Origin of the sequence: Ottowia cancrivicina (assembly GCF_029813755.1) — a bacterium.
Lineage (GTDB): Bacteria > Pseudomonadota > Gammaproteobacteria > Burkholderiales > Burkholderiaceae_C > Ottowia > Ottowia massiliensis.
Map to the genome: position 1 here is coordinate 1 of NZ_JARVII010000014.1, position 54,348 is coordinate 54,348.

The 54,348-nt window shown below is 63.7% G+C and carries 60 protein-coding genes (1 of these 60 only partly in view); 31 read left to right on the forward strand and 29 right to left on the reverse strand.

Annotation, left to right across the window (positions count from 1 at the left end):
* The 6 genes from QB898_RS07760 to QB898_RS07785 form a co-directional block, all read right to left on the reverse strand.
* Positions 1-224: hypothetical protein (locus tag QB898_RS07760; RefSeq protein ID WP_279524478.1), on the reverse strand; the 224-nt coding region annotated here is incomplete at its 3' end.
* Positions 225-266: 42 nt separating this feature from the next.
* The gene (locus QB898_RS07765) at positions 267-530 is read right to left on the reverse strand and encodes a hypothetical protein (RefSeq protein WP_279524479.1); all 264 of its coding nucleotides are present in this window, start codon (positions 528-530) and stop codon (positions 267-269) included.
* Positions 505-1,056 carry a hypothetical protein gene (locus tag QB898_RS07770; protein WP_156304215.1) on the reverse strand — a complete coding sequence of 184 codons (552 nt, stop codon included), beginning with the start codon at positions 1,054-1,056 and terminating at the stop codon, positions 505-507. The genes QB898_RS07765 and QB898_RS07770 overlap by 26 nt, the downstream gene beginning before the upstream one ends.
* 129 nt (positions 1,057-1,185) lie before the next feature.
* Positions 1,186-1,584: a hypothetical protein gene (locus QB898_RS07775; RefSeq protein WP_279524480.1), complete on the reverse strand. Its 399-nt coding sequence runs from the start codon at positions 1,582-1,584 to the stop codon at positions 1,186-1,188.
* Positions 1,585-1,899: 315 nt separating this feature from the next.
* The gene (locus tag QB898_RS07780) at positions 1,900-2,406 is read right to left on the reverse strand and encodes a hypothetical protein (RefSeq protein WP_279524481.1); all 507 of its coding nucleotides are present in this window, start codon (positions 2,404-2,406) and stop codon (positions 1,900-1,902) included.
* A 169-nt stretch (positions 2,407-2,575) separates the two neighbouring features.
* Positions 2,576-2,932: a hypothetical protein gene (locus QB898_RS07785; protein ID WP_279524482.1), complete on the reverse strand. Its 357-nt coding sequence runs from the start codon at positions 2,930-2,932 to the stop codon at positions 2,576-2,578.
* 247 nt (positions 2,933-3,179) lie between these two features.
* On the opposite strand from QB898_RS07785, the gene QB898_RS07790 reads away from it, so the two are divergent.
* The 5 genes from QB898_RS07790 (at position 3,180) to QB898_RS07810 (ending at position 7,753) form a co-directional block, all read left to right on the forward strand.
* Complete coding sequence (locus QB898_RS07790) at positions 3,180-4,274, forward strand: methionine ABC transporter ATP-binding protein (protein ID WP_279524534.1); 1,095 nt, start codon at positions 3,180-3,182, stop codon at positions 4,272-4,274.
* Positions 4,267-4,932, forward strand: coding sequence for a methionine ABC transporter permease (locus QB898_RS07795; RefSeq protein WP_279524483.1), 666 nt, complete (start codon positions 4,267-4,269; stop codon positions 4,930-4,932). The genes QB898_RS07790 and QB898_RS07795 overlap by 8 nt, the downstream gene beginning before the upstream one ends.
* A gap of 40 nt (positions 4,933-4,972) precedes the next feature.
* A complete protein-coding gene (locus QB898_RS07800) occupies positions 4,973-5,782 on the forward strand; it encodes a MetQ/NlpA family ABC transporter substrate-binding protein (protein ID WP_050716194.1) in 810 nt (269 codons plus the stop codon).
* Between the two features lie 153 nt (positions 5,783-5,935).
* Entirely contained in the window at positions 5,936-6,742 is an 807-nt protein-coding gene (locus QB898_RS07805) for a MetQ/NlpA family ABC transporter substrate-binding protein (RefSeq protein WP_279524484.1), read from the forward strand.
* 198 nt (positions 6,743-6,940) lie between these two features.
* Positions 6,941-7,753 (forward strand): MetQ/NlpA family ABC transporter substrate-binding protein, encoded by an 813-nt coding sequence (locus tag QB898_RS07810; protein ID WP_279524485.1) that lies wholly within the window; start codon positions 6,941-6,943, stop codon positions 7,751-7,753.
* 440 nt (positions 7,754-8,193) lie between these two features.
* Here QB898_RS07810 and QB898_RS07815 read toward each other — a convergent pair whose 3' ends face one another.
* From QB898_RS07815 to mltG, 4 genes are all read right to left on the reverse strand, one after another.
* Complete coding sequence (locus QB898_RS07815; RefSeq protein WP_279524486.1) at positions 8,194-8,562, reverse strand: PilZ domain-containing protein; 369 nt, start codon at positions 8,560-8,562, stop codon at positions 8,194-8,196.
* Positions 8,563-8,579: 17 nt separating this feature from the next.
* Positions 8,580-9,656, reverse strand: coding sequence for a DNA polymerase III subunit delta' (locus tag QB898_RS07820; RefSeq protein WP_279524487.1), 1,077 nt, complete (start codon positions 9,654-9,656; stop codon positions 8,580-8,582).
* Positions 9,657-9,796: 140 nt separating this feature from the next.
* Entirely contained in the window at positions 9,797-10,519 is a 723-nt protein-coding gene (gene tmk / locus QB898_RS07825) for a dTMP kinase (protein ID WP_279524488.1), read from the reverse strand.
* A complete protein-coding gene (gene mltG, locus QB898_RS07830) occupies positions 10,516-11,652 on the reverse strand; it encodes an endolytic transglycosylase MltG (RefSeq protein WP_428982771.1) in 1,137 nt (378 codons plus the stop codon). Before mltG ends, tmk begins: the two co-directional genes overlap by 4 nt.
* A 57-nt stretch (positions 11,653-11,709) precedes the next feature.
* Between mltG and ygfZ the strand changes: the two genes are divergently transcribed.
* A complete protein-coding gene (gene ygfZ / locus QB898_RS07835) occupies positions 11,710-12,723 on the forward strand; it encodes a CAF17-like 4Fe-4S cluster assembly/insertion protein YgfZ (protein WP_279524490.1) in 1,014 nt (337 codons plus the stop codon).
* Between the two features lie 207 nt (positions 12,724-12,930).
* Here the strand turns inward: ygfZ and QB898_RS07840 are convergent, their stop codons facing one another.
* From QB898_RS07840 to rpsP, 5 genes are all read right to left on the reverse strand, one after another.
* A complete protein-coding gene (locus tag QB898_RS07840; RefSeq protein WP_279524491.1) occupies positions 12,931-13,440 on the reverse strand; it encodes a thermonuclease family protein in 510 nt (169 codons plus the stop codon).
* Positions 13,441-14,051: 611 nt separating this feature from the next.
* The gene (locus QB898_RS07845) at positions 14,052-15,536 is read right to left on the reverse strand and encodes a S41 family peptidase (RefSeq protein ID WP_279524492.1); all 1,485 of its coding nucleotides are present in this window, start codon (positions 15,534-15,536) and stop codon (positions 14,052-14,054) included.
* 424 nt (positions 15,537-15,960) lie between these two features.
* Positions 15,961-16,800 (reverse strand): IPTL-CTERM sorting domain-containing protein, encoded by an 840-nt coding sequence (locus QB898_RS07850; protein WP_279524493.1) that lies wholly within the window; start codon positions 16,798-16,800, stop codon positions 15,961-15,963.
* A 269-nt stretch (positions 16,801-17,069) separates the two neighbouring features.
* A complete protein-coding gene (rimM, locus tag QB898_RS07855; protein ID WP_279524494.1) occupies positions 17,070-17,645 on the reverse strand; it encodes a ribosome maturation factor RimM in 576 nt (191 codons plus the stop codon).
* Positions 17,646-17,662: 17 nt separating this feature from the next.
* Positions 17,663-17,920, reverse strand: a complete 258-nt coding sequence (rpsP, locus tag QB898_RS07860) for a 30S ribosomal protein S16 (protein WP_050716185.1) — start codon at positions 17,918-17,920, stop codon at positions 17,663-17,665.
* 264 nt (positions 17,921-18,184) lie between these two features.
* Between rpsP and QB898_RS07865 the strand changes: the two genes are divergently transcribed.
* The 4 genes from QB898_RS07865 to QB898_RS07880 all read left to right on the forward strand — a co-directional run bounded on the left by QB898_RS07865 (position 18,185) and on the right by QB898_RS07880 (position 20,836).
* The gene (locus QB898_RS07865) at positions 18,185-18,598 is read left to right on the forward strand and encodes a gamma-butyrobetaine hydroxylase family protein (protein WP_050716184.1); all 414 of its coding nucleotides are present in this window, start codon (positions 18,185-18,187) and stop codon (positions 18,596-18,598) included.
* 31 nt (positions 18,599-18,629) lie between these two features.
* Positions 18,630-19,364, forward strand: a complete 735-nt coding sequence (ubiE, locus tag QB898_RS07870) for a bifunctional demethylmenaquinone methyltransferase/2-methoxy-6-polyprenyl-1,4-benzoquinol methylase UbiE (RefSeq protein ID WP_102284374.1) — start codon at positions 18,630-18,632, stop codon at positions 19,362-19,364.
* 122 nt (positions 19,365-19,486) lie between these two features.
* Complete coding sequence (gene radC, locus QB898_RS07875; RefSeq protein ID WP_279524495.1) at positions 19,487-20,173, forward strand: RadC family protein; 687 nt, start codon at positions 19,487-19,489, stop codon at positions 20,171-20,173.
* Positions 20,174-20,182: 9 nt separating this feature from the next.
* The gene (locus tag QB898_RS07880) at positions 20,183-20,836 is read left to right on the forward strand and encodes a Smr/MutS family protein (RefSeq protein WP_279524496.1); all 654 of its coding nucleotides are present in this window, start codon (positions 20,183-20,185) and stop codon (positions 20,834-20,836) included.
* A gap of 431 nt (positions 20,837-21,267) precedes the next feature.
* Here the strand turns inward: QB898_RS07880 and QB898_RS07885 are convergent, their stop codons facing one another.
* The gene (locus tag QB898_RS07885; protein WP_279524497.1) at positions 21,268-22,041 is read right to left on the reverse strand and encodes a DNA alkylation repair protein; all 774 of its coding nucleotides are present in this window, start codon (positions 22,039-22,041) and stop codon (positions 21,268-21,270) included.
* A 1,174-nt stretch (positions 22,042-23,215) separates the two neighbouring features.
* On the opposite strand from QB898_RS07885, the gene QB898_RS07890 reads away from it, so the two are divergent.
* From QB898_RS07890 to QB898_RS07920, 7 genes are all read left to right on the forward strand, one after another.
* Complete coding sequence (locus QB898_RS07890) at positions 23,216-23,902, forward strand: hypothetical protein (protein ID WP_279524498.1); 687 nt, start codon at positions 23,216-23,218, stop codon at positions 23,900-23,902.
* Between the two features lie 22 nt (positions 23,903-23,924).
* Positions 23,925-24,464 carry a GTP-binding protein gene (locus tag QB898_RS07895; RefSeq protein ID WP_050716178.1) on the forward strand — a complete coding sequence of 180 codons (540 nt, stop codon included), beginning with the start codon at positions 23,925-23,927 and terminating at the stop codon, positions 24,462-24,464.
* Positions 24,465-24,469: 5 nt separating this feature from the next.
* Positions 24,470-24,862 carry a roadblock/LC7 domain-containing protein gene (locus QB898_RS07900; protein ID WP_279524499.1) on the forward strand — a complete coding sequence of 131 codons (393 nt, stop codon included), beginning with the start codon at positions 24,470-24,472 and terminating at the stop codon, positions 24,860-24,862.
* A 96-nt stretch (positions 24,863-24,958) separates the two neighbouring features.
* Positions 24,959-25,318 carry a hypothetical protein gene (locus QB898_RS07905; protein WP_279524500.1) on the forward strand — a complete coding sequence of 120 codons (360 nt, stop codon included), beginning with the start codon at positions 24,959-24,961 and terminating at the stop codon, positions 25,316-25,318.
* Between the two features lie 548 nt (positions 25,319-25,866).
* Positions 25,867-27,831, forward strand: a complete 1,965-nt coding sequence (locus QB898_RS07910; protein ID WP_279524501.1) for an ATP-binding cassette domain-containing protein — start codon at positions 25,867-25,869, stop codon at positions 27,829-27,831.
* A 40-nt stretch (positions 27,832-27,871) separates the two neighbouring features.
* Positions 27,872-28,240: a hypothetical protein gene (locus QB898_RS07915; RefSeq protein ID WP_279524502.1), complete on the forward strand. Its 369-nt coding sequence runs from the start codon at positions 27,872-27,874 to the stop codon at positions 28,238-28,240.
* A gap of 147 nt (positions 28,241-28,387) precedes the next feature.
* Entirely contained in the window at positions 28,388-29,047 is a 660-nt protein-coding gene (locus QB898_RS07920) for a hypothetical protein (RefSeq protein WP_279524503.1), read from the forward strand.
* A gap of 454 nt (positions 29,048-29,501) precedes the next feature.
* Here QB898_RS07920 and QB898_RS07925 read toward each other — a convergent pair whose 3' ends face one another.
* Complete coding sequence (locus tag QB898_RS07925) at positions 29,502-30,248, reverse strand: DUF4198 domain-containing protein (RefSeq protein ID WP_279524504.1); 747 nt, start codon at positions 30,246-30,248, stop codon at positions 29,502-29,504.
* Positions 30,249-30,354: 106 nt separating this feature from the next.
* Here QB898_RS07925 and QB898_RS07930 point away from each other — a divergent pair, with 106 nt between their 5' ends.
* The 7 genes from QB898_RS07930 (at position 30,355) to QB898_RS07960 (ending at position 36,083) form a co-directional block, all read left to right on the forward strand.
* The gene (locus QB898_RS07930; protein WP_050716173.1) at positions 30,355-30,672 is read left to right on the forward strand and encodes a hypothetical protein; all 318 of its coding nucleotides are present in this window, start codon (positions 30,355-30,357) and stop codon (positions 30,670-30,672) included.
* Positions 30,669-31,358 (forward strand): DUF6162 family protein, encoded by a 690-nt coding sequence (locus tag QB898_RS07935; RefSeq protein ID WP_279524505.1) that lies wholly within the window; start codon positions 30,669-30,671, stop codon positions 31,356-31,358. The genes QB898_RS07930 and QB898_RS07935 overlap by 4 nt, the downstream gene beginning before the upstream one ends.
* A gap of 32 nt (positions 31,359-31,390) precedes the next feature.
* Complete coding sequence (locus QB898_RS07940) at positions 31,391-32,362, forward strand: metal ABC transporter solute-binding protein, Zn/Mn family (protein WP_279524506.1); 972 nt, start codon at positions 31,391-31,393, stop codon at positions 32,360-32,362.
* Positions 32,359-33,147: a metal ABC transporter ATP-binding protein gene (locus tag QB898_RS07945; protein ID WP_279524507.1), complete on the forward strand. Its 789-nt coding sequence runs from the start codon at positions 32,359-32,361 to the stop codon at positions 33,145-33,147. Before QB898_RS07940 ends, QB898_RS07945 begins: the two co-directional genes overlap by 4 nt.
* Positions 33,144-34,052 (forward strand): metal ABC transporter permease, encoded by a 909-nt coding sequence (locus QB898_RS07950; protein ID WP_279524508.1) that lies wholly within the window; start codon positions 33,144-33,146, stop codon positions 34,050-34,052. Before QB898_RS07945 ends, QB898_RS07950 begins: the two co-directional genes overlap by 4 nt.
* A gap of 124 nt (positions 34,053-34,176) precedes the next feature.
* Complete coding sequence (locus tag QB898_RS07955) at positions 34,177-35,145, forward strand: metal ABC transporter solute-binding protein, Zn/Mn family (protein WP_279524509.1); 969 nt, start codon at positions 34,177-34,179, stop codon at positions 35,143-35,145.
* A 215-nt stretch (positions 35,146-35,360) separates the two neighbouring features.
* Positions 35,361-36,083: a hypothetical protein gene (locus tag QB898_RS07960; RefSeq protein WP_279524510.1), complete on the forward strand. Its 723-nt coding sequence runs from the start codon at positions 35,361-35,363 to the stop codon at positions 36,081-36,083.
* Positions 36,084-36,456: 373 nt separating this feature from the next.
* Here the strand turns inward: QB898_RS07960 and QB898_RS07965 are convergent, their stop codons facing one another.
* The 3 genes from QB898_RS07965 to gmk all read right to left on the reverse strand — a co-directional run bounded on the left by QB898_RS07965 (position 36,457) and on the right by gmk (position 39,654).
* Complete coding sequence (locus tag QB898_RS07965) at positions 36,457-38,706, reverse strand: RelA/SpoT family protein (protein WP_279524511.1); 2,250 nt, start codon at positions 38,704-38,706, stop codon at positions 36,457-36,459.
* 80 nt (positions 38,707-38,786) lie between these two features.
* Positions 38,787-38,987, reverse strand: a complete 201-nt coding sequence (gene rpoZ, locus QB898_RS07970; protein WP_050716167.1) for a DNA-directed RNA polymerase subunit omega — start codon at positions 38,985-38,987, stop codon at positions 38,787-38,789.
* A gap of 46 nt (positions 38,988-39,033) precedes the next feature.
* On the reverse strand, positions 39,034-39,654 hold the full coding sequence (gmk, locus tag QB898_RS07975) for a guanylate kinase (protein WP_279524535.1): 621 nt from the start codon (positions 39,652-39,654) through the stop codon (positions 39,034-39,036).
* A 139-nt stretch (positions 39,655-39,793) separates the two neighbouring features.
* On the opposite strand from gmk, the gene QB898_RS07980 reads away from it, so the two are divergent.
* The 7 genes from QB898_RS07980 (at position 39,794) to QB898_RS08010 (ending at position 45,017) form a co-directional block, all read left to right on the forward strand.
* Complete coding sequence (locus QB898_RS07980) at positions 39,794-40,072, forward strand: hypothetical protein (RefSeq protein WP_102284384.1); 279 nt, start codon at positions 39,794-39,796, stop codon at positions 40,070-40,072.
* Positions 40,073-40,326: 254 nt separating this feature from the next.
* Positions 40,327-41,322 (forward strand): tRNA glutamyl-Q(34) synthetase GluQRS, encoded by a 996-nt coding sequence (gene gluQRS, locus QB898_RS07985; protein ID WP_428982773.1) that lies wholly within the window; start codon positions 40,327-40,329, stop codon positions 41,320-41,322.
* Positions 41,323-41,866: 544 nt separating this feature from the next.
* A complete protein-coding gene (locus QB898_RS07990; protein WP_050716164.1) occupies positions 41,867-42,202 on the forward strand; it encodes a YbaB/EbfC family nucleoid-associated protein in 336 nt (111 codons plus the stop codon).
* Between the two features lie 364 nt (positions 42,203-42,566).
* Positions 42,567-43,157 (forward strand): recombination mediator RecR, encoded by a 591-nt coding sequence (recR, locus tag QB898_RS07995; RefSeq protein WP_279524513.1) that lies wholly within the window; start codon positions 42,567-42,569, stop codon positions 43,155-43,157.
* A 263-nt stretch (positions 43,158-43,420) separates the two neighbouring features.
* Positions 43,421-43,729 carry a winged helix-turn-helix transcriptional regulator gene (locus QB898_RS08000; RefSeq protein ID WP_050716162.1) on the forward strand — a complete coding sequence of 103 codons (309 nt, stop codon included), beginning with the start codon at positions 43,421-43,423 and terminating at the stop codon, positions 43,727-43,729.
* 73 nt (positions 43,730-43,802) lie between these two features.
* Positions 43,803-44,156: an FKBP-type peptidyl-prolyl cis-trans isomerase gene (locus QB898_RS08005; RefSeq protein WP_279524514.1), complete on the forward strand. Its 354-nt coding sequence runs from the start codon at positions 43,803-43,805 to the stop codon at positions 44,154-44,156.
* A gap of 15 nt (positions 44,157-44,171) precedes the next feature.
* On the forward strand, positions 44,172-45,017 hold the full coding sequence (locus tag QB898_RS08010) for a hypothetical protein (RefSeq protein WP_279524515.1): 846 nt from the start codon (positions 44,172-44,174) through the stop codon (positions 45,015-45,017).
* 17 nt (positions 45,018-45,034) lie between these two features.
* Here the strand turns inward: QB898_RS08010 and QB898_RS08015 are convergent, their stop codons facing one another.
* The 9 genes from QB898_RS08015 to msrAB form a co-directional block, all read right to left on the reverse strand.
* A complete protein-coding gene (locus QB898_RS08015) occupies positions 45,035-45,385 on the reverse strand; it encodes a nitrogen fixation protein FixH (protein ID WP_279524516.1) in 351 nt (116 codons plus the stop codon).
* 5 nt (positions 45,386-45,390) lie between these two features.
* Complete coding sequence (gene ccoG / locus QB898_RS08020; RefSeq protein ID WP_279524517.1) at positions 45,391-46,791, reverse strand: cytochrome c oxidase accessory protein CcoG; 1,401 nt, start codon at positions 46,789-46,791, stop codon at positions 45,391-45,393.
* 299 nt (positions 46,792-47,090) lie between these two features.
* Positions 47,091-48,023 (reverse strand): cytochrome-c oxidase, cbb3-type subunit III, encoded by a 933-nt coding sequence (gene ccoP / locus QB898_RS08025; protein ID WP_279524518.1) that lies wholly within the window; start codon positions 48,021-48,023, stop codon positions 47,091-47,093.
* Positions 48,024-48,057: 34 nt separating this feature from the next.
* Positions 48,058-48,195 (reverse strand): CcoQ/FixQ family Cbb3-type cytochrome c oxidase assembly chaperone, encoded by a 138-nt coding sequence (locus QB898_RS08030; protein WP_050716606.1) that lies wholly within the window; start codon positions 48,193-48,195, stop codon positions 48,058-48,060.
* A gap of 14 nt (positions 48,196-48,209) precedes the next feature.
* Positions 48,210-48,830 (reverse strand): cytochrome-c oxidase, cbb3-type subunit II, encoded by a 621-nt coding sequence (gene ccoO / locus QB898_RS08035; protein ID WP_050716605.1) that lies wholly within the window; start codon positions 48,828-48,830, stop codon positions 48,210-48,212.
* 26 nt (positions 48,831-48,856) lie between these two features.
* Positions 48,857-50,332 carry a cytochrome-c oxidase, cbb3-type subunit I gene (gene ccoN / locus QB898_RS08040; protein WP_279524519.1) on the reverse strand — a complete coding sequence of 492 codons (1,476 nt, stop codon included), beginning with the start codon at positions 50,330-50,332 and terminating at the stop codon, positions 48,857-48,859.
* A gap of 75 nt (positions 50,333-50,407) precedes the next feature.
* Positions 50,408-50,545 carry a cbb3-type cytochrome oxidase assembly protein CcoS gene (ccoS, locus tag QB898_RS08045; protein ID WP_050716155.1) on the reverse strand — a complete coding sequence of 46 codons (138 nt, stop codon included), beginning with the start codon at positions 50,543-50,545 and terminating at the stop codon, positions 50,408-50,410.
* Between the two features lie 3 nt (positions 50,546-50,548).
* Entirely contained in the window at positions 50,549-52,897 is a 2,349-nt protein-coding gene (locus QB898_RS08050; RefSeq protein WP_279524520.1) for a heavy metal translocating P-type ATPase, read from the reverse strand.
* A gap of 501 nt (positions 52,898-53,398) precedes the next feature.
* Positions 53,399-54,348 carry the 3' portion of a bifunctional peptide-methionine (S)-S-oxide reductase MsrA/peptide-methionine (R)-S-oxide reductase MsrB gene (gene msrAB / locus QB898_RS08055; protein ID WP_279524521.1) on the reverse strand. 670 nt of this gene lie beyond the right edge of the window, so only the last 950 of its 1,620 coding nucleotides appear in the window; the start codon falls outside the window, past its right edge; its stop codon occupies positions 53,399-53,401.

Here is a 54,348-nt window from a genome sequence, read left to right on the forward strand (position 1 = left end):
CTTTGGCCGTTGTGCCGCTGCCATTGATCATCGTCACTGGCGCCCCACAGCCAGTCGTCGCCTGCGCCGCCGTAGATCATGTCGGTGTTTGGGCCTTCATATTCCAGATGGTCTTTGCCGTCGTTGTCATAGATGGTGTCAACACCCGTGTCAGTCTTGCCCAAAACATAGGTGTCTTCTCCCGCCCCGCCTTTCAGCCAGTCATTGCCCGCGCCGCTTTCCATACGGTCGTCTCCATTGCCGCCATACAGGCGGCCTCTGCTGTTTTACCGCCAGACTGTGGCGTCAAAACCTGTGTCCGCTGAAAGCGGAAAGTCATTTGTATTAATGCTATTGACAACTGAAAAATGTTTGCCCATGTAGTCGGCAATTATTGGCGTCATGTGCTTCCTAAACTCATCATATTCAGCGATGTCCCTTCCATTCATCCCTGCGGGAAAGCTTTTTCTAAAAGCATAAGCAGCATCTGCAAGCAGCGCATTGATAAACGTGTGGAAAGAAGTGTCATAATGATCCTTTCTGGTAGTCAAGGGAAGGAATGATGGCGATCTTATTTCTTGAAAAAATGGCTTCTTGCTCAGAGAATGTCTGACAACCAATTATCTGATAATCAAAATACGTTTCAAGTATGGGATGTCCGTTACCCAAGCCAATAAACGTATGTCTGGCCAACCACCCTCCTGATGGAAGATAGTTAGAAAATTCCGCGAGCTTTTCATTCGTTTTCGCATCGAGTATGGTAGTCTTATATTCCATTGTGGGCATGGCCATATTTTTTACACGAATGCCGCCAACCACATTCCGTGTCACAGATTTTCCGTAAGCTTTGGAAAGATCCGTATTTCTTAGGCCATGAGATTTGCACAGGCGATCAATTTGATATTTGCCAATGTGTTCATCAATGACCATCAGATGAGCAACACCAACAACAATAGCTACGCGCGTGAAAAACACCACAGCAGGCGGGCATTTCAGTCTATAGGTCAGCCATTTGCTCAGCGTAATCGAAAACCTGAAAAAGATGATGAATACGGCCAAGGTAATGATTCCGAGCATGCCAAGCCCCTTTTAATCAACTGACGCACACAGATGAAAGTTCATCTTGCTACCTTTCAAACAGGATATATTGCATCCGCAAGCAATGCGTTGATATAGCTGCGATGGATGGAGATCATGATGAGCCTTTCACTCTACGATGGAAATCTGATTGTTGGCGTATTCTCCTTGATAATAAAAACATTTCGAATGGATAAACATTGGACTGCTGCCATTTATGCCGACCCAGGTATATGTGGTGAGCCATCCTCCTCCGGAGGTTCCATATGCGCGAAAAGTGGCCAAAGTCTCTTTTGTTTGCGCATCGGTCAATGATATGAAGTCTTCTTCTATCGGAAGCGCGGTATGTGGCACAAACCCGCCTTCAGTCCGGTTTATTATTACTTTTTTTCCTTTTGCCTTTGATAAGTCAGCGCTCGAAATACCATATCTTTTGCATAGATACTCATATTGAATAGCCCCAATAATCTCATCCGCCAACATCAGCGGAAAAGCGCCAATCACAATAGCCAAACGCGTGAAAAACACCGCAGCGGGCGACCATTTCAGTCGGCAAGTCAGTCATTTACTCAGCGCGATCAAAATCCTGACAAAGACGACAAACGCACCCAAAAGTAATAATCCAACCATGAGTCATCTTTCGTCTTGTTATCGTTCACAAGAATCAGGGCAACAAGAATTGACAATCCAAAATTCGTCAGCAATGAATTTCGCCAATTGAGGTGTCATGCGTCTAGATAAGATTTTATATATACCTGCATCCATATTTATTTCCCCCTCTTGGCAAATCAACATATGAAGCATCAGCAAGCAATGCATTAGTATAGGCAGAAAAAATGTTGCTTATTGTGAATCTCCTTTCTGTAAAAGATCTTTAATACCAACCATCAGAGAGATATTTTCCGTATCCTTTGGAAAACAAATACCTCCAGTATTATTGCCCAGTGATGCTGCATCCGCAATGAAGCTGGGATCATTTTCACAAAAAGTATAAGAAAAAAATACTTTTTCTGTATCCATGTCATAGTATTCAACGTCCGTGCAGAAGGTTGGAATAAAATATCCATATTGTTTTCTTCTCTTCTCTGTTACACTGGCACGTCGCACACTTTGCCAGTTAGGCTCGAGTTTTACGTTAATCTTTCGATGACATAGATATTCAAACTGAATCGCGCCCACAATATCCCTAGAAAATAATACAAAAAATATACCAAAAAAGACTCCCGCGCGCAAAAGAAATAATTTATTGGGTGACAGCGACCAACCGAAAATCTTGACCAGCCGGTTGCTGATCATCACGGCAATCAAGATGAATCCGCCCAGAATGGCGTATGCAATCATTCCTATCATGCACCGATTCCTTATTTAGAGAATATACATATCGACAGACTGTTTCTGAACAATGAGCCTCACGCCAAAGACTCTGCCGCTTCACGTCATGTGGACAACCAGCAACATTGCGATCTGCTCTCAACGGGACGCTTTATACACCCTGTTTTTGCTTATGCTGGCCCTTATTTCATGAAAAGCGTGAACGATTTCCGCTTTTCAGGCCCAATATCCGATAGGGGGCGACATTGAGATGATGAACGGCATATCCGGCTGATGACGAAGAATTGGCATTGATGCCGGATCGGGCCGCGCCGGTGTATTCAGGCAGTCGCAGTCCCCAAAACGCGCCGCCGCCCTGGGAGAGGTCTTGTTTCAGTCTTTTTCCATGTGCCGCGTCAGAAAAATTTGCGTATTTCTTCCAATGGCGCATGCGGTCTGATAAACGTCTTGTTTTTGATGATCCGCTCGCATGCCTGGTGGCGAAGCTTTCAGTTATGCGGTTCTTGTCTTTGAACCAGTGTTTGCCTGCGCGTCGTTGGCTCACGCGCTGGCCGTCAGGCGGAGCGCGGCGGCCAGCCAGCGAGTACAGTCACGAGTTTTTTGTTCTGCCCGTGCATATGGACACAACTTTTTATTCGTTTGAAAACGCAAGGCCGTGCGCCATGATCGCGGCCTTGGTGGTTGAATGACCCATGTCTGACGCTGACTTTTCTTTTTTGCATTCCTTTCGCGATGCCCAGCCTGCCGCGCCCGCCTTGCCAGCGGGCGCTTTTGATGGGGCGGGCGCGCCCATGATTGCGCTGGATGACATCACACTGGATTACCCCGGCCCCGGCGGGCAGACCGTGCGGGCGCTGCACGGGGTGAGCCTGCGCATCCAGCCTGGGGAGGTGTTCGGCATCATTGGCCGCAGCGGGGCGGGCAAAAGCTCGCTGGTGCGCTGCATCAATTTGCTCAACCGGCCCACACAGGGGCGGGTGGCCGTGGCGGGCACGGATTTGATGGCGCTGCCGCCAGCCAGCCTGCGCGCGGCGCGGCGCGAGATTGGCATGGTGTTCCAGCATTTCAATTTGCTGTCTTCGCGCACGGTGTTTGACAACGCGGCGCTGCCGCTGGAGCTGGCGGGCATGGGCCGCAGCGAAATCCGCGAGCGCGTGACGCCGCTGCTGGAGCTGGTGGGGCTTTCGGCGCTGGCCGATCGCTATCCGGCGCAGATCAGCGGCGGGCAAAAGCAGCGCGTGGGCATTGCGCGCGCGCTGGCCAGCCGCCCGAAGGTGCTGCTCTCGGACGAGGCCACTTCGGCGCTCGATCCCGAAACCACGCGTTCCATCCTGGCGCTGCTGCAGCAAATCAACCGCGAGCTGGGGCTGACGGTGGTGCTGATCACGCACCAGATGCAAGTCATCCGCCAAATCGCGCACCGCGTGGCAGTGATGGATGCGGGCCGCGTGGTGGAGCAAGGCGCCGTGCTGGACGTGTTCACGCGCCCGCAGCAGCCCATCACGCGCAGCCTGATTGACGAGGTGATGCCGCAGACGCTGCCCACCAGCGTGCGCGCGCACATGGCCGCGCTGCACGCGGCGCTGCCCGCCGGGCACGCAGGAAGGCTGCTGCGGCTGATTTACGCGGGCGAGCGGGCCGAGCAGCCGGTGCTTTCGCGCCTGATTCGCGAGCACGGGGTGGATGTGAGCATCCTGCACGGGCAGATGGATGAAATCCAGGGCCAGACTTTTGGCTCGCTGGCCATTTACGCCAGCGGCCCCGCTGGCAGCGTGCAGGCGGTGGCTGCCGCGCTGGCAGCCAGCGGCGTGCAGGTGCAGGATGTGACCGATGAAATGAAAGCGGCAAGAGCAAGCGACGAGATGAAAGGCCCGGGCCATGTTTGAACACTTCACCACTGCCATGCTGGAGCTGTTTGCCACTTCGCTGTGGGAGACGGTGCTGATGGTGGCCATTTCGGGCCTGGCCGGCGCGCTGCTGGGCGTGCCGCTGGGCGTGTTTCTGCGGCTGACGGATCGCGGCGGCGTGCTGGAAAACCGGGCGGTCAATGCCGTCACGGGCGCCATCGTGAACGCGGTGCGCTCCACGCCTTTCATCATCTTGCTGGTGGCCATCATTCCGTTCACGCGCTTTGTCGTCGGCTCGTCCATTGGCACGGCGGCGGCCATCGTGCCGCTGACCATTTCGGCCATTCCCTTTGTGGCGCGGCTGGTGGAGACGGCGCTGCGCGAGGTGGATTCGGGCCTGGTGGAAGCCGCGCAGGCCATGGGCGCCAGCACGCGGCAAATCGTCTTCAAAGTGCTGCTGCCCGAGGCGCTGCCGGGCATCGTGGCGGGGCTGACCATCATGCTGGTGAGCCTGACGGGCTATTCGGCCATGGCGGGCGCCATTGGCGGCGGCGGCCTGGGCGATCTGGGCATCCGCTACGGCTACCAGCGCTTTTTGCCAGACGTGATGCTGGCCGTGGTGGTGATCCTCATCGTCTTTGTGCAGCTGCTGCAAAGCCTGGGCGACTGGGCGGTGCGCAAGCTCAGCCACAAATAACGCGCTGGCTTTCCATCCCATTGATTCAAAAGGAAAACACATGAAAACACGCACTTTTCTCCGCACCCTGCTGGCCGCGGCTTCAACCGCCGCGCTGCTGGCTCACGCGCCGCTGGCGCTGGCTGGCGGCCAAACCACGCTCAAGGTGGGCGTGACCGCCGGCCCGCACGCCGAAATCATGGAGCAGGTGAAAAAGCAGGCCGCCGCGCAAGGGCTGGACATTCAGGTCGTCGAGTTCAGCGACTACGTGCAGCCCAACGCCGCGCTGGCCTCGGGCGACTTGCAGGCCAACAGCTACCAGCACCAGCCCTATCTGGACCAGCAGGTGGCCGACCGGGGCTACAAGATCGTGAGCGTGGCCAAGACGGTGGCCTTTCCGATGGGCGTTTATTCCAAAAAGCACGCCAGCCTGAAAGACCTGCCCGAAGGCGCGCGCATCGGCATTCCCAATGACCCTTCCAATGGCGGCCGCACGCTGCTGCTGCTGGAGGGGCAGGGCCTGATCAAGCTCAAGCCCGGCGCGGGCCTGCGCGCCTCGCCGCTGGACGTGGTGGAAAACCCGAAGAAGTTCAAGTTCGTGGAGCTGGACGCCGCGCAGCTTGCGCGCTCGCTGGCTGACCTGGACGCCGCCTCGGTGCCCACCAACTACGCCCTGCCCGCCGGGCTGGATCCGAAAAAGCAGGCGTTGGCGCTGGAAAAGGCCGACACGCCCTACACCGGCGTGCTGGCCGTGCGCGAGCAAGACAAAAACCAGCCCTGGGTGCAGGCGCTCATCAAGTCTTACCAAAGCGCGCCGGTGCGCGACTTCATCAACGAGCACTTCAAGGGCGCACTCCTGCCCGCGTTTTGAAGGCGCTGAATTTGCTCTTTAATCCATAGCAATACGTCCCCGCAAAATGGGCGACAACGCCCTTTTTGAAGGCCCTGAATTTGCTCTTCTTTTTGAAGAGTCTGGCGTCTCTCCCCTCCTTCTTCCACCCTGCCCCTCAAAGGAAACTCCGCCATGATCAAGCTGCAAAAACGCGCTTTCATCCGCACCCTGCTGGCCGCCGCCTGCGCCTTCGCCTTCGCTGGCGCGGCCCAGGCCGAGAACGTCAAGCTCAAAGTCGGCGTCACGCCCGGCTCCCACGCGCTGGTGATGGAGCAAGTCAAGCCCCTGGCCGCCAAGGAAGGCATTGATCTGCAAGTGATCGAATTCAACGACTACGTGCAGCCCAACGCCGCGCTGGCGGCGGGCGATCTGGACCTGAACTCCATGCAGCACAAGCCTTACCTTGACCAGCAAATCAAAGACCGTGGCTACAAGTTCGCCATCGTCGGCACCACGCTGACCGAGCCGATCGGCATCTACTCCAAAAAAGTGAAATCGCTGGCCGAGCTGAAAGAAGGCGCGCGCTTTGGCATTCCCAGCGACCCCTCCAACGGTGGCCGCGTGCTGCTGCTCTTGCAGGAAAAGGGCCTCATCAAAATCAAGCCCGGCACGGGCCTGACGCCCTCGCCGCTGGACGTGGTGGACAACCCCAAAAAGCTCAAGTTCGTGGAACTGGACGCCCCCCAGCTGCCCCGCTCCCTGCCTGACCTGGACGCCGCCGGCATCAACACCAACTTCGCGCTCGAAGCGGGCCTGAACCCCAAAACCGACGCCATCACGCAAGAAGGCCCCAACGGCCCCTACGCCAACATCCTCGTCGTGCGTGAAGAAGACCAGGCCAAACCCTGGGTGGCCAAGCTGCTCAAGGCCTACCAGAACGACACCATCCGCAAATACATCGACGAAAAATTCAAAGGCGCCGTCATCCCCAGCTTCTGAGCGCCTGCCCAGAAGCTGGCCGTGAGGGGCAAAAGCGTGAATTGAAATGGGCGGCAAAGCGCAGACCGCCCGAATCCGCGCCTTGCGCATCCACGGACAAACTTTGAACAGGCCCTAACGCCTCTGCGCACAGGGCATGGCCGCGCCGCCATGCCCTGTGCCCCTGCTGCCCCTTGCCTGCCCACAGAAAGCTTTCCCATGCCCAAACTCACCTTCTTGCGCGCCCTCTCGCGCGCGCTCTCGCCCGCCTTGCTGGCCCTGGCCGCCGCGTGCCTGCCCCCTGCCCTGGCGGCTGAAGAAATCAAGGTCGGCGTCACTGCCGGCCCGCACGCGCAAATCATGGAAGCCGTGAAAAAAGCCGCCGCCCAGGACGGCCTGCAAATCAAAATCATCGAATTCGGCGACTACGTGCAGCCCAACGCCGCGCTGGCCTCCGGCGACCTGCACGCCAACAGCTACCAGCACAAACCCTATCTGGAGCAGCAAATCAAAGACCGTGGCTACAAACTCGTCAGCGTGGCCGACACCGTCACCTTCCCCATCGGCCTGTATTCCAAAAAAGTGAAATCGCTGGACGAGCTGAAAGAAGGCGCGCGCTTTGGCATCCCCAACGACCCCACCAACGGCGGTCGCGTGCTCCTGCTGCTGCAAGAAAAGGGCCTCATCAAGCTCAAACCCGATGCCGGCCTGAAAGCCACCCCGCTTGACATCACTGAAAACCCGAAAAAACTCAAATTCGTGGAACTGGACGCCGCCCAGCTGCCCCGCTCGCTCGACGACCTGGACGCCTCCGCCATCAACACCAACTTCGCCCTCTCCGCCGGGCTGGACCCCAAGCGCGACGCCATCGCGCAGGAAAGCCCCAAAGGCCCCTACGTGAACATCCTCGTCGTGCGCGAACAAGACCAGAGCCAGCCCTGGGTGCGGCAGCTCATCAGCGCCTACCACAGCAACGCCGTGCGCCAATACATCGACCAGGCATTCAAAGGCTCCGTCACCGCCGGCTTCTGAGCGCCTGCTCAAAGCGCGGCTTTGCCCGACGGCAGCCGCGTTTCCCCTTCCGGCAGGCGGAAAGCAAAGCGGGCTTTCCGCCAAAACACCGCGCCCGCCGATAACCCCTTCCTTGCAGGCAGCTCTCCTTGCGAGAGAAAACAAAACGCTCAGACAAGCGAACTGGGCCGGTTCGCGCACGCCCTTTGAAACCGGCCTTTTCCGGCAAGCCAGACGCCCGCGCTGGCAAAGCATGAAAGCAGCCAGAAGGCCTTGCAAACCCTTCATGCCTTCACGGGGAATTCGCTCCCATACCAATAGCAAGAGGTCCTAGTGGAACCTGCGCAGAGCGGCATTTTCACCCCTTCAAATTTGCTCCGTTTTTGATACGGTTTGGCAGCAGGCCGTCCAGGCCGCGCCTGCTGCGGGGGAGGGAGCGCCTGGCTAGCCGCTGAGGCCTGTCAAACCGTCTGCGTGGGCCGGTCGGAGTGCAGGACGCCGCCCAGCGCCACTTCGATCTTGCTGCGCAGGTCGGCGGCCTTGTCGTCTTTGGGAAAGCGGATGCCAATGCCCTGCGTGCGGTTGGCCGAGGAGCGCGCGGGCGTGATCCAGGCCACTTTGCCAGCGATGGGGTAGCGCTGCGTGTCGTGCGGCAGGGTGATGAGCACGTAGATGTCATCGCCCAGGTGGTATTCGCGCGTGCTGGGAATGAAGATGCCGCCTTCGGCAAAGATGGAGATGTAGGCGGCGTAGAGAGCGGCTTTTTCCTTGATGGCCAGCTGGATGACGCTGGGGCGGGGCGTGTGGAGGGAAGCGGGAACGGTGCTCATGAGATGTGAATGGCGTATCAGTTTGTTGCCTTGGCCGAGTTTAGGGCCTGCCGGGCGCTGCTGGCAAGGTATTCGAGGGTGAGGCCCGCGTTGAGCGGGTGTTCGGCGTTGCGGGCGGCTTGCGCGAGCTGGCCCCACCACTTGGCCAGCGCGGGCAGGGGCAAGGGGCGCGCGGGCAGGTCGGCGGCGGCGAAAAAGCGCGGGGGCGCGCCGGTTTGCGCGGCCATGAGATCGGCGCAGAGCTTTTGCAAGCGGGCCACGATCTCGGCCGTGGGCAGGCTGGCCAGGGCGCTGGCGTCGCCCTGGGCCAGCGCTTTGGGCAGGCGCGCCCATGCGGCGGCGGCTTGCTGGCCGTCGTCGAAGGCGGCCTTGGCTTTTTTGGCCGTGGTCCGGGCTTCGGCCTGGCTTTCGGCGCTGCGGGCCAGTTGCAAGGCGGCGGCGGGGCGCCCGCCTGCGGCTTGCAAGAGGGCGGCTGCGGCGGCTTCGTGCACGCCGCAGGCGGCCAGCCACGGCAGGGCTTCGGCGGCATCGGGCCAGCGCAGGGTGTGGGTCAGGCAGCGGCTGCGGATGGTGGGCAGCAGCAGGTGGGCGGCCTCGGTGGCGAGCACAAAGCGCATGTCGCCCGGCGGCTCTTCCAGCGTTTTGAGCAGGGCGTTGGCGGTGACGGCGTTCATGCGCTCGGCCGGGTAGATGAGCATGGCCTTGCCGCGCCCGCGCGCGCTGGTGCGCTGGGCGAATTCGATGGCGTCGCGCATGGCGTCCACACGGATTTCCTTGCTGGGCTTGCGCTTTTTCTCGTCGATTTCGGCCTGCGCCTTTTCGGGCAGGGGCCAGCCGCGCTCCAGCATGTGCGTCTCGGGCATGAGCAAGACGAAATCGGCATGGGCATGCACGTGCAGGCTATGGCAGCCGGGGCACTGCCCGCAGGCGCCCTGGGGCGTGGGCGCGTCGCACAGCCAGGCGGCGGCCAGCGCCAGCGCCAGCTCGAACTGCCCCAGGCCGGAAGGGCCTTGCAGCAGCCAGGCGTGGCCGGGGCGGGCCAGCAGCTCGGCGGCCTGGCGGGCAATCCACGGGGGCAGATGGGAAGAAGGCATGGGCAGTCAGTTCAGAAAAAGGAGCGGATTTGAGGGGGTACAAAGCGGCGTTCGCGCAGTTTTTACTAGGACCTATTGCTATTGGAAAAGGAGCGAAAATCAAGGTGCCAAACCCTAGCCGCAAGGCGCAAAAGGCGGGTTCAGCCCGCTGGCCCGATCCACCCGCGCTCTTGCAGGGCGGCCAGGGCGGCGCGGCGCACGGCGGGCGCGGGCTGGGCGGCGTCAATGCGGACAAAGCGGCGGGCGTCTTCGGCCATGCGGCGGGCGTAGGCGCTGCGCACGGCTTCAAAAAAGGCCAGGGGCTGGGCTTCAAAGCGGTCGGGCAGGCGCGCGCCTTGCAGGCGGCGGGCGGCTTGCGGCGGGGGCAGGTCAAACCAGAGGGTGAGGTCGGGCCGGGGCGCCTGCCCGCAATCGGCCGGTTCGGCGCCCCTTTCGTTGTTTGCTTTGTGGCTTGCCCCGTTGTGCATCTGGCCGTGCATGAGGTCATGGTCCAGCGCGATTTGCTCCAGCTGCGCCAGCGCCTGCCATGAAACGCCCCGGCCGCCGCCCTGATAGGCAAAGGTGGCGTCGGTGAAGCGGTCGCACAGCACGGTGCGGCCTTGCGCCAGCGCGGGGGCGATGACGGCGCGCACGTGGTCGCGCCGGGCGGCGAACATGAGCAGCGCCTCGGTCATGCCGTCCATTTCTTGCCCTTGCTCGAGCGCCAGGCCGCGCAGGCGCTCGGCCAGCGGCGTGCCGCCCGGCTCGCGCGTGCGCACCAGCGCGTGGCCTGCGGCCTGCAAGGCTTCGGCCAGGGCTTGGGCGTGGGTGGATTTGCCCGCGCCGTCGATGCCTTCCAGCGTGATGAACAGCCCTTGTTTCATGGCGCGGCGTTTGCCGGAATGGATGCAGGCGCAGCTGCGGGCTGGCCTGCTGCGGGCGGGTGGGCCGCCGCGTCCTTGCCCTTGTCTTTGCCGTTTCCATCGCTGTTGCGGGAGCCTGGGCGCTGGTATTGATGGACCGCGCGGTTGTGCTCGCCCAGCGTCTGGCTGAAGTGGCTGCTGCCGTCGCCGCGCGCCACGAAATACAGCGCCTGCGTGCTGGCCGGCTGCACGGCGGCCATGAGGGCGGCGCGCCCCGGCATGGCGATGGGCGTGGGCGGCAGGCCCTCGCGGGTGTAGGTGTTGTAGGGGGTGTCGGTGAGCAAGTCGCGCTTTTTCAGATCGCCGTCAAAGGCTTCGCCCAGGCCGTAGATGACGGTGGGGTCGGTTTGCAGCTTCATGCCCGCTTTGAGGCGGTTGATGAACACGCCGGCCACTTGCGCGCGGTCGTCGGCATGGCCGGTTTCTTTTTCAACGATGCTGGCCAGAATGAGCGCTTCGTCTGCCGATTGCAGCGGCAGGCCCGGCGCGCGCGCGGCCCAGGCGGCTTGCAAGCGCTCGTCCATCAGCTTCAGCGCCTGGCGCAGCACGTCCAGATCGCTGCTGCCGCGCGCGTAGTGGTAGGTGTCGGGGAAAAAGCGCCCTTCCGCCGCCACGCCGGGCTGGCCCAGCGCGGCCATGATGGCCTCGGGCGTCATGGTGCGCGTGTCGCCCTTCAGGTGCGCGGCCTTGGCCAGCGCGGCGCGCATCTGGCGGAAAGTCCAGCCTTCAACGAAGGTGATGCTTTGCACGATGCGCTCGCCGCGCAGCAGCTTGCCCAGCAGCTGTCCGGGCGTCATGCCTTGCGTGATGGCGTAGTCGCCCGGCTTGATCACGCCGCGCGGCTCTTGCGGACGCTGCCACTGCCGCCACAGCAGCGCCGCGCGGAAAAAGCCGTGCAGCAAAGGCTCCGGGGCGCGCACGCCCGCCGCCTGCGCCTGCTGCGCCGCCACTTTCAGCGAAGCGCCGGGCGGCACGCTCATCTCCACCCGGGGCGCAGCCAGCGCCAGCGGCTGCTGCGCCCACCAGGCCAGCGCGCCTGCTGCCGATGCGGCCAGCGCGGCCAGCAGCAGCAGCCATTTCAGCAGTTTCTTCAATGCCCGCACTGGCCCTACCCGAATCCTGAATCAAAACGGGCCATGATAATTCAGCGCATGACCGCCCCAGCCCCCCAGATTCCCTCTGCGCCGCCCGCCCGCCTGGCCCCGTTTTTCGCTTTTTCCGCCGAAGGCGCTTGTCCCCTGCCCATGCTCGGCGTGCTGCGCGCCAGCGGCGAAGACGCCGCCAAATTCCTGCAAGCGCAACTCACGCAAGACGTGCTTGAAATGCGCCCCGGCGGCCCCGCCCGCCTGGCTGCCTTCTGCACCCCGAAGGGGCGCATGAGCGCCAGCTTCATCATCACCCGCCCCGCCGAAAACGAATTCCTGCTGGTCTGCTCGCGCGAACTCATCGCGGGCCTGGTCAAGCGCCTGTCGCTGTTCGTGATGCGCGCCAAGGTGAAGATCACCGACGCCAGCAGCGCCATCGCCTGCCACGGCCTGATTGGCGCGGCCGCCATCGCCGCCGCCCAAACAACGATTCAGGCTGCCGCGCCTGCCGATGCGGCTTCGCCCGAAGGCCAGGCGGCAAGCGGCCTGCCGCCCTTGCCCCAGCTGGCCGAGCTGCCCCCTGCATGCGGCCTGCCCCGCGCCCTCTGGCTGGCCCCCGCTGGCGCGAGCGCCCCGGCTGCCTCGGCCCTGTCTGAAGACGACTGGCTGGCCGCCGAAGTGCTGGCGGGCGTGGCCCGCATCACCAGCGCCACGGCAGGCGCTTTCGTGCCGCAAATGCTCAATTACGAAAGCGTGGGCGGCGTGCACTTTCACAAAGGCTGCTACCCGGGGCAGGAAGTGGTGGCCCGCAGCCAGTTTCGCGGCGTCATCAAGCGCCGCGCCTTCGTCGCCCATTGCGCCGCCGCCGTGCAAACAGGGCAGGAAATCTTCGTCGGCGGCGACGATCAGCCCGCCGGCCTGATCGCCCTGGCCGCTGCCGCGCCTGGCGGCGGCAGCCTCGTCATCGCGGGCCTGCAAATCGCCGCCGCCCTGGGCAGCGAGCCGCTGCACGCCGGCAACCCTGGCGGCCCCCGGCTTGAGGGTCTGCACATTCCCTATGAGCTGGCGCACGATATTTGATTGAGGGTGGGGAGCCCGCCCCAGCCAGCCCATGAGCAGCCGCAGACACACCTGAACGGATAAAACTGCGCCTTCGGGTTGGCTCCGCCAGCCAGAACGCATCAAAAGAGGAGCAAATCCAAGGGGGTTGGAATGCCACTCTGCGCAGTTTCCACCAGGACGCAGCGCTATGGATTAAGGAGCGAAATTGCTGAACGCCCGGTTTTATTAGCGTTCGGCCCGCGTGCAAGGTCCATGGCGGCGTCTGAAATCGGCAGGGCGCTCGGGTTCAGCGGCGTGGGCGAAAACACCCTGGCGCGCTTGGCGGGCGGCGGCTTCTTGCTCGGCATAAGGGCCTCGGCCTCGTCCATAAGACCAGGCCCAGCCTTGGCGCGCCATGCGGGCGGCCACGTCTTCACCGCCTTTGTCGCGCAGGCGCACGGTGGCAAGCGAGCGGCCCCAGCCATCGCGCGCATGGGTTTGCACGCTCACGCGCTGGTTCAGCGCCAGGGCGATGAGCGCCTGCCGTGCTTGCGCGCCACCGCTTTGGCAGCTTTCAGGCGCATCTACGCCCTGCAGGCGCAGCTTTCGAGCGCGTCCGCCCGCATCGGGGCGCACCCAGAGCGTGTCGCCATCCGTCACCCACGTGACCGTGCCTTGCCAGACATCGGCTCGGGCGCAAGTGGCAGCCAGCAGCAGAAAGGCAGCGGCAAGAAAGCGAGGGAGAGAAAAAGGCAAGAGGAAAGGGTGTGGCAAAAGCATCATGGCGTGAGGCGGGCAATGAAAACATGCGCTGCGAACAACGCCCCCGCATTGTCTGAGGCCATGAGGCGCTTGCGCCCTTTGACTCATATCTGCGCCGCCCCTTTTGAAACGCTCTTCAAGAACCTGTTCGCAATCTGTCCGTGAGCGCAAACAACGCGGACTCGGGTGGGCTGCAAGACCCGCCTGCGGTTTGCGCCTGGCAGTTCATCCCGGTTCCCGATCTTGTGCTCCTCACGGCCAGATCATGAACAGGTTCTGACCACTCGCCACGCTCCGCCACGCAGACAGTGGCCTTCAGACTGGCTCCGTATGCATCAGAAACAGAAGCAAATTTGAGGGGGATCAAAATGCCGTTTCCGCTGGTTTTACCAGGACATCCTGCTATTGATACAGAAGCAAGAAAACGCCCTGCCCTCTTTTCCCTGTGCAGTCCGGCCTTGTGCATCGCTCCCTTCGTTTAGTGCGGAATCCACAGTCATCGCGGCAAGTGCGTCAGCGGCAGGTAAAAAAAAGCGGGCGCCTGCTGCGCCCGCGTGTCACTTTTCAGGCGGCCCGGAATCTGCGGCGGGCCGCCGTTTGCCGCTTCAGCGCCGCAAATCGGCTGGCAGCAGGCGCACGCCAGGCAGCTCGGGCCGCTGGAAGTCCATGTCGATGCCGCCTGCCGCAGCTTGCGGCAGCGGCTCTTGTGCGGCTTCGGCAGATTTGGCCGGGCAGCTTCCGGTCTGGATGTGGTGCAGCGCGGCGGCCAGCAGGCCCTCTGCCGCGTCGCCCCGCTCATGGCTCAGGTCATCCGCCACGGCGCAGGTGGGCGCAAAGCCGTCGGTGTAGCCGCCATAGCCCACTTCGTTGGCCATTTCGACTTCGATGGCGGCGATGGCCTTGCCGCAGTTCTTGCGTTCAACGAAGCCATAGGGCTTGCCGCAGGTGGTGGAGCCAATGAGCACCACTTCCACGCCAGCGCCGCGCAGGCCGTTGATGGTGGCTTCGCTGGCCGAACACGTCCAGCCCGTGGCCAGCACGTACACGCGCGGCAAGCTCAGCTGCGGCAGGGCGCTGCCAACAGCGTGAGTGCCGCCATCCGGATTGGCGCCCACTTGGGTGGTGAAGGGCACCACGCCCTGACGCGTGGCTTCCTGGCGCTTGTCGTTGTATTTCATACGCACGAATGCCTTGCCTTGCACGTGGCTGCCGCCCAGCATGGAAGCCAGTGACCAGGCCTGATACAGCCACCCGCCACCGTTGTAGCGCAGATCCAGCACCACGTCGCTGATGCCTTGCCGCTGCAAGGCTGAGAGGGTGTCGATGAGGCGGTCCTGCCCGTTGTCAATCTCATAGGTGTTGAACTGCACGTAGCCCACCTGGCGGCCGCCCGCCTGCACCACTTTGGATAGCGGCAGCGGGTCTTCCACAACGTTTGCGGCGCGCAGCGTGATTTCGCGCTCGGCAGACGTTGGCGTGTCGCGCACGGTGAAGGTCACGCTCGCTCCTGTGGGCGGCCTGTACCAGGAAAGGTAAGTGGCCGCCAGCACGTTCACCAGCTGCGCCCCACGCTTGAGGCCCGCGCGTTCGGCAGGCGAATCTTTGAGCACGTAGGCCACGCGCCGGGGCTGGCTCTCCGTCCAGTACACGCCGTAAGAAGGGCCGGAAGGAGAGCGCTTTTCGTTATCTTGCAGCGTGCGGATGTAGCTGAAGCGGTCCTTGGGCTTGCCGCTGTGGTCAAGCGTTGCGATCCGCAGGCTGTTGAAATAGTCTTCCACCGTGCCGGTGACGTTGGCGGAGCTGTCACGGATTTCGCTGTACCACAGATAAATCTCGTCCATGTGCGAGCGGATGAACCGGCGCTCGCCGTCGGCCGTGCATACGTTGGCCAAGGTTTCGGAGGGCGGAAATTGCTGCGTGCCAGGCGTCGGCGTTGTTGTGGGGGTTGGCGTCGGCGTAGGCCTTGGCGTTGGTGTTGGCCTTGGTGTAGGCGTGGATGTAGGGCCTGGCGCAGGGGCGTCGCCATCGCCGCCGCCACAGGCGGCCAGCGCCACAGCCAGCACCAGCGGGCTTGCGAATCGCAATTGCATCTTTTTCTCCTTGAGTGCAAAAAAAGCGACTTTAACGGCATATTCGCCGCTTTTCATGCCAAATGCATTGATTTCGCCAAGATTTGTAAATCATCGTTACGAAACGCCCTCACACTCGCCGCGCCTAGCTGCAACAGCGCCAAATAAGTGAAATCGCTCAGACACGTGATGACAAGAAAGGTCTGCGCGCGCATGCTGGTCAGTCGTTCTCATGCGCTAGGCTGCGCGGAGCTGATCCGTTGCGCTACGGCTCTGTAGAGGATTCCACAGATCAGCATCAACCACAACACCAGCAGCTCCACGCTAAAAACCCGCTCCCGGCCGCTGGCGCAAAAGCTCGCGCTCTCTGCCCCAAGGCCCGGTTCCGGGCAAAAAAACGCCCCGGCCAAAGGCGCGGGGCATGGGCAGAAAACAGACGCAGGCTTTACGCACGCTTTTTGCGCCGCCGCCAGGCTGCCGCGCCGCCCAGCAGGCCGCCCAGCGCCGCCAGACTCCAGCCTTCCAGCGTGGGCACAGGCGTGGCAGCGGCAGCAGGCGCGGGGCGCCAGTCGCAGACCGATTGCGTCACGGACTGCACGCCCAGCCACATGCCGCCGCCGCCCGTGTCGTAAACAGCAAAAGCCAGCTCGTTTTCGCCCGTTTTCCACTGTTCATTCACATGGGCCCCGCCGCCCAGCGTAAAGGCCCCGGCAGGCGTCACCATCATGCGCTTGCCGTTGAGATACACGCCCACCACCCTGTCGTCCGCCCGCAGATTGGCCAGGCCATGCGCATTGGCAGGAAACTGCAATTTGTAAGTAGCCGGATTCACCGTGGCGTCCAGCTTGAAGCGATAGCGCATGTAGTACAGGTGATTGGCGGGCAGTTGCGGCTGGCCCGCCGGCAGATAGCTGCCAATGAAGATGCCCGGATAGTTCGCGTGCGGGGGAGAAAAAGTCAGGTAGCGGTCAATCTCGTGTCCATTAAAAAAGGCCCAGGTCAATGTGCTGGGCAGCGGATCGGAACCCGTTGACTGCAATGCAAAAGAAGCCGTCGCGCGTTCCCAGCGCGGCTGGTTGCCCCGGTCGGCATCTGTCGCGCTGCCATTTTTGGCTCGGGTATTGAGCTGCGCTTCAACCGTATCGGCATTGGCGGGCCGGTTGGCGTCGCAATAAAAAGTGGGCGGTGTGCCAGGGGGCGTGATGGCGCTGGCTGGCGCTGCGACGAACAGACCGGCTAGCGCGCCCAGCGCCAGGGCGGTCTGGCATGGAATTCGGCGTTTCATTTCAATCTCCTGAAGCAAATGAAAAAACAGGGGGATATTACCTATGTTGATCAAACCGCAAGCGCAGGGCGCGCCGCCGTTTCCCCAAAATGCTCAGAGTCTGTTTGCAATCTGACCGTGAGGGGCAAAAAGAGTGGATCAAGGCGGGCCGCCAGGCGCAAACCGCAGACGAGCCTGACAAAGCCACTTTCTGTCCTGCGAAGCGTTTGCAACGCCTGCAGACTGTTTGAGGCTGATTTCGCTTCCACGGACAGATTGCAAACAGGCTCTCAATAGTCCGGCTGCCAATCCACGGTGATGCGGCCGGCTGCCAGGTCCACCTCGTCCACATAGGCGGAGACGAAAGGAATCAGGCGCTCTTGCGGTTTGCCGTCTGCGCCCTCAAAGGCCAGCGCCAGCGTGGTTTGCGGCCCGGCAGGCAGCAGCTCGCGCACCTGGCCCAACGGCACGCCTTCGCGGTTGAAAACGGCCAAGCCGATCAGATCAACCCAGTAGTACTCGCCCTCGGCAGGCGTGGGAAAGGATGAGCGGGCAATGAAAATGCGCGCGCCCTTGAGCAAATCGGCGGCATCGCGGTCATCCACGCCCTGCGCGCTGGCCACCACGGCATCGCCATGCGCCTTGACTTGCCGCACGAGCAGGCGCTGCGGGCCGTCGAAATGACGCGCGCCGCGCGCGGGCGGCAGCAAAAACCAGCGTTTGGATGAAAAAAGCGCCTCTGGCGAGGCGCTGTAGGGCTGGACCTTGAACCAGCCTTTGATGCCCCAGGCGTCCTGCACGCGGCCCACTTCCACCGCGTCATCAGGCAGCTCGGCTGCTTGCAGGGGCCAGGTGGCGCCGGGCACGGCTTGCAGGCCTGTGCTCAGGCGGCGGGCTGGGCCTTGGCGGCCTGGCGGGCCAGGCGCTCGACGGTGGGAGAAGCCTGCGCGCCCACGCTCTTCCAGTACGTCAGGCGGTCTTGCGCCAGACGCAAGCCCTCTTCGCCTTCAACGGCGCGGGGGTTGTAAAAGCCAATGCGCTCGATGAAGCGGCCATCGCGGCGCACGCGCTTGTCAGCCACGACGATGCTGTAGAAGGGGCGGGCCTTGGAGCCACCACGGGAAAGACGGATAACGACCATTGAAAATTTGCCTTGAAAAGGTGTTGCGGCGCGCGGCCCGTGGGGTCATTGGGCCAGGCTCCGCGAGGGGACTTCTCCGGCCCGCGAGACACACGACATGGCCACCCGGCCAGCGGCGAACCGAAAAACGGCGGATTATATGAGGCGCGCCTCTCCTTCGCGCGGGCTGCTGCCATCGCGGCGCAGTCACAATTCGGGCTTTTGCTTTTGCCCTTCGCTTCAGGCTTTCGCGCCTCTCCCCCTTTCTTTTCTTTCACATCCGCCATGCAGCGCGACTACGCTCCCGCACCGCCTCCGCAAGACATCACCGTCCACACCGCCTCCCGCGTGCTGGAGTTGCGCTACGCCAGCGGCCAGACGCTGCGCATTCCCTTTGAGCTGCTGCGCGTGTATTCGCCTTCGGCGCAAGTCAAGGGCCACGGGCCGGGGCAGGAGGTGCTGCAAACCGGCAAGCGCGACGTGCTCGTCACCGGCATGGCCCCCGTGGGCCACTACGCCATCCAGCCCACGTTTTCAGACGGGCACGACAGCGGCATCTACACCTGGGACTACCTCTACTTTCTTGGCTCGCGCCAGCAGGCGCTGTGGCAGGAATACGAGCAGCGCCTGGCCGCCGCTGGCGCGCACCGCGACGACGCCATGCCCGAAACGGCGGGCCGCAGCTGCGGCAGCCACTGAAATTCCTCTTCACTCAAACAGAAAGCCCCTCATGGCCAGCACCCATTTCGGTTACGAATCCGTTGATGAAGCCGACAAGGCCCGCCGCGTGCGCGGCGTCTTTGACTCCGTCGCCAGCAAATACGACCTCATGAACGACCTCATGTCCGGCGGCCTGCACCGGCTCTGGAAGGCTTACGCCGTCATGGTGGCCAACGTGCAGCCCGGCCAGCGCGTACTCGACATCGCGGGCGGCACGGGCGATCTGGCGCGCGCCTTCGCCAAAAAGGCGGGTGATGGCGGGCAAGTCGTGCTCACCGACATCAACGAAGCCATGCTCCGCACGGGGCGCGACCGCCTGCTCGACGCCGGCCTGGCCCTGCCCACCGTGGCGTGCGACGCCGAAGCGCTGCCTTTTGCCAGCGGCCAGTTCGACCTCGTCAGCGTCGCTTTCGGGCTGCGCAACATGACGCACAAAGACCGCGCCCTGCGCGAAATGGCCCGCGTGCTCAAACCCGGCGGGCGGCTGCTCGTGCTGGAGTTCTCGCAAGTGGCCCCGCCGCTGCGCAAGCTCTATGACCTGTACTCCTTCAACGTGCTGCCCCGCCTGGGCAAGCTCGTCACGGGCGACGAAGCCAGCTACCGCTACCTGGCCGAATCCATCCGCATGCACCCCGCGCAAGAAGAACTCAAATCGCTCATGAAGGAATGCGGCTTCGGCCACGTGGACTACCACAACATGACCGGCGGCGTGGTGGCCCTGCACGTGGGCGTCAAGTGTGAATAAGCCTGTCTTCTTGCTCCTGAACTCATAGCATGAAGTCCTGGTCGAAACTGCGCGAAAGCCATTTTTGACCCCCTTGAATTTGCTCCGCTTTTTAATGATGGAGCCGGGAGCTGTCCGCCGCCATGTCGCTCAAAAGCCTGCCCCCTGACGCCCGCCCGCGCGAAAAGCTCCTGGCGCGCGGCCCCGCCGCCCTGGGCGACGCCGAGCTGCTCGCCATCTTGCTGCGCACCGGCACCGCCGGGCGCGGCGTGCTGCAAATGGCGCAGGAAGTGCTCAGCGCCTTTGGCGGCCTGCACGGCCTGCTTCAGGCCAGCGGCGAAGACCTGCGGCGCATCAAGGGCCTGGGCGGCAGCGCCAAGCGCGCCGAACTGCTGGCCGTGCTGGAGCTGACCCGCCGCGCCCTGGCCGGGCAGTTGCGCCAGCGCCCCGTGTTGCAAAACCCCGCCACCGTGCGCGACTACCTCCAGCTGCACCTGGCCAGCCGCCCGCAAGAAATCTTCGCCGTGCTGTTTCTTGATGCGCAACTGCACCTCATCGCCTTTGAAGAAATGTTCCAGGGCACGCTCACGCGCAGCAGCGTCTATCCGCGCGAAGTCGTGCGCCGCGCCCTGCACCACAACGCCGACGCGCTCATCCTCGCCCACAACCACCCCAGCGGCCACGTGCAGCCTTCGGCGGCAGACGAAGCCATCACCCGCGAACTCACGGCCGCCCTGGGCCTGATCGACGTGCGCGTGATCGACCACTGGATCGTCGGCCCCGGCGGCGCGGCCTGCTCCCTGGCCGAGCGCGGCTTTTTTCTGGTCTGAAAGCCCGGCATGAAAGCCCGCAGCCTGAAAGAGCTGAAAAAACTGCGCCAGCAATTTGCCGCCGCCCAGGCACAGGCAGCGAAAGAAGCGCAAGCAGCCCAAACGCGCCAGCAGGCCCAGGCCCGCCAGCGGCAAAGCGACCACGCCCTTTTCTTGCGCGCCATCGGCGCCGTGCAGCCGCTCAAAGCCAGCGCCCGGCATGAAAAAGCCGGCCAGGCCGCGCGCCCCGCCCCGCTGCCCCGCCAGCGCCAGCAAGACGAGCGCGCCGCCCTGCGCGAAACCCTGTCCGACGAATTCGACGCCAGCACCCTGCTGCACGTGGACGAACACCTGAGCTACTTGCGAGCCGGCATCGGCCCCGACGTGCCCGCCCGCCTGCGCCGTGGCCAGTGGGCCGTGCAGCGCCAGATCGACCTGCACGGCCTGCGCGTGGACCAGGCCCGCCAGGCGCTGGCCGCCTTCATCGCCGCCGCCTGCCGCAGCGGCGTGCGCTGCGTGCGCGTGGTGCACGGCAAAGGCCACGGCTCGCCCGGCAAAACCTCCGTGCTGCGCGCCAAAGTGCCCGGCTGGCTCATCCAAAAGCATGAAGTGCTCGCCTTCGTGCAGGCCCGCCCGCCTGACGGCGGCGCCGGCGCGCTGCTGGTGCTGCTGCGCGCGGCGTGATAGACGCCGCCCGCGCAACCCGCGCGCAGGCGCAGGCCATGATGAATCCACTCCGCCATTTCGCTCCTTTATCAATAGCATGAGGTCCTAGTGGAAATTGCGCTGAACGGTATTTTCAGCCCATCAAATTTGCTCCTGTTTCTGACATTCGTCCTGTAGCCGCCCGCCAGCGCTGTCCCCCGGGGCGCTAGCTGGGCTGCACCAGGCCCTGTTGAGAATTACCAAGACTGAATCACACGCTTGTCCGTGCTTCTTCGCCCTGCTTCGCCAGGCTTGCCCAGGCAGTGCGGGGCCATCAGTGCCCACTGCTTGTCGCTCATACTCTTTTTTCCATGGCGGGATTGCTGCACAAGAGCAGGATTCTCAAAAGGCCCAAGGACATGGGGCTGGCCCAGAAAATGAGCGCAGCGGATCGCGCTATGAACAGGCTCCTACTTCAGACTGCGCGTGGCGCGCTGGCAGATGCGGCGGGTGGCAGCGGCGTCGCTCGACTCCAGCCACTGGGCGCAAAGGGCGCGCACCCAGGCGGGCTGGTCTTTGGCTGCATCGTTGAGCCAGTTGCTGACGGAATCCTGCGCGTAGGCGCTAGGGTCGGCGCGCAGGGGCGCAAGCAAAGGCAGAGCGCGGGCCGGGTCGGCCTTGAGTGCGGCAATGTGCGCGCACCACACGCCGCGCGGGCGCAGGGCTTCGCTGGCAAAGCGGCGCAGGCGCTCGGAAGGGCTGGCAGTCCATTCGGCCAGCAGGGCAATGGCCGCGTCCAGCTCGCGGGCGAGGTGGGGGCGCTGCGCCAGCCAGGCCCATTCGCGCACGCCAAAGTGCGGGTCATCGGCCAGGGAGCGTGTGGCTTGCAGGCGCTCGCGCAGCGGCAGCTCTTGCGCACCGATGGCAAAGCAGGCCCAGCCGCGCACGGTGTCGCTGGCGTGCGCCTGGCAGGCAGAGACGGCGCCGGGGCCCAGCGCTTGCAGCAGCAAAGCGCCCATGCGCGCCATGCGCGCGGCAATGCCCAGCTGGCAGGCGGCGCGCGCCTGTTCATCAATGGCGGCGGGCAAGCCGGGAAAGGCGGCGCGCAACAGGCGGGCCTGGTCGATGGCCAGAATTTCAGGCAGCGTGGCGCTGGCGATGTGGCCTTCATTGAGGGCTGCGAGCGTCTCCGGCGGCAGATCGGCGGCGCGGCGTGCGCCTTTGCGGGGAGCGGGAGCGGTCATGGCTGGGTCAGAAAGTGGTCAGGCAGCTAGCTTATCCAGCGGGCTGACCAAGTGTTGGCGCTTGTCTGGCATGCGTGGAGCGGCACAAGAGGCGATCCAGCGGCTGTGCTCGTCAAAAACCGCCTGGCCAACACGCACCTCCTATGGAGCGGAATCAATGCGCTGGAGGCGGCGGCCGCTGCTATCGGCTTGGCGTTCGATAAGGGCCTGCGCTCCAAGGCAACCAGCAGACCGGTGACAGGGGCGCAGCTCACGCCCGCTTGTTCAGCCGGTTGGTGCAGGGCAGCCCTTCTGGCTGCGCGCATTCAACAGAAAAACAGCATGAAGTCCCCTTCGGAGAGGCCGCACGCCCAGCCGTGTGGCGCAGCCGCCCTTCAGCACGGCGACCAGCGAAAACACATGCAGGACAAACTCTTAAAGGGCATTCCTGCCATGCCCCAGCCTCACACCGCAGTCTGATCAGCCCCATGCGACACAGCCAGCAATGAAGCGCCTCCCGCAGTCCGGCCTGCTGAATCACACCAGAAACAAGAGCGAATTCAAGGGTATCGAAATGCCATTCTGCGCAGATTCCACTAGGACATCATGCTATAGATAGCAGAGCAAGAAACGCAGTGCTTGCACCCTGTCCATTCGTTGCCTGCGCCCTGCTCCTCGTGCAGGCCGGAGTGTGAACGGCTCGCAAGAAACGAAAGCCAGCCAGCGCGCAGCAAACCCGCGCGCCATTTTTCGCGGATGCCCATGAACAAAAGGCGGCTTTGCAGGCGGTCAGCGCGCTTGCTGATCGCGTTTTCTGGCTGCGTTTCCCAGCCACGGGCAGGCTCCAGACTGCGCCGTTTTTCACGGAATCGGGCAGCAAGCGCGCCACTTCCCTACCCAAAGGCCACTCTTTGAGGCATCATGCAAATACGCTTTTTCATGGTTTGAATTTCGTGCCCGTGCAAAGCCGCCGAGCCTGTTCCCCGCCTGGCCGCAAGAAAGGGAAAAGCGAACTGCAATGAAGTGGCACGCCCAAGCCCAGAACAAGCCTGCTTTTGTGCTTTTCCGCCTGGCGGAAATGGGCCTTGCGCCGTAAACCGCCCGCGCCCGCTTCTTCGCGCCACGGACGGAATATGAACAGGTTCCGGAAAGACAAAAAACGCATCAACCGCCTTGATGCCCCCGCATCATCACCATGACCGATTCCATCCCTGCCGACACGCCCGCCCTGCGGCTGGGCGTCTACAAGCTGCCCACAGCCGAGACGGCACTGGTACAGACCCTGCTGCGCCTTTACGCCTCCAGCGGCGCGTGCCGCTGGATTTACGCCAGCGCCCCGCCCTACGATGCCCTGCTGGCTGATGGCTCCACGCCCGAAGGCCAGAGCCATGAACTGGATGGCATGGCCACCGTCGTGCTGCGCCTGACGCGCAAGAGCGAAAACACCTCGCACGAACTGCTGGAGCGCCCCATTCGCCCCGACCGCTTCCAGCAATGGCTACAGAGCGTAGAGCGCGATTTGCGGAGGACCGCCGCGCCGCCCGGCTCTGCCAGCGGCGCACGCTTTCGCCTGCTGCGCTGGCCGCCCGCCGCCATGCTGCACGACAACGCCGAGAACATTCGCTTGGCGACCCTGCTGTCGCGCCGCTATCTCAGCGCGCGGGAGCTGGCCGCCATCAGCCGCCAGCCTGAAGCGGCCTGCCTCGAATTCATCCAGGCGCTGCAATCCGCCCGGCTCCTCAGGGCCGAGGACAGCGCGGCGGCCTCCAGCCTGGTCCAGCCCGCCTCCAACGCGCCGCAGGCGCAACCCCAAACGCAAGCGCCCAAACGCTTCTTCAATATAGGTTTGATACAAAATATTAGGAAACGTCTTAATTTTTGATTGAAGGCAAAGAAGTGTTTCCATGAATGAATACAAAATTCTCTTCACTGGCACGATGGGTGCGGGCAAAACCACAGCCATTGGCGCAGTCAGCGAAACCCCGCCCGTCATCACCGACGTGCACAACAACGACGCCTCTCACGCCAAGGAGCGCACCACCGTGGGGCTGGATTTCGGGCAGCTGACGCTGGAAAACGGCGACCGCCTGCGCCTGTTCGGCACGCCCGGCCAGTCACGCTTTGACTTTCTCTGGAAAATCCTCTCGCAAAACGCCATTGGCATGATCTTGCTGGCTGACAACTCCCGCCCTGACCCGCTGGCCGACTTGCGCGTGTACCTGGAAGGCTTTGCCAATGAGCTGTCTGCCATGCCTTGCGTCATCGGCGTCGGGCGGCTGGACACCCACCCCGCCCCCAGCCTGGATGATTACGCCGAAGAGCTCGCCCGCCGCCATCTCGTGCTGCCCGTGCTGCCCGTGGACGTGCGCCGCCGCCAGGACGTGACGCTGCTCATCGACACCCTGCTGTCCCAGCTCGAAGCCGACTTGATGGAAGAACACTGAAGAAAATGACCAACCGCATTCAACTTCCGCTCACCGTCCGCGTGCTGGCGGCCAAGCAGGCCGCCGCCTTTCTGGAAGACATCAGCGGCATGAACGCCGTGGTCGTCGCCACCGAAGACGGTTTCGACATTGCCTCCGCCATGAAAACAGGCGACGCCGCCCGCATCGCCGCCCTGGCCAGCTCCATTTCCGCCATCAGCGCCGTGGTTTCGCAAGAAGCCAGCCTGGGCGCAGACAAGTGCGTGACCATCGACACGCACGATGGCTTCGCCGTGGTCTACAGCGCGCCGCGCAAGGACGCACGCCTGGTCATCATCGCCATTGCCAGCGGCCAGGCCATCCTGGGCCAGGTTGCTTACCGCGCCAGCCAGTTCGCCAAAGACCTGGCGGATGCCTGATCCCCGCTTTCCCAAGCAGGCCCTGTGGCGAGCGCTGCGTGACGCCCTGGGCCGTTTCTTCCATCACGCGCCCCTGAAAAACAGAAGGAGATCAACATGGCCACCATCAAACAAAGCCTGGACGAGCTGATGAAGCTGGACGGCATTCTCTGCATCGCCATCGTGGACTCCGGCAGCGGCATGCTGCTGGGTTCCGCCGGCGGCGGCATCAACATTGAAGTCGCCGCCGCCGCCAACACCGAAGTCGTGCGCGCCAAACTCAAGGCCATGCGCGCCCTGGGGCTGAACGACAAGATCGAGGACATCCTCATCACCCTGGGCAAGCAATATCACATCCTGCGCCCCCTCTCTGCCAAGGAAGGCGTCTTCCTCTACGGCGTATTCGACCGCCAGCACGCCAACCTGGCGCTGGCCCGCCTCAAGGCGCAGGAAGTGGAAAAAGACCTGACGTTCTGAAAGCCAGCCCGCGATCTGGCTGCGAGGCCAACAGGGCTGAGAAAACTTCGGTTGCACAGCAGCCCACGCGCCCTTTGCACGCCCGCAGTCAGACTGTGAACGGGTGTTCCACACGAGGGCAGCGCAGCAAGCAAAAAGGCTTTGCGCCTACCCTGCCGCCTTTCTGTTTGCGTTCATAGCAGCTACGGGATGCGGGCGGGTACCGCAAAGCCTCTTTCCTGAAGCACAGCCTCAGCTTTCCGCTCCTTGCTTCGCCTTAAAAAGAAATCACGGCACGAAGCGCGCCAGCTTGCAGCACCTCCGGTGTTCTGCCAAGCTGGCCTGATGTGCGCGTTGAGAAACGCGCCATCCTCTGCAGGCGCCGGACGCATGCGCCGTAGGCGTTATCCGATCGGGAACCGCTTTGCCAAATTCAAGGAGTTCAGGCGTGGAGCCGTGCAGCGACCGCCGTCAGGCGGGGCAGAAGGCGCTGACTACCATCAGCGCCTTCTTTTTTCGCGCGCAGGCGGGCTCTGCGCGTTCTGCTTCCGGCTTGTTTTTTTTCACACGTGATTTCTCTTCAAAACCTGACTTTGCGCCGTGGCGCCAAAGTGCTGCTCGACGGAGCCAGCGCCACCATTCACCCCGGCGAAAAAGTGGCCCTGGTGGGCCGCAATGGCGCGGGCAAATCCACCCTGTTTGCGCTGCTGGGCGGCGCGCTGCATGAAGACGGGGGCGACTTTTCCATGCCCGCCCACTGGCGCATCGCGCAAGTGGCGCAGCACATGCCCGAAACCGGCGAAGCGGCCACCGCCTTTGTGCTGGCGGGCGATGAACGCCTGACACGCCTGCGCGCCCAGCTGGCGCAAGCCGAAGCGGCAGGCGAAGGCATGGCCATCGCCCAGCTGCATGCCGATTTGCAAGACGCCGGCGCGCACGACGCCACGGCGCGCGCGCAGGCGCTCATCCTCGGGCTGGGCTTCAAACCCAGCCAATTGCAGCAGCCCGTGAGCAGCTTCTCGGGCGGCTGGCGCATGCGGCTGCAACTGGCGCGCGCGCTCATGGCCCCGTCTGATCTGCTGCTGCTGGACGAACCCACCAACCACCTGGACCTGGACGCGCTGGTGTGGCTGGAAGGATGGCTGGCGCGCTACGCCGGCACGCTCATCGTCATCAGCCACGACCGCGACTTTCTGGACGCCGTCACGCAAGCCACGCTGCACATCGAACACGGCCAGCTCACCCGCTACGGCGGCAGCTACAGCACCTTTGAAGAACTGCGCGCCCAGCAACTGGTCCTGCAACAAGCCGCCTGGGCCAAACAGCAGGAAAAGCGCGCGCACCTGCAAAAGTTCATCGACCGCTTCAAGGCCAAAGCCACCAAGGCGCGGCAGGCGCAAAGCCGCGTCAAGGCGCTGGAGCGCATGGAAAAAATCGCCCCCGTGCTGGCCGAAAGCGAATTGCAATTCAGCTTTCGCGAACCGCCCGCGCTGCCCAACCCCATGCTCGCCATCAAGGAAGCCGCCTTCGGCTACCGCAGCGATGCGGGCGACAAACTCATCTTGCAAGGCGTCAGCCGCACCGTGCTGGCAGGCCAGCGCATCGGCATCCTGGGCGCCAACGGGCAAGGCAAATCCACCTTCGTCAAAACCATCGCGCACCAGCTGCCCCTGCTGGCAGGGCGCGTCACCGAAGGCAAGGGCCTGGCCATCGGCTACTTCGCCCAACAAGAGCTGGACGTGCTGCACCCGCAAAGCACGCCGCTGGAACACATGGTGCGCCTGGCGCGCGAAACCGGCCGCGAAAACGCCGAAGAAGCGCGCGAACAGCCGCTGCGCAACTTTCTGGGCGGCTTCAACTTCGCGGGCGACATGGCCGCGCAGCCCGTGGGCCAGTTCTCCGGCGGCGAAAAAGCGCGGCTGGTGCTGGCCATGCTGGTGTGGCAGCGCCCCAACCTGCTGCTGCTGGACGAACCCACCAACCACCTGGACCTGGCCACGCGCGAAGCCCTGGCCGTGGCCCTAAACAGCTTTGAAGGCACGCTCATGCTCGTCAGCCACGACCGCGCGCTCTTGCGCAGCGTGTGCGACGAGTTCTGGCTGGTTGCGCGCGGCCATGTGCAGCCGTTTGAAGGCGACTTGCGCGACTACCAGCGCTACCTGCTGGACGAAGCCAAACGCCAGCGCGAAGCCGCCGCCCAGGAAGCATCCGCCGCCGCCCCCAAAACCGGCCCGCTGGCCGCCAACAGCGCCAACCCCGCCGAACAGCGCCGCCAGCAAGCCCGCCTGCGCGCCCAGCTGGCCGAAAAAACCAAACCGCTCAAACGCCAACTGGCCGCCGCCGACGCGCGCATGGCCGCCATTGCCACACGCCGCACCGAACTCGAAACCCAACTGGCCACCCCGCAGCCGCCCGCCGCCATTGCCGACGCAGGCCGCGAACTCAAAGCCCTTGAAAATGAATTGACCGCGCTGGAAGAGCAATGGCTCGAACTTTCCACGCAAATTGAAGAAATTGAAAACGGGCAGGCGTGAATAATGCTTGTGTGATGCTTGATTTTTGAAAGGAGACAAAATGAAGAAGTATAGTTTCATTCGCAGGATTTCCTTTGCTTTTAAGCAGACGGAAAAACCGGAAAACTGGTTGCTCCAGAAAATAAAAGAGAATCCATTTCAGTTTTTTTTGTCATTGGGTCTCACATTAGGCGGATTTTTCCTGTTTATCTTCTTTCTGCAAATAGGCTTCATGCCCGATATGAACTTTTCTGAAGCATCGAGTATTCTAATAGCGAGCGCATTGATTGGGGGATATTTTACCGTATTGTTCGCGATACTGCCAATGGCACCAATTATTTTTGTTTTAAGTATAGATAATTGGGAAAAAGAGGTGAAAAACAGCCTTAAGCAAAACAAAGGACGCAATATACTTTTTCAGGTTTTATAATTTTTCGATATATTATATTTACTCCTTCTAAACTGCATTATAGATTTATTAACAAACGATGCGGCGAAATCATTATCGCGCGATATAACGCACGCAATATGTTACATTATCTTTCCAATAGCTGTTACTCCTTTTCTGAAAAAGGATTTGATTAAATTTAATTCTTTCCTTGTTGTATCCTTATTTTTGACATCTTATTTTCTTACGGGTAAATTTAATGTGCCCGCGAATGAAATAATTAACACTCTTATTATATTCTTTCTTATTATGATTATGCAACGCATAATTGCGTATGTTATTATTGATTCAGATTGGCTGAATAATTGTTTTTACATTATTGTTATCGCTGTATCTTTTATCATCATATTGTTCCTGCTTACAGGAGCCCCTCTTAAAATTTCTAAAGTAGCGGTTTATCAGCTAGGCCTAGGCGAAATGCGAAATGTCAGCGTTCTTCTGAAAGATGAAGGCTGTGAAATATTTAATGCCATACCAATGCCCGCCGGACAAAAGCCTCTTTGCGACGAAAAAACGAAGATCGTTCGCTCCGTCCATCTAAGATCCAGAATCGCCTCGCCCTATGTTTTTGAGGCGGAAGGAAATGGCGATCAGGTATGGAGAATCACCATCCCAAAGGAACAGGTTATTTCTTTGATAATTTCGGGTGTATATGGAAGTCAGCCTCCAAATCCCGGCGCACCAAATAATCAAACGCAAGATTGCCCTGACCGGAATCAAAGCCCAAACCCACCTCAACAAGGATGCGCCAGTGCCGCGCAAAATGGTGCAGCCGCCGCAACGAAATAAACCCCGAAAAACCCGTCCAAATCAATCTCCGGGGAAAGCTTCACCCGAAAAGTGTCTGACAACATGCTGCATGTGCTGCGGCTGCGTGCCGGCCGCCAGTTGCCCTATTCCGCCCAATTGCCCGTCCAAAGCGAAGCAGGAAAGTGAATCTCGCGCCCAACCGTGCTGATGAAGCGTTCTGCTGTAAGGAGCCTGGAACTTGCGCGTGATCCGCCGCGCGCTGGCGCTGATGCGCCCGCGCTAGGGCCGCTGCTGTTCGAGTCGCAATAAAAACAGGAGCGAATTCAGTGGGTGCCAAATGCCCTTCAGCGCACGATTCACTAGGACGTATTGCTATGCATAAAGGAGCGAAATAGCGTGGCGTATCCAGCCTTGCCATTTCGCTTCTTGCATTTGCTGGCCCGTGTCTTGCGTTTCATCCGGGCCGGGGCTTCTCATGGCCCGGGCCGGGCGTTCAGTGATCGTGGCCGCCGCCTGCGACTTCAAACGTGAGGGTGAACAGGGTGATGTCCTTGTCGGCCTTTTTCGGATCGGGGTAGGCCACGGCGTGATTGACGCTGATGACATTCAGGCCGCTGCGGGCCACGGTGAGCGTGGCGCGGCCCTGGGCGTCGGTGGTGGCTTTCTGGGCTTCGTGGTCAAAGGCGTTGCTGGTGACTTTGGCATCGGCCAAGGGCTGGCCCCGGTAGAGCACCTGCACGGGCAGTTTTTCGCCGGGCAGCAGTTTGGCGGGGTTGGTCTCGGGCACGATTTCCAGCTCGTAGCCCAGTTTGGTGACTGGCTCGCGCTTGTTCAGGTAGGCGGCGGAAAAGCCCCGGGCGTGCATGGAGCGCTCGGCGTCAGCCGGGTTGGGCAGCTGGTCTTTGGCCAGGTTGTGCCATTTGCCGTCTTTGGTTTTGCTCCAGATGCCGCCTTCCTTGGTGAAGGTCAGCAGGCCGGGCGCTTCGGCCTTGAGCGTGGCAAAGCGCTGGGTGTAGTGGCGCACGATGGTGACTTCTTCCGGCTTGCCGTTTTTGTAGGCGCGCGCTTCGTTGATGGTGATGGGGTCGTAGGGGTCGGTGTCTGATTCTTCGTGCCCGTACATCACGGTGGGCTGGCCGTGGATGCGGGCCAGCCAGATTTCATGCGCCTGCGCGGCCGCCGGGGCAAGCAGGCTGCCAGCCAGGGCCAGCAACAGGGCGTTCAGATGGCGTTGTTTCATGAGACTTCTCCTGATGGTGCAAAGTGAAAAGGGTTGATTGTTGGGATTTGTTGCGAAAAATTCGCGTTTGTTATTATTCCACGCTTGATTTTTCCGGAGTTTCGCCATGTCCCGTTTTCCGTTTTCCGCTTGTCTGGCCGCCGCTTTGCTGCTGGCGGGCGCTGCCGCGCAGGCGCATTCAGTCAAGTTCAAGTGCCAGGCCGATGGCGCGCAGCATGTGCTTTGCACGGGCGGTTTTTCAGACGGCAGCGACGCCAAGGGCGTGGAAATCCGCGTGATGTCGTACGAAGACAAGGTGCTGCTCAAGGGCGCGCTGGATGACAAGTCGCAAATCCGCTTCGAGCGCCCGAAGCAGGACTTTTTCGTGCAGTTTGACGGCGGCGAGGGCCACTCCGCCGAGGTGGATCACGCCGACATCCGATGAGCGAAGCCGCCACGCAAGCGCCCCTGCCGCCCTCGCCGCCTGCCGCCGGGGCGGCTGCGCTGCCTGCGGGCTGCGTGCAGCAGGTGCCGCCAGCCGGGGCGGGGCGCGAAACGCGCTGGGTGCTCGTGACGGTGGCGCTGGTGCTGGCGCTGTCGGCCACGGTGGCGCTTTGGCAGCGGCACATGCAGACCGAAATGGCCTTGCAGGCGCACCAGATTGACCTGGCCACGGGCCTGACGGCAGCCGAGCAGGGCATCTACACCGATTTGCAGGCCGTGCATGACGAGTGGCGCGCCGAAGGCCGCCCGCTGCCGCCGCCCGCGCCCGATGTCTGGGCCAGCGATGGCTGGCCGCCTTTCGAGCAAGACCTGGCGGCGCAGCGCCGGGGCGCCCGCCAGTGGCGCGTGGTGCAGGCCGAAGGGCGCTACGCCTATCTGGGCGAGCCGGATGAAGCGCAGAGCAGCGGGCCAGGCGAACAAGGCGGCCAGGCCGCCCGCCTCATGCTCTGGCGCCTGCCCGCCGCGCAAGACGCCGAGGCCCGCTTTGATGTCTGGCTGCGCACGGCTTCCGGCCCGGCCCGCGCGGCAGAGGCCTTGCCCGGCCTGCACGATGACGATTTGGCGGCCCACGGCTGGCGGCAAGTGGCCGCGCACCTGGATGACGTCAAGCCCAAAGACCAGCACTGAAGCACTGAAACACCGAAATACAGGCGCCGAACATGACTTCCCCTCTTTCCGAACCTTCCGAACGCACCGCCTTTTTCAGCCGCCGGGCGGCCCTGATGGCGCTGGGCGCGCTGGCCGCCAGCGCGGCCCTGCCCCCGGGCCGCGCCCGCGCAGCGGATGCGGCCCCAAAGCTCAAGGTCGGCATCACGCTGCACCCCTACTACAGCTTTGTGGCCAACATCGTGGGCGACCGCGCCGAAGTGATGCCCTTCATTGACGCGGGCTTCAACCCCCATGCCTACGAGCCGCGCTCTGAAGACATCAAGCGCATCGGCCAGATGGATGTGGCCGTGCTCAACGACGTGGGGCACGACGACTTTGCCCGCCGCATGATTGCCGCCAGCGAAAAGCCCCATCTGCCCGTCATCAACGCCAATGCCGATGTGCCGCTGCTGTCCACCATGGCGCTGGGCACGCCGCAAGGGCGGGCGGTGAACCCGCACACCTTCATCTCCATCAGCGCCTCCATGCTGCAAGTGGGCACCATCGCGCGCGGGCTGGGCAAGATTTCGCCCGAAAACGCGCCGTTTTTTGAAGACAACGCCCGCGCCTACAACAAGCGCCTGCGCAAGCTGCGCGCCCAGGCGCTGGCCAAGGTGAAAGAAGGGCCGGATGCCAATTTCCGCGTGGCCACCATTCACGGCGCTTATGACTACCTGCTGCGCGAATTCGGACTGGAAGTCAGCGCCGTGGTAGAGCCTGCGCACGGCATGGAACCCAGCGCCGCGCAACTCAAAAGCATGGTGGACCGCCTGCGCTCGCAAAACATCCGCGTGCTCTTTGCCGAGCAGGACAACCCCACGGGTTTTGTGCAAACGCTGGTGCGCGAGACGGGCGTGCGCGTCTATCCGCTCACGCACATCTCGCACGGCCCCTACACGGCCGACAAGTTCGAGAAAGACATGGCCTTCAATCTGGATGCCGTGGTGCGCGCCATTGAAGAGTCGCGGAAAGCGCGCGCATGAGCGCCGCCCCCGCCAGCCCTGGCCCCGGCTTCATCCCCGGCCCGGCCCTGCGCTTGCAGGGCGTGAACCTGCAACTGGGCGCCACGCGCATCCTGCAAGACATGGACTGGCAGGTGAACGCGGGTGAAATCCACGCCCTCGTCGGCCCCAATGGCTGCGGCAAAAGCAGCCTGATGAAAACCGTGCTGGGCATGATGCCACACACCGGCCAAATCACCCTGCACTGGCCGCTGCCCGCGCCGGGCGTGCTGGCCTACGTGCCCCAGGCCATCGAGGCCGACCGCACGCTGCCCATGACGGTGCAGGACTTCATGGGCTGCATGCTCCAGCAGCAACGCCCGCTGTATCTGGGCCTGCGCCGCGCCGTGCGCGAGCGCATCCTGCAAGGGCTGGAGCGCGTGGGCATGGCGCACAAGGCCAGCCGCCGCATGGGCGACCTCTCCGGCGGCGAGCGCCAGCGCGTGCTGCTGGCCCAAAGCCTGCTGCCGCCCGCGCAATTCGTGCTGCTGGACGAACCCATGGCCGCGCTCGACCGCGCGGGCATGCAAGTCTTTGAATCGCTGCTGGCCCAATGGCGGCAAAGCCGCGCCACCGTGCTGTGGGTAGAGCACGACCTGGCCGCCGTGCGCCGCTTGGCCGACCGCGTCACGGCCCTCAGCCGGGGCCGCCTGCTCTGGACGCGCGAACCCGCCGCGCTGGGCGACGCAGACATGCTCTTGCAGCTCTTCGCCCACACGGCCAGCCCCGAAAACACCCGCCCGGAACCTCAACAGGAGGCCGCATGAGCGCCGCCGCCCCTTCGCTGCTGGACAGCCTGCACCAGCTCATGCAATCCGGCGTGGCCGCCGGCTGGCTGCCCGCCATGCTGCAATACGGCTTCGTCATCAACGCCCTCGTGGCCGGCCTGCTGCTGGGGCCGCTGCTGGGCGGGCTGGGCACGCTGGTCGTCGTCAAGCGTTTTGCCTTCTTTTCGGAAGCCGTGGGCCACGCCGCGCTCACCGGCACGGCCATCGGCATCCTGATGGGCGAACCCATGACCAGCCCCTACGGCAGCCTGTTCGGCTTTTGCATCCTGTTCGGGCTGCTGCTCAATTACCTGCGCGGGCGCACGGGCCTGTCGCCCGACACGCTCATCGGCGTGTTTCTGGCCGTCTCGCTTGCGCTTGGCTCCAGCTTGCTGATGGTGCTGGCCGCGCGCATCAACATCCACATTCTGGAAAACGTGCTCTTTGGCTCCGTGCTCACCGTCAATGGCCGCGATCTGGCCGTGCTCGCCATCGTCACCGCCTTCACCCTGGCGGCGCTGCACCGTACCTACAACCGCGCCATGCTCGCCAGCTTTCACGCCCCGCTGGCGCAGGCGCGCAAGCTGCCCGTGCAGTGGCTGGACTACGTGTTCGTCATGCTCGTCACGCTCATCACCGTGGCCGCCGTCAAGGTCATCGGCGCGCTGCTCGTGGGGGCGCTGCTGGTCATACCCGCCGCCACGGCGCGGCTGCTGGCTGGCTCCATGCGCAGCTTTTTCTGGCTCACCGTCATCTTCGCCACCGTCTGCACGCTCACCGGCATTGCCGTGCCCGTGGCGCTGGACATTCCCGTGCCTTCGGGCGCAGCCATCATCTTGTGCGCCGGCGCGCTGTTTCTCGTGGCCGTGGCCATCAGCGCGCGGCGCTCGCAGGCAGTGCATTGAGCGCAGGCTGGCCGACATGCTTCAAAAAGGATAGCTGCCCGCGCTTGTTCCACTAGGACTTGAGGCCGGTTTGATGCCTGAAATCCAGCCCCTTCCGTTTTTTGTTCCCCCTTTTCTTGCAGCCATGAACCGTCCTGCCCTTCTTTCCGCTTTCGCCCTGGCCGCCGCGCTGCTGGCGCCCGCCCCGGCCCATGCCGCCGGACCGGCGGCCACGCCGTCCGCCGAAACGCTCTCCGGCCAGCCAGCGGGGCAGGCTGCGCCCTTGCGCGTGATCGCCGCCCACCCCGTGGTGCTGGGGCTGGCGCGGCAAATCGTCAAGGGCACGCCCATCGAGCTGGTGCAGGCCGCCCCCGCGCGGCTGCCAGCCAGCCGCCAGCCGGCCTACCTGGCAGGCGGCAAGGGGCTGGACGAGCTGCTGGCCGCCGCGCGCCAGGCGCAGGCCGTGCTCACGCTGCGCTCCGTCTGGCCGGACGATCAGCTCTACCCGCTCGCGCGCCGCGCCAACATCCACATTGTCGAAATCGACGCGGCCAACCCCATCGAGGGCGAGCTGCCCGGCATCGCCCTGACCGAATCCACCCTGCGCGAAGCCAAAGGCATCGCCACCGTGCTCATCAACCAGCCCTGGCAAGACAGCGCCAACCTCGCGCGCATGGCCATGATCATGGCCGACTCCCTCTCGCGTCTGGCGCCGCCGCAGCGCGAGCGCCTGCAAGCCAACCTCGCCGCCATCAGCCAGCGCCTGCAACAGGCCCAATCCGAAGCCAGCCGCCAGCTGGCCCAGGCTGATGAGCTGCCCGTGCTGCTGCTCACCCCCCGCGTGCAAGCGCTGGCCACCGCGCTGCAACTGGAGCCTGTGCCCTGGAAAGCGCCTGAAAAAGACGAAGACCTGCCCGCCGCGCTGCAAAAAGCCATTCAGGCCCATCGCCCCCGCGCCATCCTCAGCCACACCGCGCCCGACGAAGCCGCCGCCCAGGCCATCGCCGCCGCAGGCGTGCCCCTCATCGTGCTGCGCGACAACGCCCCCGACCCCGTGCAGGCCCTGACCGACGCCATGCTGGCCGTGGCGCAGGCCATGGCGCGCAAGCCATGATGCGAAAGCGGCTCAGCCAGGAGGTGCCATGGCGAAAGCAAAGAGTGCCTGTGCAAAGGCACCATTCCTCTATTAGCATCTGGCCTTTTTGCAGTTGGCTGGCCCCATTCAGCTAGTTAGGCTGCCGTTCGCTTGACAGAAAAAATAGGAACTTTTTTATGCTCCGTTCCCGCTTGTCCCTTTGCATTTCTGCCGCATTGGCCGCTTTGCTAACCGTGCCGCAGACAGTCTTTGCGGCGCCCTATGCCTGCGGAGACGACATCCGCATCTTCAACACGGGTGTGGATGCTTCGCTGGCCCGCATCACCACCCTGGGCACGCCCGACCTGCGCTGGAAGGTGGCCAACAAACCCGTGGACGACGTTACCACGCTAGGCGTTATCGCGGCCTGGGATACACCCGTGACGGCCCGGCTAGGTCCTCCGAATACCTGGACTTGGGCTGACGTACCCACGGCAGCCTGGCTGGCCCGCAATACTGAAATGAGCGCCGCCAAATACACCTACTACAAGCTGGATGTGGATCTGGCCGCCAGTGTGAATCCGGCTACCTTCCAAGTGCATACCACCATGCATGCTGACGATCAGGTTGTGGCTGTTTTCCTCAATGGTCAGCTCCTGCCCGGCTCCCAGCTGGCTGATTCATGGGCAGGCGGCGTACATGTTTCCGTGCCTTCCACGTTTACGATTGCCAATCAGTGGCGGACCGGCGCAAACGAACTAGTTGTGCAAGTGTTCAACAACTCTGCCACAGTGAACCCCGCCTCGGCCAGAAAGTGGGGCGGCTTCGCACTGGAAGCCTCCACTGCTTCTTGCACAACACGCCCGGTGGCTGCCACTGTGGCGCCTGTGCCAGCCACTCATCCGCTGGCACTGGTGATTGGCGGCTTGCTTGTGGCTGGCATTGGCATGCGTGTCGCGCGCCGCCAGGCTGGTTGAACACAACGCCATGACCCATTTCGCAAAAAAGCGTGGTTTCGGGTGGCCTGTGGCTCAGTGAATCCTCCGCAGGTTATCCAGCCCGTTTGCGCCTTGCAGCCCATCCTGATTCCCGCCTTGCGCAGGCGCAAGCTGCCTGTCAAACGGCATGAGATGTATCAGAAACAGGAGCAAATAAAAGGGGGCTGAAATGCCATTTCGCGCCCGTTCCACTAGGACATCATGCTATTGATTCAGTAGCTAAATAGCATGACTGGCTCAGCGCCATCCATTCAGCGCCGCTTGCCTGCGCAGGGCTTTCACGGCTTGCGTCTTGTCCGTTCGGAACCGCTCTTTTCGCGCCTGCGGGCCAGGCAGCGGAAGAGGCAGGGAGTCAGTCCTCGCCAGCGGTGATGCGCACGGCCTTGAGCACGGCGCTGGCGCGGCGCAGCTGGCGCAAGGCCGCTTCCAGGTGGGCGGTGTCGCGCACGGCGATGATGAAGTTCAGATCGACCGTGCCTTCGGCGGCCAGGCCCTCCATTTCAACGCGGGCGATGTCAACGCCTGCGGCGGCCAGCTCGCCGGTGACGCGGGCGAGCACGCCCTTGCCATTGGTGACGGTGACGCAGATGCCGGTTTCAAACGGGCGGGCGGGTTCGTCGGCCCAGTCCACGGCGATGAACTGCTCGCTGTCATGCGCTTGCAGGCGGCGGGCGATGGTGCAGCCATTGGCGTGGACGACCAGCCCTTTGCCTCGCTCCAGGTAGCCCAGCAGGGCGTCGCCCGGCACGGGCAGGCAGCAGGGGGCGTATTGCACGGCGGGGCCTTCGGTGCCGTCAAGCAGCACGGTGCCTTGCGAGAGCTGTTCATGCGCGGTGTAGCGCTCGCGCGAGAGCAGCAGAGCGTCGCGCCGCTGGCCGGCGGCGGCCAGCTGGCCGGCCATGTGGCGGGCGGCCACGCTGGCAATGCGCTTGCCTTGCCCAATGTCGGCCAGCAGCTCTTCGCGCGAGGCGCTGGCGCCGAAGGCCAGCAGGTTGGCCCAGGCGGGGTGTTCAGGCGCAGGCAGGCTGGGCACGCCTTCGGCGCGCAGGGCCTGCGCGAGCAGTTTTTCGCCCAGCGCCTGCGAGTCGCTTTGCGCCAGGGTTTTCAGGTGGTGGCGGATGCGCGAGCGCGCGCGCCCCGTGCGCACGAAGGCAAGCCAGGCGGGGTTGGGGGCGGCTTGCGGGTTGGTGATGACTTCGATGACGTCGCCATTTTTGAGCACGGCGCGCAGCGGGGCGGGGTCGCCGTTGATGGTGGCGCCCGTGGCGCGGTCGCCAATGCCGCTGTGGATGGCGTAGGCGAAATCAACCACCGTGGCGCCTTGCGGCAGGGAGATGACTTTGCCGTGGGGGGTGAAGACGTAAACGGCGTCAGGGGCGAGGTCTACCTTCACGTTGTCCCAGAACTCGGCGGCATCGCGCGTTTCGTTCTGGATGTCGAGCAGCGATTGCAGCCAGTGCGCGCCGGCTTCGCCCGCGTCAGCCTTGGCACCGCCGCTGTAGAGCCAGTGGGCGGCCACGCCGCTTTCGGCAACCTGGTCCATCTGCTCGGTGCGTATCTGGAATTCGATGCTGACGTTGGCCGGGCCGACCAGCGTGGTGTGCAGGGATTGGTAGCCGTTGGTTTTGGGGTTGGCGATGAAGTCGTTGAACTGGCCGGGAACGGGCTTGTAGAGCTGGTGCAGGTAGCCCAGCGCGGTGTAGCAGGCGGCGCGGCTGGGCATGACGATGCGCACGCTGTAGAAGTCGCTCACCTGTGCAAATGACAGGCGCTTGCTGTTCATGCGGCTGTAGATGGAGTAGAGCGTTTTCTCGCGGTCGCTCACGCGCGCGTTCAACCCGGCGTTGTTGAGGCTGGACTGCACTTCCTGCATCACTTTCTGGATGAGGTCGCGCCGGCGCTGCTGGGCGCGTTTGACGGCTTTGGCCAGCACGCTGTAACGCCAGGGCATGAGGTGGCGGAAGGCCAGGTCTTGCAGCTCGCGGAACACATGGTGCAGGCCCAGGCGGTAGGCGATGGGGGCATAGATGTCCAGCGTTTCAGACGAAATGCGGCCCCATTTGCTGCGCGGCATGTCGCTCATGGTGCGCATGTTGTGCAGGCGGTCCGCGAGCTTGATGAGGATGACGCGCACGTCGTGCGACATGGCCAGCAGCATCTTGCGGAAGGACTCGGCCTGGTTTTCCTCGCGGGTGGTGAATTGCAGCTTGTCGAGCTTGGTCAGGCCGTCCACCAAATCGGCCACGGTGGGGTCGAAGGCGCGGGCAATGTCGTCTTTGGTGACGCCGCAGTCTTCCATGGCGTCGTGCAGCAGCGCGGCCATGAGGGCGCGCACATCCAGCTTCCATTGCGCGCACTGCGCGGTGACGGCGATGGGGTGGGTGATGTACGGCTCGCCGCTTTGGCGCATTTGCCCCTCATGCGCGCGGTTGGCAAAGCGGTAGGCGCGGCGCAGCTGGGCCAGATCGTTTTCGGGCAAATAAACGGCATGCGCCTCCAGCGCGGCCAGGCGCGCCTGGGCGGCCTGATCCAGCGGCGCATTGGCAAAGTCTTGACAGCTGGCGCAGCGGTCTGGCGACAAATCGCCTTTTTTGTTGTTCATGGCGTCAGATTTAATCACCCGCATCGAATGTGTGCAAATAAAAAAAGCGCCCTGAAGGCGCTTGTGCCGGGCTGCGGGGTTCAGGAAACCTTTTTCAGCATCTCCAGCCCCACGTGGCCCGCCGCAATTTCGCGCAGCGCCGTCACATTAGGCCGGTTGGACGACTCCAGCTTGGGCGCATGCCCCTGATGCAGCATGCGGGCGCGGTAAGTGGCTGCCAGCACGAGCTGAAAGCGGTTGGGAATTTGTTGCAGGCAGTCTTCAACAGTAATGCGGGCCATGAATCACCAAAATCAGGAAATATCAAAAAGAAAACAAACCGGAATATCAGCCCATATTCAGCGCCCTGAAAACCTCGGCATGAATATATTGCTGGCAGCGGTAGCGCATGCGCTGGGCATGCACGATGGATTGCAAGTCCTTCAATGCGCTGGAAAAAACGGCGTTAATTATAACGAAATCAAAGTTTTTCGCCTGCGCCAGCTCCGCGCGGGCATTTTCCAGGCGCATTTCAATCACTTCAGGCGCATCTTCGCCGCGCCGCTGCAACCGGGCGCGCAGCTCGCCCCAGCTGGGCGGCAGCACGAATGTCAGCACGGCCTGCGCAAAGCGCCGCTTGATTTGCAAGGCCCCTTGCCAGTCAATTTCAAGCAGCACGTCCTGCCCTGCCTGCAAGAGCGACTCGACGTTCTGGCGCGATGTACCGTAGCGCTTGCCATGCACGTGCGCCCACTCCACGAAAGCGTCTTGCTCCACCAGGGCGCTGAATTCGGCATCATCCACAAAAAAATACTCCCGGCCATGCGTCTCCTGCCCGCGCGGCGCGCGCGTGGTGTGCGACACCGAAGGCACGATGCGGCCATCCGCCTCGCGCAAGGCGCGCACCAGACTCGACTTGCCCGCCCCGCTGGGCGCGGAAACCACGAAAAGATTGCCGGGAAAATCCATGTGTTTCATGACAGCATTTCTGCCGCAAAGAAAAACGGCCCAGACAGGGCCGCCAATTTGTGAAAGCGCTCATTTTATGGGCCTTGGCACAATGCCCCTCTGACCCAAGCCCCATTCACATTCTGAAAGGAAAACCGCCATGAGCGAACAGCCCGAAGCCATTGAAATTGAAGTGGTCGAATCCACGCGCGCCGCGCGGGGCGACGCACAGCCGCCCGACCTGGGCGCTTGCGCCCGCAGCGCCGTGCGCCAGTGCGAGCAGGCGCTGGGCGGCCTTGCCCGGCAGGCGTGCCTGCAAGCGCAGGTCTATGCCGACCGCGCCAGCGCCTGCGTGGTCAAGCAGCCCATCAAATCCATGGCCGTGGCTGCTGCCGCAGGCGCCGTGCTGGCCTTGCTGCTGAGCGGGCGGCGGCGCTGAGAACCTGTTCAAAAACCGTGCGCGTTCTTGGGCCTTTGCAGTCCACACAGCCCATCACGGCCAGACTCTGAACAAGTTTCAACGCCGAATATCGCCCGCGCAAAGGCTGCCCGTCTGCCTGCTGCGCAAGCCAGCTCTGGCCTGATGGGAGGCGCAAAGATGAAGCCCGCCGGGCGACGTCCGGCTCAACCCGCGCTTCCATCACGGCTCCCGCACGGCCACGCCGCGAACAGGCCCTGCGGCTTTCATCGCCTATGCACCCGCGCACGCGTGATCAACCGGTTGAATTGGCTTTGAAGACAAGCTCCTACACAGGCCGCTTCGCCCCCTCGCCCACCGGCTTGCTGCATGCAGGCTCGCTGGTGGCGGCCCTGGCCAGCTGGCTGGACGCGCGCGCGCACCAAGGCCGCTGGCTGGTGCGCATTGAAGATGTGGACGCGCCGCGCTGCATTCCCGGCGCAGGGCAGGCCATCTTGCGCCAGCTGGCCACCTGCCAGCTGCTGCCGGATGAAGAACCGGCATGGCAGTCCCGCCGGGGCGCGCTCTACGCCCGCGCGCTCGCGCAGCTGGAACGCGCGGGCCTGGCCTACCCCTGCTCCTGCACACGCAAAGACATCGCCAGCTGGCACGCCGCCCGAGGCCACGCTCCCGTGCGCGGCCAGGCCTTGCCCTATCCCGGCCTTTGCCGCCCGGAGCGCGGCGGCCCGCGCGCCCAAGCCCCCTGCGCCTGGCGGCTGCACACCCTGCGCTGCGAGCAAAAAGCGCCTGCCGAACCAAACGCCCGCGCCTTCATGGTCAATGGCGTGTTGCACTGGCATGACCGCCGCCTGGGCGCGCAACAGCAAAGCGTCTCCGATGCCGTGGGCGACTTCATCCTGCGCCGCGCTGACGGCCTGTGGGCCTACCAGCTCGCCGTGGTGGTGGACGATGCCGCGCAAGGCATCACCCACGTCGTGCGCGGAGCCGACCTGGCTGACAACACGCCCCGCCAGATCCTCCTTCAATCCGCCCTCGGCGCGCCCACGCCCCTTTATCTGCACACGCCGCTGGTTCTGGCAGCCAATGGCGAAAAGCTCAGCAAGCAAAACCACGCTGCCCCGCTGGATTTATCCAGCCCCATGCGCGCGCTGAACGCCGCCGCACAGGCGCTGGGCCTGCCCGCTCACAACACGGACGATGCTGACAGCATCCCCGGCGCACTCGCAGCCTGGGTGCGCGCCTGGCGGCAAATGGACTGGGCAGCTACGTAGAAGCTAGCGCAAAGCCATTTTTCATCAAAATCAGGAGCAAATTCAAGGGGGTCGAAAGACCGGTCTGCGCTGTTTCCACTAGGACGTTTTGCTATTGAAAGAAAAGCAAAATTAGGCCGCTGCCGAAGCTGCGCGCAAACAAGCTGTGAACAGTTTGGGAATGAGCGGGCACGTATGAAGGCTAAGGCCCCAACTCCCATCAGGGAAGCCGTCTTGTCCGCAGGCGCGAGCGCATCCGCGCATTTCCCGAACTGGCTTGATGAACAAAGCCCCCTCGCCAGCAAGGAGAGAAAACCGCCGGGCCGCGCCTCTGCCATTGAAAGGGGGGAAAGCCTGAATCAGCTCCTGGATTCATAGCAAGGAGTCCTAGAACAGACTGCGGAGATGCCGTTTTTCCGTCCTATTAATTTGCTCCTCTTTTCATACTGATGGAAGCCATTTCCGAACGCGGGGCGCAATGCGGCGCAGGCTGGCGGCAGGCGCTTTGCGCCGCGTTGTTGAGTACGATAGAAAACTTTTGCCACATCTCAAGGAAAGCCCACCCATGTTCAACAAAGGACAACTCGCCGGCCTCATGAAGCAGGCTCAGGCCATGCAGGACAACCTCAAGAAAGCGCAGGAAGAGCTGGCCCATATTGAAGTCGAAGGCGAATCGGGCGCGGGCCTGGTCAAAGTGCTGATGACGGCCAAGCACGACGTCAAGCGCGTGACGATTGACCCCAGCCTGCTGGCTGACGACAAGGACATGCTCGAAGACCTCGTGGCCGCCGCCTTCAACGCCGCCGTGCGCAAGGCCGAGGAAGTGAGCGCCGAGAAAATGGGCAAAGTCATGCCTGCTGGCATGCCCGGTCTGCCCGGCGGCATGAAATTCCCTTTCTGAAAAACGCGCTGCCTTGCCGCGCGCTTTTGCCTGTCTGCCAGGCGCTGCTGGCCTGCGCGCGCAGCGTCACAGAATGAACAAGCGCCAAGGCTGGCTACCTGCACAGCCCGTGGGGCGCCAAGCCGCCGCATCATCCTGCCCCGTGCGTCATGCCGCTGCCTGCGGGCGCTTTTGGCCCACTCATCTTCAATGCCCGATACAGCAGCAACGGCCAGACTTGGGGGGAACTGGATCCCCATGCGGGCCGGGTACCTTCTGCCGCCCGATGCCTTCACTCGCCCGCCGCACGCCGTGCGGCATGACGCGCGGCTGAACCTGTTCTGACGCCATCCCGGCCCGCTGCCATCCCCATCTTCTCCATCCCATGAGCGATACCCATAGCCTGGATGCCCTGGTGCAAGCCCTGCGCCGCCTGCCCGGCGTGGGCGTGCGCTCGGCCCAGCGCATGGCCTTTCACCTGCTCCAGCACGACCGCGAAGGCGCGCTGCAACTGGCCCGCGCGCTGGATGCCGCCACCAGCCGCATGCGCCACTGCGCGCGCTGCCACACCTTCACCGAGCAAGAAATTTGCGCCACTTGCGCCGATCCCCGGCGCGATGCCTCGCAGCTGGCCGTGGTGGAAACGCCCGCCGATCAGGCCGCGCTGGAGCGCACCGCCGCCTTCAATGGCCTGTATTTCGTGCTGATGGGGCGCTTGTCGCCGCTCGATGGCATCGGCCCCAGCCAGATCGGCTTGCAAAAGCTGCTGGAGCGCGCCACGGATGGCACGGTGCGCGAAGTCATCCTGGCCACCAACTTCACCGCCGAAGGCGAGGCCACCGCCCACGTCATTGGGCAAGCCTTGCGCGCGCAGGGCCTGGCCGTGACCCGCCTGGCGCGCGGTGTGCCTGCGGGCAGCGAGCTGGAATATGTGGATCTGGGCACCATCGCCCATGCCCTGGCCGACCGGCGCTGAGGGCGGTGCGCCTTGCGCCGCCAGCAGGCAGCGGCTTGCCCGCGCCTGCCCGGAGGCCGCAAGCTGCTTGGCTCCGCGCGGCAGGCTGGCAGCCTGAAAATGAAGCGGCCGTTCCGGAATTTGTAGCGGCCAGTCCACGCCAGCGCTGCATTTGAAGCTATGAAACTGCTAGCAAAAAGCCGAATTCGGCTATCATGCCCGCCACTTGCGCCGCACGCCTGCAACCAACTGTTTACTGCGGCCTTTTTCAGGAGAAACCCGTCATGAGTTCCAAGGAAACCGCCGCCACCAATCAGCTGCTGACCTTGCTGGAGTCGCGCTACGCCATCCGCGTGATATGGGCGCTGCGCGACGGACACGCCCAGACCTTCCGCCTGCTGCAAGACAGCGTCGGCAGCATCACCCCCAACACGCTCAACACCCGTCTCAGGGATTTGCGCGCGGCGGGCTTCATCACCCACGGTTCCGATGGCTACAGCCTCACGCCCAGCGGGCAGGATCTGTTCAAGCGCCTGTCGGACTTGCAGGCTTTCGCGGTGCGCTGGGTTGCATCGCAATCCAAAAAGAAGTGAATCACTCACCTGCACGCGCCCGGCAGGGCGCTTTTTTTTGGCCTTTGCTTTTTTCTCTTTAAGGAAGCCATTCATGCCCACGACTTCCAGCGGCCTTCAATATGAAGACATCACTCCCGGCACAGGCGCCGAGGCGCTCTCCGGCCGGACCGTGCAGGTGCACTACACCGGCTGGTTGCATGAACAGGGCCGGACGGGCGCGCCGTTTGACTCCAGCCGCAGCCGGGGCCAGCCCTTCACTTTCGTGCTAGGCCAGGGCATGGTGATCGCCGGCTGGGACGAAGGCGTGGCGGGCATGAAGGCTGGCGGCCGCCGCAGGCTCATCATTCCGCCTGCGCTTGGCTATGGCGTGCACGGCATTCGCGGAGTGATTCCACCCAATGCCACGCTTGAATTCGATGTGGAGCTGCTCGCCGCGCAAGACTGAATCCCCCTGCCCTGCATGCATCAACGCGCCAGCTGGAATCCCGCCCGCCGCAACCGCCGCACAGGCACGGCAGCCAGCGGTTACAAGCGGCGCGCGCCATTCGCAATTCCCGCTCCGTTCGGCCGCCAGCGGGAGCCGCGCGCTTTCCATGAACAGCTGCATACGCCCGTCATCGTGTGGCGGCAAGTGGCGGGCCATTCACTGTGTTTCGCCGTGGAGCCGCCTCATCTGCCGGGCGGTTTTTTTCATCCCTGCACGGTGGATGACCTTTGCGCCGTCCTGGCAGGCTGCCCGCCGCATGACGTGGCCCGCGTGCGCATGATCGTGCTGCGCCAGCCCACACGCAAGCAGCGCATTTTCAGCCGGGCGTGGGGCCGCGCATTGTTCGTGCGCCACGGCGCGCCTGTCATCGTGCTGGAAGCGCAAAGCCTGGCCAGCTGGCGCTGGCCTTTGGCGCTCACGCCTGAATGGGCGCGCGAACTGGCCCGCCTGCGCGCTGACGGCCACACCGCGCAGCGCACCCGCCGCTACTGGCTTATCACGCCCTCACCCGACGCATTGCGTTGCACGCTGCTTTGGCGCACCTTGCTGCACGAATTGGGGCACATCGCCGATCACGCCCGCTGCCTGTCCGGCAAAGGGCAAGAGGTTTGGAAAACCCGCTGCTCCAGCGCCAAAGAGGATTTCGCCCACCGTTACGCCCAGGAGCGCATGGCGGCGCTCCAAGCCAGCGGACAAGCGCCTTTTCCCGCAAAAAACGATTCCTTCCGTCTGTTGGGCGATGGCTTGCGGCCTGAATGGTTTCAGCCTGTGTTTTCATTCGCCGCAGCCCCTGAACGCAAGAGCTGCCATTCCGATTGAGAGGCCGTTCGCGCCTTTCAGCGCAGCGCGGGCTGCCCGCTTTCGCTTCCGCCCGTTTTTTCTGGCGCCATGCCGCCGGTGGCGGCGTGGTTGCGGGCCTGCATGGCGGGAGCGTGGGCGGCTTGTTCGTGGCGGGCGGCGCCGGGGGCGGTTTGGCGCTGCTCGTCGGTGTAGAGGTAGTCGGGGTTGGCAATGGCCAGGTAGAGGGTGAAAAAGCCGGCGATGACGACAAGCGCCGGGCCGCCGACGACCAGCCACATGATGCGGTAGCGCCACCAGGGGCCGGAGTGCGGCTCTTGCAGGCGCGGGCCAGGGCGTGATGGCTGGGCGGCTGGCGGTGCGGCTGATGGTGTTGGCGGCGTGTTCATGGGCTTTACCTTGGCAGCATGAAGATGGTTTTTTCGGTGACTTCGCCCAGCTGCGGCGCGCTGATGCTCAGTGTGACGGGGTGCGCGCCGGGCGCGGCGGCGTCATAGGGCGTTTGCAGGCGCACGGAGACCCATTTGGCCTGGGCGGCGGGCACTTCGACGGTGCGTCCGGCGGCCACTTCCAGGCCGGGCAGGCCCTGGGCTTGCAGGGTGAAAGTGTGGGCGGCTTCGGCGGCGTTCATGATTTGCACGCGGTAGATGTTTTCGATGCGGCCGCCGGCCACGATGCGGGCGAGCGCGGCGCGGTCGCGCACGATGTCCACTTTGAACGGAGTGCGCAGCGCAATGCTGGCGAGCAGCGCGATGGTGACGGCGGCCAGGATGGCGGTGTAGACCAGCACGCGCGGGCGCAGCACGCGGCGCAGCAGTTGCTGGCGGCTCCAGCCGTTGGCCACGCCGTTTTCGGTGGAGTAGCGGATGAGGCCGCGCGGGTAGCCCATCTTGTCCATCACGCTGTCGCAGGCGTCGATGCAGGCGGCGCAGCTGATGCATTCGTATTGCAGGCCGTTGCGGATGTCGATGCCCACGGGGCAGACTTGCACGCACAAGGTGCAGTTGATGCATTCGCCCAGGCCCTGCGCCTTGTAGTCGGCTTTTTTGGCACGTGCGCCGCGCGGCTCGCCACGGGCGGCGTCGTAGGTGACGATGAGGGTGTCTTTGTCGAACATGGCGCTTTGAAAGCGCGCGTAGGGGCACATGTATTTGCAGACTTGCTCGCGCATGTGCCCCGCGTTGCCGTAGGTGGCGAAGGCGTAGAAAAAGACCCAGAAGGTTTCCCAGGGGCCGGGCGTGCCGTGCGCCAGGCTGGCCAGCAGCTCGCGGATGGGCGTGAAGTAGCCCACGAGGGTGATGCCGCACCACAGCGCAAAGGCAATCCACAGGGTCTGTTTGGCGAGCTTGCGGCCCAGTTTGCGGGCGGACATGGGGGCGGCGTCCAGTTTCATGCGGGCGTTGCGCTCGCCTTCGGCCAGGCGCTCCATCCACATGTAGATCTCGGTGTAGACGGTTTGCGGGCAGGCGTAGCCGCACCACTGGCGGCCCGCGACGGCGGTGAACAAAAACAGCGCCATCGCGGAGATGATGAGGATGGCCGTGAGGTAAATCACGTCCTGCGGGTAGAGGATGAGGCTGAAGACGTAAAAGCGCCGGCCTTCCAGATCGAGCCAGACGGCGGGCCGCCCGCCCCAGGTGAGCCAGGGCAGGCCGAAGAAGATGATTTGCGTGAGCCACACCAGCGCCCAGCGCCATTTGGCAAACAGGCCCGTGACGCTGCGGGCATAGACCTTTTTGGCGGCGGCAAAAAGCGGCGTGGCGGCGGCGCTGGCGGGGGCGGGCGGGGGGGTCATGACGTGGGAGCGGTGGATGAAATGGCGTCACGCGCCCGGCTTGCGCGCCGTGCGTGCGGCAGGCGGCCAGGCAAACGCCTGCCCGGCGTTTGGCTTATGCGCCGTTCATGAGTCAAAAACAGGAGCAAATTCAAGGTGCCAGAAAATGGCTTCTGCGCAGTTTCCACTAGGACCTCTTGCTATGAATCAAGGAGCTAATTCATTCCCTTCCGGCAAGCGCGCAGGCGGCTGAAGCCAGCGCCTGCCCGCCAGCAGCGGGCTGCCGGAGCTGTTCGTAGCGCGTGGTCCGGCCCGCCGCGTCACTGCGCGGCCGCCGCGCCGCCTTCGGCTTCGCCCTTGTGCGACAGGCTCCAGACATAGGCGGCCAGCACCTTGATTTGCTCGGGCGTGAACTTGGCGCCCCAGGCGGGCATGACGTTGGTCATGCCTTTGTTGATGCGCTCGACGATGGCGTTTTCGCCCCAGCCGTGCAGCCACACGTTGTCGGTGAGGTTGGGCGCGCCCAGGGCGGTGTTGCCCTTGCCGTCTTCGCCGTGGCAGGCGGCGCAGGCGGCAAACTTTTCCTGGCCCCGGCTGGCGCGGGCGGCGTCATGCGGGCTGCCCGAGAGGCTGAGCACGTATTGGGCCAGGTCGCGCACGTCTTGCGGCTCGCCCACGGCTTCGGCCATGGGAGGCATGTTGCCCATGCGGCCTTCGGTGATGGTTTCGACGATTTGCTCCGGCTCGCCGCCCCAGAGCCAGTCGCCATCGGTCAGGCTGGGAAAGCCTTTGCTGCCGCCGGCGTCCGAGCCGTGGCACTGGGCGCAGTTGTTCATGAACAGGCGGTCGCCAATGGCCACGGCCTGCCCGTTTTGCGCCAGCTCGGGGATGGTTTTGTCCTTGAAGGCGGCGTAGATGGGCGCGGCCTGCTCGTTGCCGCGCGCCACTTCTTTTTCAAACTGGCCTGTTTGCGTCCACTGAAGCGCACCCGGATAAGTGCCCAGGCCGGGGTAGAGGTACAGGTAGGCCAGCGCAAAGGCCACGGTGATGAGAAACAGGCCCATCCACCAGCGCGGCATGGGGTTGTTCATTTCGCGCAAGTCGCCGTCCCAGACGTGGCCGGTGGTGTTGTCGCTGTCTGGCTGCACCTTGGCGCGCAGGGCCAGCCAAAGCAGCCACACGCAGCCAAAGATGCCGCCCAGGGAGATGGCCGTGATGTAAACGGGCCAGAAGCTGCTGGTGAAGTCGCTCATTTTTTTGGGGTGTCAGGCGTGGGTTGTTTCCGGTTCAGTCCTGCTCGAAGGGCAGGCGGGCGGCTTCTTCAAAGCCGGCCTGGTTGCGGCGCGACCAGGCCCAGGCGACGATGCCGATGAAGGCCGCGAAGGCCAGCACGGTGGAGATGCTGCGCAAGGTGTTGATGTCCATGACGGGCCTGCCTTTCACTTGCGGTGCAGGCCCAGCGATTGCAGGTAGGCAATCAGGGCATCCAGCTCGCTTTGGTCTTTCAGCTCTGCGGGGGCCTGTTCGATTTCTTCGTCGGTGTAGGGCGCGCCCAGGGCGCGCAGGCCGCGCATGTGCGCCTGAATGGTGGCGGCCGGCGCAGGCGTTTTTTCCAGCCAGGGATAGGCGGGCATGTTCGACTCGGGCACCACATCGCGCGGGTTGTGCAGGTGCAGGCGGTGCCATTCGTCGCTGTAGCGGCCGCCCACGCGGGCCAGGTCCGGCCCGGTGCGCTTGCTGCCCCAGAGGAAGGGGCGGTCATAGACGAATTCGCCCGCCACCGAGTAGGGGCCGTAGCGCAGGGCCTCGGCGCGGAAGGGGCGGATCATTTGCGAGTGGCAGTTGTTGCAGCCTTCGCGGATGTACACGTCGCGCCCGGCCACCTGCAAGGCGGTGTAGGGCTTCAGGCCCTCGATGGGCTGCGTGGTGGAGTGCTGGAAAAACAGGGGCACGATTTCCACCAGCCCGCCCATCGACACGACGATGAAGATGAGCACGATCATCAAAAAATTGCTGGTCTCGACGCGGGCATGCCCGGTGGCTTTTTCTTCTTCAGCCATTTGGTGTTGTCCTCGGGGTGTTTTTTTCAGGCGCGCGCCGGGGCGGCGGCGGGAGAGACGGCAGGCGCCGCATGGGCGGCCAGGGCCGGGATGGCAACCGGCGCGGCCTTGCCGGCGGCGGCGGTCTTGCAGGTGTTCCACAGCATGATGCACATGCCGCCCAGATAGAGCAGCCCGCCCAGCAGGCGCAGCACGTAGAAGGGGAAGGTGGCCTTGACGGATTCGACAAAGGTGTAGGTGAGCGTGCCGTCGGGATTGACCGCGCGCCACATCAGGCCCTGCATCACGCCCGCAATCCACATGGCGGCGATGTAGATGACGATGCCGATGGTGGCCACCCAGAAGTGCACTTCAATGGCCTTGACGCTGTACATGCGCGTCTGCCCGAACAGGCGCGGAATCATGTAGTAGAGCGATCCCATCGTGATCAGCCCTACCCAGCCCAGCGCGCCCGCGTGCACGTGGCCCACCGTCCAGTCGGTGTAGTGCGAAAGGGCATTGACGGTCTTGATGGACATCATCGGCCCCTCGAAGGTGGACATGCCGTAAAACGACAGCGCCACGATGAGAAAACGCAAGATGGGGTCGTCGCGCAGCTTGTGCCATGCCCCCGAGAGGGTCATGATGCCGTTGATCATGCCGCCCCAGCTGGGCGCCAGCAGGATGAGCGAAAACACCATGCCCACGCTCTGCGTCCAGTCTGGCAGCGCCGTGTAGTGCAAGTGGTGCGGGCCGGCCCACATGTAGGTGAAGATGAGCGCCCAGAAGTGAACGATGGACAGGCGGTAGCTGTAAACGGGGCGCCCGGCCTGCTTGGGGATGTAGTAATACATCATGCCCAGAAAGCCAGCCGTGAGGAAAAAGCCCACGGCGTTATGCCCGTACCACCACTGCACCATCGCATCCTGCACGCCCGCGTAGGCCGAGTAGGACTTGAACCAGCCCACGGGCAGCTCGGCGTTGTTCACCACATGCAGCAGCGCGATGGCGATGATGTAGGCGCCGTAGAACCAGTTGGCCACGTAGATGTGGCGCACGCGGCGCGTGCCCACGGTGCCGAAAAACACCACGGCAAAGGCCAGCCACACCAGGGTGATGAGCACGTCAATCGGCCACTCCAGCTCGGCGTATTCCTTGCTGCTGTTCAGGCCCAGCGGCAAAGTGATGGCGGCGGCCACGATCACCGCCTGCCAGCCCCAGAAGGTGAAGGCGGCCAGCTTGTCGGAAAACAGCCGCACCTGGCAGGTGCGCTGCACGATGTAGTAGGCCGTGGCAAACAGCGCCGAGCCGCCAAAGGCAAAGATCACCGCGTTGGTGTGCAGCGGGCGCAGCCGCCCGTAGCTCAGCCACGCAATGCCCAGGTTCAGCTCCGGCCAGGTCAGCTGGGCCGCGCAAATCACGCCCACCAGCATGCCCACCACGCCCCAGACGACGGACATGATGGCAAATTGCCTGACCACTTTGTCGTTATAGACAGTGGATTGTGTATTCAGGGATTTCACTTGCACCTCTTTGTTTCGGATTTTTGATATTAACCATGCGTGTAGTCAGGGCATGATTGATTGCCATCAAGCCCTTCAGTCCTGCTCAAGAATGCGTTCGCCCTCGCGCTCCACGTCATCAAACTGGCCGCTGTAAATGGCCCAGCCCAGCGCCGCCAGAATGAAAAACGCCAGTCCGACGGACAGGGGAATGAGGAGAAAAAGAATGTCCATCGCTCAGTCTCTTGACAGGCGCAGCGCATTGAGCGCCACCAGCAGCGAGCTGGCCGCCATGCCCAGCCCGGCGGCCCAGGCGGGCATCAGCCCGGCCACGGCCAGCGGCACACCCACGGCGTTGTAGGCGGCGGCCCAGGCCAGGTTCTGCCGCACCACGCGCAGCGTGCGGCGCGCCTGCGCCAGGGCGCCGGCAATGGCCGACAGGCGGTCGCCCAGCGCCACGAAATCGGCTTGCGCTTGCGCCAGCGGCACGGCGCGGCCAAAGGCGAAAGACACATGCGCCGCCGCCAGCGTGGGGGCGTCGTTCAGCCCGTCGCCCACCATGGCCACGCGGCGGCCCGCCTGCTGCCACTGGCGCACGGCGCGCAGCTTGTCATCGGGCGTCAAGCCGCCTTGCGCCTCTTCAATGCCCGCCTGCCGCGCCAGCCTTTGCGCGGCAAGCGGCCTGTCGCCCGAGAGCAGCGCCACGCGCGCGCCTGCCGCGTGCAGCGCCGCCACGGCGGCGGCGGCATCGGGCCGCAAGTCTTCGTCAAACACGAAAGCCGCCAGCCAGCGCGCGCCGCCGTCATCAACACGGCTCAAGTGGCAGGCCAGCGCGCCCGCCGCTTCATCACGCACGGCTTCGTCGCCCGCCACGCCGCAAAAACGCGCCGAACCCAGCCGGAAACCGCCCGCTTCAATGCCCTGCCCCGCCACTTCGCGCCAGCCTGGCAGCGGCTCTTGCGGCACGGCCAGCCCTGCTTTTTCAGCTTGCGCGGCCAGCGCCCGCGCCACGGGGTGCAGGCTGCCGCGCGCCATCTGCGCCGCCAGCGCCAGCGCCTGCGTCTCGCCCATGTCTTCACTCGCCCGCAGCTGCCGCAGCGCGAAGGCATCACGCGTGAGCGTGCCGGTTTTGTCGAAAACCACCGTGTCCACGCCAGCCAGCGCCTCCAGCGCCTGCAAGCGGCGCACCAGCACGCCGCGCCGCGCCATCCAGCCCGCGCTGGCCAGCAGGGCCGCCGGCGTGGCCAGCGACAGGGCGCAAGGGCAGGTCACTACCAGAATGGAAACGGCCACCATCAGCGCCCGCGCCGGGTCTTGCGGCCACCACCCGGCGCAAGCCGCGCCCGCCGCCAGCAGCACGGCCAGCAAAAAGGGCCGCGCCATCTTGTCGGCCAGGCGCGCCACGCCCGGCTTGCTGCTGGCCGCCTGCTCCATCAGCGCCACGATTTGCGCGTAGCGCGTGCCAGCGCCCGCCTGCTGCACGCGCACCTCGACGGCGGCGGACAGGTTGTGGCTGCCCGCCACCACCTGGCTGCCCTCGCCGCGCTCCAGCGGGGTGGATTCGCCCGTGAGCAGCGCCTCATCCACCAGCGTGCGGCCTTTGAGCACCTGGCCATCGGCCGGAAAAACCTCGCCCGGCCACACCCGCAGCACGTCGCCCGCGCGCAAGCGGCGCGCCGCCACGCGCTGCCAGCCCCCCGGCGCACCTTTTTCGCCCGCCTGCCAGCGCTCCACGCTTTGCGGCAAGCGGTGCATGAGCTTTTCCAGCGCGCCTGCCGTGCGCTCGCGCAGGCGCAGCTCCAGCCAGCGGCCCGTGAGCAAGAAGAACACGAACATGGTGAGCGAGTCGAAATACACCTCGCGCCCGAAAGGCCCGGCCGGCTCGAACGTGCCCAGCGAACTCACGCCAAAGGCCGCCAGCATCGCCAGCGCCACCGGCAAATCCATGCTGATGCGGCGCAGCTTCAAATCCCGCCACGCGTTTTTGAAAAACGGCCCGCACGAAAACAGCACCACGGGCATGGCCAGCACCCACTGCGCCCAGCGCAGCAGGTATTGCGTCTGCGCATCCATTTCGCCCGGCGCGGTGAAGTAGGCGGGCGCCGCATACATCATCACTTGCATCATGCAAACGCCGGCCACGCCCAGGCGCCACAGCATGCGGCGCGTTTCGGCCTGCCGGCGCGCGCTGCCTGCCGCGTCATGCGCGGGCACGGGCCGGTAGCCGGCGGCCAGCGCGGCCTGCATCCAGGCGGAAGGCCGCGTGGCGCTTTCGTCCCACACCACGCGGCCGCGATGGCTGGCGGCGCTCACTTGCGCGTCGCGCACGCCCGGCACGGCGCGCAAGGCGTCTTCAATCGTGCCCGCGCAAGCGGCGCAATACATGCCCTCGAACGCCACGCTGGATTCCCACAGCCGCGCGCCTTCGCCCGCCGCTGCGGCAACCGGACGGCTGAACGCCGCCCATTCATCGGCTTCGTCCAGCAGTGCGAAATCCGCGCCCTGCCCTGCCCGGGCGCGCGCCCGGCCTGCATCCGGCGCATCCGGCAGCGCGGCGGGCAATGAAAGCGCGGAAGAAGCGGTCATGGCGAAATAGAAAAAATCAATGAACTATTGATAACCCATATTCCAGACAATGTATTGTTTTGCGCCTTCCCTTGCGCGCCCGCCCCGCAATCCATGGTTTTTTAGTGCGGCATTGCAGCGCCCGCTTGTGCGAAAGCGCTTTTCCTGGCTCGCTTTCTCGCCACGCCAATGCGCGCGCCTGACGGAACCCGGCGCAAGAAGGGCGCACCCTGCCCCGGCGGCCGTTCAGCGGCAGGCCATGAACAGAAAAATGGCATCAAAAAGAGGAGCTGATTTGGCAGGGCCAAAACCCCGTTCAGCGCAGTTTCCACTAGGACATCTTGCTATGGAACAAGGAGCGAAAAAACGGCCTTTCCAGGCATGCGCAAGACGCCGCCTGGAGCGGGCTGGCCGCGCGCGGCGGCAAAAGCGGTTTGGCCTGGGGCGCAAACGCCCAAAAGACAAACGCCCAAAAGACGCAAACCGCAAGCAGGCCGTGCGCGCAGACCCTTCAGCGGCCTTTCAGTGCGTGACGGCTTTTTTCCATGCGCCGTAGCCTTGCGCGTCCATCTGCTCCAGCGGCACAAAGCGCAGGCTGGCGCCGTTGATGCAGTAGCGCAGGCCGCCTTGGTCTTTGGGGCCGTCGTCGAACACGTGGCCCAGGTGCGAGTCGGCGGCGCGGCTGCGCACTTCGGTGCGCAGCATGTTGTAGCTGCGGTCTTCACGCTCGGTGACGGCGGCTGGCTCGATGGGGCGGGTGAAACTGGGCCAGCCGCAGCCGGAGTTGAATTTGTCGGCGGAGCTGAACAGCGGCTCGCCGCTGACGACATCGACATAAATGCCCGGCTCGAACAGGTGGTCGTATGCGTGGCTGAAGGCGCGTTCGGTGCCGCTTTGCTGGGTGACGCGGTATTGCTCGGCGCTGAGCTTCTGGCGCAGCGTGGCCTCGTCGGGCTTGCGCCACCGGGCCGCTGGCTGGGCGGCCGGCTGGGTGTCTGATTTGCCGCTCAAGGGTTCGTCCGCCTTGCGGATGTCAATATGGCAATAGCCGTTGGGATTTTTGAGCAGGTAATCCTGGTGGTATGCCTCGGCTTCGTGAAAGTGGGCCAGCGGCAGGTTTTCCACGACGACGGGCTGCCGGTGCTTTTTCTGCTCTTGCGCCAGGGCGGCGGCGATCACGGGCTGGTCGGCCGCGTCGGTGTAGTACACGCCGCTGCGGTATTGCTCGCCCCGGTCGTTGCCCTGCTTGTTCAGGCTGGTGGGATCGACCACGCGCAGGTAGTACTGGAGGATGTCTTGCAGGCTCAGGCGGTCGGCATCCCAGGTCACGCGCACGGTTTCGGCATGGCCGCTGTGGCGATAGGAAACATCCTCATAGCTGGGCCTGGCGCTGCTTTTGCCGTTGGCATAGCCGGAAACGGCGTCAATCACGCCGGGCACGCGCTGGAAATAGGCTTCCAGCCCCCAGAAGC

Bases quoted from the DNA above. Each gene is read 5' to 3' on its own strand.
- QB898_RS07950 (WP_279524508.1), top strand. From the start codon at position 33,144: ATGAGCGCCGCCGCCCCTTCGCTGCTGGACAGCCTGCACCAGCTCATG.
- ccoO (WP_050716605.1), bottom strand. From the start codon at position 48,830: ATGGCTGAAGAAGAAAAAGCCACCGGGCATGCCCGCGTCGAGACCAGC.
- QB898_RS07980 (WP_102284384.1), top strand. From the start codon at position 39,794: ATGAGCGAACAGCCCGAAGCCATTGAAATTGAAGTGGTCGAATCCACG.
- QB898_RS07965 (WP_279524511.1), bottom strand. From the start codon at position 38,706: ATGAACAACAAAAAAGGCGATTTGTCGCCAGACCGCTGCGCCAGCTGT.
- QB898_RS08015 (WP_279524516.1), bottom strand. From the start codon at position 45,385: ATGAACACGCCGCCAACACCATCAGCCGCACCGCCAGCCGCCCAGCCA.
- QB898_RS07800 (WP_050716194.1), top strand. From the start codon at position 4,973: ATGAAAACACGCACTTTTCTCCGCACCCTGCTGGCCGCGGCTTCAACC.
- QB898_RS07880 (WP_279524496.1), top strand. From the start codon at position 20,183: ATGAAAGCCCGCAGCCTGAAAGAGCTGAAAAAACTGCGCCAGCAATTT.
- QB898_RS07930 (WP_050716173.1), top strand. From the start codon at position 30,355: ATGTCCCGTTTTCCGTTTTCCGCTTGTCTGGCCGCCGCTTTGCTGCTG.
- QB898_RS07890 (WP_279524498.1), top strand. From the start codon at position 23,216: ATGACCGATTCCATCCCTGCCGACACGCCCGCCCTGCGGCTGGGCGTC.
- tmk (WP_279524488.1), bottom strand. From the start codon at position 10,519: ATGAAACAAGGGCTGTTCATCACGCTGGAAGGCATCGACGGCGCGGGC.
- QB898_RS07925 (WP_279524504.1), bottom strand. From the start codon at position 30,248: ATGAAACAACGCCATCTGAACGCCCTGTTGCTGGCCCTGGCTGGCAGC.
- QB898_RS07940 (WP_279524506.1), top strand. From the start codon at position 31,391: ATGACTTCCCCTCTTTCCGAACCTTCCGAACGCACCGCCTTTTTCAGC.
- QB898_RS07865 (WP_050716184.1), top strand. From the start codon at position 18,185: ATGCAGCGCGACTACGCTCCCGCACCGCCTCCGCAAGACATCACCGTC.
- QB898_RS07805 (WP_279524484.1), top strand. From the start codon at position 5,936: ATGATCAAGCTGCAAAAACGCGCTTTCATCCGCACCCTGCTGGCCGCC.
- QB898_RS07845 (WP_279524492.1), bottom strand. From the start codon at position 15,536: ATGCAATTGCGATTCGCAAGCCCGCTGGTGCTGGCTGTGGCGCTGGCC.
- QB898_RS08050 (WP_279524520.1), bottom strand. From the start codon at position 52,897: ATGACCGCTTCTTCCGCGCTTTCATTGCCCGCCGCGCTGCCGGATGCG.
- QB898_RS07770 (WP_156304215.1), bottom strand. From the start codon at position 1,056: ATGCTCGGAATCATTACCTTGGCCGTATTCATCATCTTTTTCAGGTTT.
- QB898_RS07790 (WP_279524534.1), top strand. From the start codon at position 3,180: ATGATTGCGCTGGATGACATCACACTGGATTACCCCGGCCCCGGCGGG.
- QB898_RS08000 (WP_050716162.1), top strand. From the start codon at position 43,421: ATGAGTTCCAAGGAAACCGCCGCCACCAATCAGCTGCTGACCTTGCTG.
- gmk (WP_279524535.1), bottom strand. From the start codon at position 39,654: ATGGATTTTCCCGGCAATCTTTTCGTGGTTTCCGCGCCCAGCGGGGCG.
- QB898_RS07850 (WP_279524493.1), bottom strand. From the start codon at position 16,800: ATGAAACGCCGAATTCCATGCCAGACCGCCCTGGCGCTGGGCGCGCTA.
- gluQRS (WP_428982773.1), top strand. From the start codon at position 40,327: ATGCACCCGCGCACGCGTGATCAACCGGTTGAATTGGCTTTGAAGACA.
- rpsP (WP_050716185.1), bottom strand. From the start codon at position 17,920: ATGGTCGTTATCCGTCTTTCCCGTGGTGGCTCCAAGGCCCGCCCCTTC.
- QB898_RS07900 (WP_279524499.1), top strand. From the start codon at position 24,470: ATGACCAACCGCATTCAACTTCCGCTCACCGTCCGCGTGCTGGCGGCC.
- ccoS (WP_050716155.1), bottom strand. From the start codon at position 50,545: ATGGACATTCTTTTTCTCCTCATTCCCCTGTCCGTCGGACTGGCGTTT.
- ubiE (WP_102284374.1), top strand. From the start codon at position 18,630: ATGGCCAGCACCCATTTCGGTTACGAATCCGTTGATGAAGCCGACAAG.
- QB898_RS07780 (WP_279524481.1), bottom strand. From the start codon at position 2,406: ATGATAGGAATGATTGCATACGCCATTCTGGGCGGATTCATCTTGATT.
- ccoP (WP_279524518.1), bottom strand. From the start codon at position 48,023: ATGAGCGACTTCACCAGCAGCTTCTGGCCCGTTTACATCACGGCCATC.
- QB898_RS07990 (WP_050716164.1), top strand. From the start codon at position 41,867: ATGTTCAACAAAGGACAACTCGCCGGCCTCATGAAGCAGGCTCAGGCC.
- radC (WP_279524495.1), top strand. From the start codon at position 19,487: ATGTCGCTCAAAAGCCTGCCCCCTGACGCCCGCCCGCGCGAAAAGCTC.
- QB898_RS07895 (WP_050716178.1), top strand. From the start codon at position 23,925: ATGAATGAATACAAAATTCTCTTCACTGGCACGATGGGTGCGGGCAAA.
- rpoZ (WP_050716167.1), bottom strand. From the start codon at position 38,987: ATGGCCCGCATTACTGTTGAAGACTGCCTGCAACAAATTCCCAACCGC.
- ygfZ (WP_279524490.1), top strand. From the start codon at position 11,710: ATGACCGCCCCAGCCCCCCAGATTCCCTCTGCGCCGCCCGCCCGCCTG.
- QB898_RS07955 (WP_279524509.1), top strand. From the start codon at position 34,177: ATGAACCGTCCTGCCCTTCTTTCCGCTTTCGCCCTGGCCGCCGCGCTG.
- ccoG (WP_279524517.1), bottom strand. From the start codon at position 46,791: ATGACCCCCCCGCCCGCCCCCGCCAGCGCCGCCGCCACGCCGCTTTTT.
- QB898_RS07915 (WP_279524502.1), top strand. From the start codon at position 27,872: ATGAAGAAGTATAGTTTCATTCGCAGGATTTCCTTTGCTTTTAAGCAG.
- recR (WP_279524513.1), top strand. From the start codon at position 42,567: ATGAGCGATACCCATAGCCTGGATGCCCTGGTGCAAGCCCTGCGCCGC.
- QB898_RS07945 (WP_279524507.1), top strand. From the start codon at position 32,359: ATGAGCGCCGCCCCCGCCAGCCCTGGCCCCGGCTTCATCCCCGGCCCG.
- QB898_RS07815 (WP_279524486.1), bottom strand. From the start codon at position 8,562: ATGAGCACCGTTCCCGCTTCCCTCCACACGCCCCGCCCCAGCGTCATC.
- QB898_RS08010 (WP_279524515.1), top strand. From the start codon at position 44,172: ATGCATCAACGCGCCAGCTGGAATCCCGCCCGCCGCAACCGCCGCACA.
- QB898_RS08005 (WP_279524514.1), top strand. From the start codon at position 43,803: ATGCCCACGACTTCCAGCGGCCTTCAATATGAAGACATCACTCCCGGC.
- QB898_RS08030 (WP_050716606.1), bottom strand. From the start codon at position 48,195: ATGGACATCAACACCTTGCGCAGCATCTCCACCGTGCTGGCCTTCGCG.
- QB898_RS07885 (WP_279524497.1), bottom strand. From the start codon at position 22,041: ATGACCGCTCCCGCTCCCCGCAAAGGCGCACGCCGCGCCGCCGATCTG.
- QB898_RS07905 (WP_279524500.1), top strand. From the start codon at position 24,959: ATGGCCACCATCAAACAAAGCCTGGACGAGCTGATGAAGCTGGACGGC.
- QB898_RS07935 (WP_279524505.1), top strand. From the start codon at position 30,669: ATGAGCGAAGCCGCCACGCAAGCGCCCCTGCCGCCCTCGCCGCCTGCC.
- QB898_RS07810 (WP_279524485.1), top strand. From the start codon at position 6,941: ATGCCCAAACTCACCTTCTTGCGCGCCCTCTCGCGCGCGCTCTCGCCC.
- QB898_RS07795 (WP_279524483.1), top strand. From the start codon at position 4,267: ATGTTTGAACACTTCACCACTGCCATGCTGGAGCTGTTTGCCACTTCG.
- QB898_RS07820 (WP_279524487.1), bottom strand. From the start codon at position 9,656: ATGCCTTCTTCCCATCTGCCCCCGTGGATTGCCCGCCAGGCCGCCGAG.